Here is a 57,671-nt window from a genome sequence, read left to right on the forward strand (position 1 = left end):
GCCGACGCCGAGCCGGGTCATCTCTTTGTCGTGCCGCCCCGACACCGCGACGGTGGCCTCCACCACCGGCACCGGCGCGGTGTCGATCATGCCCCGGCCGATGGTGTCGATCAGCGATCCGCCCCCGGCTGCGGCGATCGCCTCCCCCAGCCCCAGCGCGGCCACCCCGACCGCGGCCGCCCCGAAGCCGCCGTTCTTTCCGTTCGTCCGCACCGCCCGAAACACCCGCTTCCGCCTCATCGCCTTCGATGTTCTCCCCCAGCATTGTCCACGAATCGGCGGGCACGGGAAGATGCATGACCGGACAAGATCCGCCCGAAGACCGCGCTCGGCCGAAGCGCGGGCGGAGACCCTTCGCGTGATTACGAGGCGCACTTTCGCCGGATCGGCGGGTTCGCATGCCGATCCGGCAACGGTGCCCGCAGCAGCGGGTAGTGCGGCGGCGGTCAGGCGCCGATCGACACCGCCACCAGTTCGGCGAGCGCGCGAGCGACCGCGTCCGGGAGCCGCGCCGCGAGCGGTCCGCCGCCGAGCACACCGACACAGAGGCGGTCCGCGAAGGTGTAGACGAGGAAGGTGATGGCCGCCGACGGTCCCGCGGACGGGCGCGGGTGGGCGGAGAGGTAGACGATCTCGTAGTCGGTGAGCGCGAGCCCGGGCGGTGTGCGGAAGCGGGGCACCCTGCCGGTGTTGGTCACCGCGATGTGCCCGGCCAGCGAGCGAATCGCGGTGGGACCGAAGAACTCCGGGAAGTGCAGCACCGACTGCTGGACGATACCCTCGGCGAGGTCGTGGCGCAGCCGTGCCGAAATACGCTGTGCCAGTTCGACGATGTCGGTCGCGGTGGTGACGTCGGCGGCGAAGGCGGCGAGCCCGGCCATATTGGTGCCGTCGGCGGCGGCGACCGGCGGATTGAGCCTCGCGCGCATGTCCACCGGGTACACGCAGCGCAGTTGCACGGAGTCGCCCGCACCCGAATCTCCCGGCCCCCGCTCGTCCGTATTGGACTCGCGTGGCGTCGCAGCGCGCGACCTCGACGGACTTGGACTCGAATCTCCTTGTACCGAGGCGATTTCAGCGTAGGCCCGCAGCAGCGCGGCCGTGATCAGCCCGTTCACGGTGACACCGTGGCGACGACCCAGCTCCACGATCCGCGCCGTCGCCTCCGGCTCGAGGATCGTCCGCTCCGGCCGGGCCAGCGCTGCGGGCGCGGGCGTCGCCGGATCGGGCGGCAACATCGGCGCGTGTGCCATCGGCCGGGACGCGGCTTCGAGACCGGACACCGCGGACCGGGGAATGCCGTGCCGGGCGGCGTACCACTCCAGTGGTCGCGGATAGTCGTGCGGCGCAGTGTCGTTCGCAGAGCCCGACACCTCGTCGGTGTAGCGGTCCCACAGCCGTGCGAGCAGCGCCACGCAGTGACCCGCGTCCGCCACGGCATGGTGCGCGTACAGCGTCACGCGCGCGCGGGTGCCCTCGGTCACCACGTCGAGGTAGGCGAGCTGAACCGAGGGATCGAGCGCCTCGTCCGGCAGCCGGACGGTCGCGGTGTCGCCCGCGCGGACCCACGCGCCGACCGCGTGCCCAGCCGGGCGCAGCAGGTGACCGGTCCCGGCGGCGTCCTCGCCGATGCGGCAGGCGAGGATCGGATGGGTCCGCACCAGCGCGCCGAATGCGCTTCGCATTACGGCGATGTCGAGCTTCCCCTCGACCAGAACGGAGCGACCGGTGTAGGTCGCGTGCCGCACGAAACGCTGCTCGGACGGCGCGAGCACCCGCACCGTATCGTCCGCTGTCCACCACACACCGCCAAGGGTGCGGCACCGCCGGGTCCTGCGCAAACCGAACAGTACGGAAGACTGGCGGGCATGAGTCTCGCCGCACATCTCGAGGACATCGGCGCCCCGCTGGTCGCCGCACAGCGCGCGCATCCGACCGTGGCGGGCATCGCCGCGGGCGATCTGCCCGAGCCGGTGTTCCGTTCCTGGCTCGAGCAGGATTACCTGTTCCTGCTCGACTACGTGCGGGTGTTCAGCAGGCTGGCCTGGCAGGCGCCCGCCGCGCATCTCGGCGACTTGGTCGACCTGGCGCACGCCACTTTTCACGACGAACTCGCGCTGCACCGCTCGCTGGCCGCCGAGTTCGGCGCCGACCTGGACGGCGCGGTCAAGGGCGGCCCGTGCACGGACTACACCGCCTTCCTGCTGAACTCGGCCGCGCACTACGGCGAAGGCCTCGCCGCGCTCTACCCGTGCATGTGGGGTTACTCCACGCTCGGCGCACAGCTGGCCGTAGACCCGCCCGCCGAGCCGCGCTACCGGCGCTGGGTGGACACCTACGCCGATCCCGGCTTCGCCGCGCTGACCCGCCGCTGCGCCGAGATGCTCGACGAGTCCGGCGTCGATCCCGGGCGCGCCGAACTCCTCTTCCGCGAGGGCATGCGCCACGAGCTGGCATTCTGGGACGTTCCGCTGGACTGACGTGAGCGACCGATGAGTTCCGCGCGCCGGTCCGGTCTACCTAGATGAACCGGTGTGCCGAACGCGAGGAGGACCGTCATGACCCGCCCGACCGAAGCTTCGAGGGACGAATGGCTGAGTGCGCGCAAGCGGCTGCTCGCCGAGGAGAAGGAACTCACCCGCAGGCAGGACGCGCTGGCAGCCGAGCGGCGCGAACTGCCGATGGTCCGGATCGACAAGGACTACGTCTTCGAGGGCGAGGCGGGCAAGGCGAGCCTGGCCGATCTGTTCGAAGGCCGGCGCCAGCTGATCGTCTACCACATGATGTGGCTCTGGGATCTGGACACGGGCTGCCCGAGCTGTGCGATGGTGCTCGACAACGTCGGGCACCTGGCCCACCTGCACGCGCAGAACACGTCCTTCGCGGCCGTTTCGCGCGGGCCGTGGGAATCGTTGCGGCCCTATCGGGAACGGATGGGCTGGACGTTCCCGATGTACTCCTCGTTCGGCGGCGACTTCAACTACGACTTCCATGTCACCCTGGACGAGTCGGTCGCGCCCGTCGAGTACAACTACCTGAGCAAAGCCGAGCTGGAGCTCGAAGGTCGGACCTCGGACGTGGAGGGTGAACAGCCGGGGACGAGCGTCTTCTGGCGCGATGACGACGACACGGTGTTCCACACCTATTCGTCCTACAGCCGCGGCGGCGACATCCACATCGGCACCCACAACTATCTGGACCTGACCCCGCTCGGCAGGCAGCGGCACGTGGGCGAGGCGATGCATCACGACCGCTACGGGATCGACCAGACCCCTTGTCACTGAACGCGATTCGAGCACCGCGGAAACACGACGACCCGCGACCGGCGCACCGGTCGCGGGTCGTCGCGCTAAGGAATCAGACGCCGATGAGGTGCTGGCCCAGGTAGCCCTCGACCTTGTCCAGCGCGATCCGCTCCTGCGCCATCGAGTCGCGCTCGCGGATGGTCACCGCTTGGTCGTCGAGGGTGTCGAAGTCGACGGTGATGCAGAACGGGGTGCCGATCTCGTCCTGGCGACGGTAGCGGCGGCCGATCGCGCCCGCGTCGTCGAACTCCACGTTCCAGTGCTTGCGCAGCTGGGCCGCGAGGTCCTTGGCCTTCGGGGTCAGGTCGGCGTTGCGGGACAGCGGCAGCACGGCGGCCTTCACCGGCGCGAGCCTGCGGTCCAGGCGAAGCACGGTGCGAACGTCCACGCCGCCCTTGGCGTTCGGCGCCTCGTCCTCGGCGTAGGCGTCCACCAGGAACGCCATCAGCGAACGGGTCAGACCGGCCGCGGGCTCGATGCAGTACGGGATGTAGCGCTCGTTGCTCGCCTGGTCGAAGTAGCTGAGCTCGGTGCCGGAGTGCTCCGAATGTGTCTTGAGGTCGAAGTCGGTGCGGTTGGCGACGCCCTCCAGCTCACCCCACTCGCTGCCCTGGAAGCGGAAGCGGTACTCGATGTCGACGGTGCGCGTCGAGTAGTGCGACAGCTTGTCCTTCGGGTGCTCGTAGAGCCGCAGGTTCTCCGGGTCGATGCCGAGTTCGGTGTACCAGGCCAAGCGGGTGTCGATCCAGTACTGGTGCCACTGCTCGTCCTCGCCCGGCTTGACGAAGAACTCCATCTCCATCTGCTCGAACTCGCGGGTGCGGAAGATGAAGTTGCCCGGGGTGATCTCGTTGCGGAAGCTCTTGCCGATCTGGGCGATGCCGAACGGCGGCTTCTTGCGCGCGGTGGTCTCGACGTTCTTGTAGTTGACGAAGATGCCCTGCGCCGTTTCCGGGCGTAGGTAGTGCAGGCCCTCCTCGTCGTCCACCGGACCGAGGAAGGTCTTGAGCAGGCCGGAGAAGTTGCGCGGCTCGGTCCACTGGCCCGGGTCGCCGGTCTCGGGGTCGCGGATGTCGGCGAGGCCGTTGGCGGGCGGGTGGCCGTGCTTCTCCTCGTAGGCCTCCAGCAGGTGGTCGGCCCGGTAGCGCTTGTGCGTGATGAGCGACTCGACCAGCGGGTCGGTGAAGGTCTCGACGTGGCCGGAGGCCTGCCACACCTGGCGCGGCAGGATGACCGACGAGTCGAGGCCGACGACGTCCTCGCGGCTGGTGACCATGGCCCGCCACCACTGCCGCTTGATGTTCTCCTTCAGCTCGACACCGAGCGGACCGTAGTCCCATGCCGACTTGGTGCCTCCGTAGATCTCACCGCACGGGTACACCAGACCCCGGCGCTTGGCGAGGTTGGCAACGGTGTCCACCTTCGACTTGGGTGCCACGCGAGATTTCTCCATCCACTGCGAGTCGGATTTTCATTCACTGCATCGCATTGTTTGCACTGAATGCTATAGATTCCCTCCAGCCTATCGGCATCGCGCAATCGAGTTTGCACCGCCAGCCACCTGCACCGGATCGCGCGCGAGGCATCCGCTGCTCGAGCTTCCCGCGATCGGCACTGCCGGACGTGGTTCGTCGGTAGCCTGCGCACGACCGGAGCGGAGACGCAAGTGCGCCCTCCTGGGATCACGGCCCCGGGACGCGCGCCCGTCCGGCGGGTGCGATCATGTTCCGACGGACCGCCGGGAATGCCCCGGCGCCAACGTTTTTGCCGAAGACGGCCGGGGCGGGGCGGGGCGCTGAGCTCCGAACGATTCGGCGGGTAGTACTAGGGGTGGGCCGTGGCTGATCTGCCACCGGATCTTTTCGATGCCGACTGGGCGCGCGAGGCCGAGCGCCGAGCGATGCGCGACCATCGGCGTGCAACCAGGGCGAACAGGGCGCGCCGACTGGCTCGGCCGAGCCGCGGGGCGCTGTTGTCGATGCTCTCGCTGAGCGTCGCGGTGGCGCTGGTGTGGGCGGGCTTCGCCTTCCTGGACGGGACCGCGCCGACGGCGAGCGCACCCTCCAGCACCTCGACGGCGCCGCTGCGGAATGACGCCGAGGTCGACCTGACCCGCCCGTTCGCCGACACCCCCGCCGCCATGTGGCGCGAGGGCGCGGGCGGCATCGAACCGCCGCCCGCGCAGCCCGTCGGCCCGTACTCGGCCGAGCAGGTCGGGCAGTTCATGGAGCGGGTACGTCAGCTGATCATCACCGCGCGCCTGGATCGCACGGTGATGGAGACCGGCGACACGAGCCCGGTGCTCGCGTTGCTCGCGCCCGCGCTGGTCGAGAAACTCCGGCCGAACCTGGCTCCCGGCAACGAGAAGAAGTCCTGGTATGTGGCCGCACGCCTCGCGGAGGGCGCTCGGCTGCTTCCCGTGCAACCGCGCGTCACCGGGTGGATGACACCGACCGTCAACGACGAGGGCGAGCTCGCGGTCCGGACCAACTATCTGGTCGCCTACGCCTTCGATGTCCCCGATCCGAAGAAGATCGACGGCCCGATGGACATCGTGGCGATGATCAGACAGGAGATCGAGTTCCGCTGGATCGATGATCCGAAATACACCGCCGACTCGCGAGGCATCTGGTTCGGCGAGGTGCGCGGTTTCAACTACTCGATCGACTGCGCGCAGTCCGAACGCGGCTTCCTCGCGCCGAGCTACAACAACCCGCCGCAGACCGCCGCCGCCGCGCCGCAGGCCCGCCGCAGCGAGGAATACTTCGATCCCCGCATCCCGATGCCGACCGAGGACGGTTGCCGGTAATCTGCGCCCTGCCCGCCCACCGGGCGCGCCGTGTTTGACATGCGCAATTGTGCATATCAAAATGGGATCGCTTTCCAATAAGGAGTTGGTTCCGATGACCGCCGAGACGGCCGCCGCGCACTCGCACACACCGTATCGATCCCCCGGACCCGCGCCGGTCCCCGCGCGGACCGTCCTGGAGGACGCCGGTGAGCTGCTCCGCGCGCTCGCCGCCCCCGTACGCATCGCGATCGTGCTCCAGCTACGGGAATCGCCGCGCTGTGTGCACGAGCTGGTGGACGCGCTCGGCGTGACCCAGCCGCTGGTGAGCCAGCATCTGCGCATCTTGAAGGCCGCGGGCGTCGTGCACGGCGAGCGGTCCGGCCGCGAGGTGCTCTACGAACTCGTCGACGACCACTTGGCGCACATCGTCGTCGACGCCGTCGCGCACGCCGAGGAAGGGTGAGCCGTGCAGGAGAAGACGATGGATCCACAGAAGCCGGTCGGGATACGCAGCACGCGCCAGCGCAGTGCGATCGCCGCGCTGCTCGGTGACATCGACGAATTCCGTTCCGCACAGGAACTGCACGACGAGCTGCGCAAGCGCGGCGAGGGCATCGGGCTCACCACGGTGTACCGGACCCTTCAGTCGCTGGCCGACGCGGGCCTGGTCGACGTGCTGCGCACCGACTCCGGCGAGTCCGTCTATCGGCAGTGCTCCACCGGCCACCACCACCATCTGGTGTGCAGGCACTGCGGCCGCACCGTCGAGGTCGAGGGCCCGACGGTGGAGGCGTGGGCCGAGGCGATCGCCAGCGACCACGGCTTCACCGAGGTGAGCCACACCATCGAGGTCTTCGGCACCTGCCGGGCCTGCGCCAAGACCGTCCGCGACTGATCGAACGACGACCGAAGGCCACCCGCTCCCGATCTCTCGGAAGCGGGTGGCCTTCGGCGTCGGCGGATCAGGCCGCGGGGACGGGTTCGGCCGCCGGCGCGGCCGGGACGTCGGCGTTGCGCCCGCGCAGTGCCGCCACGCCGAGCAGGGCGAGCGCCGCGACGGCCCACACCGCAAGTACCGCAAGCGGTTTCGCGGCTCCGGCCCCGTCGAAGTAGGCGACCGAGCGAAGCAGCGAGGCCGCGGCGCCCGGGGGCAGCAGCTGGCCGATCGCGCCCCACGGCTGGGGCAGCAGCTCCGGCGCGGAGGTGGCGGCCGAGAACGGATTGCCGATCAGCAGCATGGTCAGCGCGGCCACTCCGATGCCTGCGGGCCCGATGACCGCGGCCAGTCCGGTCACGGCGCCCGCGACCGCGAAGGACACCAGCCCGGCGACGGCCGCCAGCGTGAGGTAGCTGCCGGGCAGCACCGACAGCCAGCCCTGCACGATCGCGATGCTCAGCAGCCCGCCGAACAGACCGAAGCTCACCAGACCCGCCACCTTCGCGCCCGCCGTCGGGATCACCAGGCTCAGCAGGACGCCCGCGGCGATGCCCGCCATCACCAGCGGCAGCACCATCGCGCCGAACGCGGCGCCGCGCGGGTCGTCCGGATCGGCGGGGACGACGTCCTCGACCGCGGCGGCGGGCGCACCGGACAACTGCTGGGCGACGGCGGTGAGCTGCTGGGCCACCGCCGGGCTCGCGCCGGATGCGACGAGCACCGCAGGTGCTCCCGCTCCGGTGACGATCGCGCCGTAGACCTCGCGGTTCTCGATGGCGGCGCGGGCGGCCGCGGCGTCGGCCGAGGTGGTGATCTCGAAGGCCTCGGGGTCGCGCTGCCCGAGCCGGTCGGCGACGACAGCCGCTTGCGGACCGGCGACGGCGATGGGCAGGTCACGCGGCGCGATATTGGCCGCGGGCCATGCGAAGGCGATCAGCATCAATGCCTGGAGCAGGGCCGCGCCCAAGCCGAGGGCGACCGCTCGCTGCATGGTTTTCATGACGTTCTCCCCTATAAATCGAATGCTCGTTCTCTTTCGATGCCACAACGGTCGCACGGCCCAGAAAGGTTGTCAAGAACGGATATTCGTTTTACTTTGGGCTCATGCCACGAGTCAGCGAAGAGCACCTGGAACGCCGCCGACAGCAAATCCTCGACGCCGCGCAGCTGTGCTTCGCTCGCAAGGGCTTCTTCGAGACCTCGATGCAGGACGTGTTCGCCGAATCGGGGCTCTCGGCCGGTGCGGTGTACCGCTACTTCAAGAGCAAGAACGAGATCATCGCGGCGCTGGCCACCCAGACCACCGTGCACCTGCGGCTCGCAATGGCCGAGGCGGTGCGCTCCGACCCGCTGCCTACGCCCGCGGAGCTGGTGCGCGACATCGCCGAGGAGGTCGTCCGCCGCAGCGGCCCCGATGGCCCGGTCCGCCTGGCTCCCCAGGCGTGGGCGCTGGCACTGGTGAACGACGGGGCGGCCGGACCCGTGCGCGAAACGATGCACGCGATGCGCGACATCTGGCGCGACTACGCCGTGCGCATGCGCGAGGTCGGCTGGCTACCGCCGGACGCCGACACCGACGCCGTGGCCAAGGCGATCATCGGATTCCTGCCCGGCTTCATCCTGCAGCACCTGATCTTGGAGGACCTCGACCCCGAGACCCTTGCCCGCGGCGTCGACCTGCTCGTCCCGGTCGGCAAGCCCGCCGTTCGCTGAGGGCGGTCGGTCAGGGCAGCAAACCCTGGCGCGCCCGGCCCGCTCCGGAGAGGACGAGCAGCAGCATGGTGGTCAGCGCCTGGTCGTCCAGGCCCGCGGCGGGGAAGGTGTAGCGCAGGATGACGTCGGCGAGCTTGCCGTGGCCGATCACGGTGAGCAAACCGAACTGCAAGTTGCTGTTGCGCTCCGCGACTCGCTTGTGCAGCTGCGGCTTCAGCGGGCGGTCCCAGGCCAGCACGCAGGTCATGGACACCACGTCGAGGCCGGGCGCCAGATTCACCGCGCGCAGCGAGCACAGCGCGCCCTCGTACTCGAAGCCGAGCGAACCGTCCGCGTCGACGCGCACGTCGACGTCGTACTGGGACAGGCAGGCTCCCGCCCGCGCCTGAAGCTCGATGTCGGGGGTGACCGCTGCGTCCATATCCGTGCCGCCGTTCACTTCGTGCCGCCGAAGCGGCGGTCACGCGAAGCGTACTGGAGGCAGGCCTCCCACAGGTTGCGCCTGTCGAAATCGGGAAACAAGGTGTCCTGGTACACGTACTCGGCGTAGGCGGACTGCCAGATGAGGAAGTTCGAGCTGCGGAATTCACCCGAAGGACGCAGGAACAGGTCGACGTCGGGCATGTCCGGCTCGTCGAGGAACCGCGCGACGGTGGCCTCGGTGACCTTCTCGGGATCGATCTCGCCCGCCGCCACGCGCCGCGCGATTTCCCTTGCCGCATCGGCGATTTCGGCGCGACCGCCGTAGTTGACGCACATCGTCAGCGTCATCACCGTGTTGTCCTTGGTGAGCTCCTGGGCGGTCTCCAGCTCGTTGATCACGCTGCGCCACAGGCGCGGTCGCCGCCCGGCCCAGCGCACCCGCACACCCATCTCGTGCATCTCGTCGCGGCGGCGGCGGATCACGTCACGGTTGAAGCCCATCAGGAAGCGCACCTCGTCCGGGCTGCGCCGCCAGTTCTCGGTGGAGAACGCGTAGGCCGAGAGCCACTTCACGCCGATCTCGATGCAGCCTTCGACGGTGTCCATCAGCACCGCCTCGCCACGCTCGTGTCCCGCGGTGCGCGGCAGCCCGCGCTCCTGCGCCCACCGGCCGTTGCCGTCCATGACCAGCGCCACGTGGTTGGGCACCAGTTCCGGCGGCAGCTGCGGCGGCCGCGCGCCCGAGGGATGCGGCGACGGCGGGCGGACGGTGCGGCCCGCGTTCGGCTGCCCGCTGCTCGACCTGGTCGCGGTGGAGGAGTCTCGACGGAGGATCACGGCTTCCATCCTGCCTGATCCGGCGCGCTGCGCGAGACGCCCCCGCGAATCGAACCGCCGACCGGACGGCCGGGACATCTCCGCGGCCGCGATCGGGCAGGCGACCAGCGCACAGGGCTCAGCCGACGCGTCCAGCGGGCGCGGGCGTCCTGCTGCGCTCGATCAGCGGCAGCGTCCGCAGCTGACGTTCCAGATGCCATTGCAGATGGGCGGCGACCAGTCCGCTGGCCTGGCGGCGGACCGAATCGGGCACCGTCACGATGTAGTCCCACTCCCCCTTCAGCAGGGCGACGAGCAGATCCAGGACTCCCGGCGCGGGCGTGGCCGCGCCCGGCGGGCGGCAGTGCACGCAGACCGCGCCGCCCGCCGCCACGTGAAAGGCGCGGTGCGGACCGGGGGTCGCGCACTTGGCGCATTCGTCCAGCGCGGGCGCCCACCCCGCAAATCCCATGGCGCGCAACAGGAATGCGTCGAGGATGAGTTCGTGCGGGCGCTGCTGGGCGGCGATGGCCCGCAGCGCGCTCGCGGTCAGCGCGTGCAGCCGCGGCGCGGGCGCGCGTTCCTCGCCCGCGAGGCGTTCGGCGGTCTCCAGCACCGCGCAGGCGGTGGTGTAGCGGCCGTAGTCGTCGATGATGTCCGCGGCGAAGGATTCGACGGTGGTCACCTGGGTGACCGTGTCCAGCGTGCGGCCGGGATGCAGTTGCACGTCGATATAGGAGAACGGCTCCAACCGGGCGCCGAACCGGGACTTGGTCCGCCGCACCCCTTTGGCCACCGCCCGGACCAGGCCGTACCTGCGCGTCAGCAGTGTGACGATACGGTCCGCCTCGCCCAGCTTGTGCTGGCGCACCACGACCGCCTCATCCCGATACAACTGCACACGGTCATCCTCCCACGAACCGGCGACAGCGCACGGCCGCCTCGCCTCGGCGTAGCTGCCGCATTCTAGGTGCGCAGCAAACCCGCGACGAGCAACAGCAGCGACTGCTGGGCCTGCGCGCGGGCGGCCTCCTTGTCCTCGGCGTGCGCGACGATCAGCCCCGCCTCGGCCACGGCGCTGAGCAGCAGCCGCGCCAGGATCTCGACGGGAGCGTCCGCGATCAGCTCCGCAGCGCGTGCGCGTTCGAGCTCGGCGGTGATCAGGCCGAGTCCGTGCCTGGCCTCGAAGGCGCGCCACTCCTCCCAGCCGAGCACGGCCGGTGCGTCGTGGAGCGCGATGCGGATCATCTCGGGCCGCTGGCAGATGTCGAGGAAGACGTTCAGGCCGACGGCCATCGAGGCGAGGATGTCGTCGGGATCGACGGCGGCGATGGTCCGCCGGATCTCCGCGGTGCTGTCCGACTCGAGCCGTTCGAGCACAGCGAGGAACAGCCCGCGCTTGTCGCCGTAGTGGTGGTGCAGGGCGCCGCGGGTGACACCCGCCTCGGCCACCAGCTGCTCGGCGGAGGTGGCCGCGAAACCACGCTCGGCGAACAGGCGCCGCCCCGCGTCTTCCAGGGCGGCCCTTGTCGTGCGGGAGCGGTCCTCCTGGCTACGGCGTGGCATGCAGCCGAGTGAACTCCAGAATCCGTTGCGTCAGCAACTCGGGCTGATCCTCGGGCAGGAAGGTGTAGGAGTCGTCGATCAGCTCCAGTGTCGCGTCGGGGAACTCGCGGGTCAGCCGCTCGGCGTAGGCGACGGGGAACAGCTTGTCCTCGCGCGCCCAGACGATCAGCACCGGAAGGCGGACGTCCCCGAACCGGGTCGAGGCGTCCAGCGTGTAGCGGCGGTGCGCGGATTTCAGGAAGCGCCGCAGGTCCTTTCGGATGGCGCCGGACCGGCGGCTCGGCAGCAGATACGAGTCGACGTACTCGGCGGGCACCGGCCGCTTGCTCACCCAGCCGAACGCCAGCGGCAGCCGGTGCAGCGCGCGCAGGCGCAGCGCCTCGGCGAGCGGGCGCATCGATCCCGGCACGCGCGCGAGCAGCGGCAGCGAGGTGAACGGCTGCGGCAGGAACTTCTCGTGGCTGTCGACTGAGGCGAGCACCACGCGGCCGATGCGGTCGGTGTTGCGGGCCAGCAATACCTGGGTGATCGCACCGCCGGTGTCGTTGGCGACCAGGGTGACGTCGGTCAGGTCGAGCCGCTCGAGGAAGGCGGCGATGAGATCGGCGACCCCGGTCGGCGTCAGGTCCGCGTCGGGCATCGGGATCGAGTGCGAGCCGAGCGGCCAGTCGGGTGTCAGGCAGCGGTAGCCCGCGGCGGCGACGGCGGGCACGACCCCGCGCCACAGATCGGCATTGACGAGCAGGCCGTGCACGAAGACGACCGGCGCGCCGGTTCCCGTCTCGTGGTAGCGGATGCGGCCGCCGGGCAGGGCGATCTCGTGCGCGGGACCGAGTGACGGGCTGATTCCCATGGTTTCCTCCGAATGTTCGGGCGACCCCTCCACCTTTACATACATACCGTATGTACGTAAAGGATCGGCGGGACGCAACGGAAATTCGCGACGGCCCTCGCCACGTACGAAACAACGAGCGGTCATCCACGACCCGGCGGTGATGCACTTCGGGAGCGCCCGGCGATAACACGATGTGGACGGTCGTCCAATACAGCGCTACCGTTCACACCGGACGACCGAAGAGAGGGAGCTCACATGACGGTGCCGAACCGAGCGCTCAAGCCTGCCGCCGAACCGGAATCCGCCGACGGCGCGATGCCGTCGGGCGACCCCGGCCTCGCCGAGCTGGCCGGTGCACTCGCGGCGGGCACGGTGAGCTCCACGGCGGCCGTCGCGGCGGCGCTCGACCGGATCGAGGCGAGCCAGCCGACGCTCAACGCCTTCCGGGTGGTCCGCAGGGACCGGGCGCTGGCCGAGGCCGCCGAAGCCGACCGGCGCCTCGCCGCGGGCGAGCGGCTGCCGCTGCTCGGCGTGCCGATCGCCGTCAAGGACGACACCGACATCGCCGGTGAGCCGACGGCATTCGGCTGCGGCGGCGACTTCGCGCCGAAAACCGAAGACGCCGAAGCGGTTCGGCGACTACGCGCGGCGGGCGCGGTGATCGTCGGCAAGACCAACACCTGCGAGCTCGGCCAGCTGCCGTTCACCAGCGGCGCGGCCTTCGGGCACACCCGCAATCCGTGGCACCGCGAGCACACGCCCGGCGGCTCCTCGGGCGGCTCCTCGGCCGCCGTTGCGGCCGGATTGGTGCCCGCCGCACTGGGTTCCGACGGCGCTGGCTCGGTCCGCATCCCCGCGGCCTGGACCAACCTCGTCGGCATCAAGCCGCAGCGCGGACGCATCTCCACCTGGCCGGAAGCCGAGGCGTTCCAGGGCCTCACGGTGAACGGGCCGCTGGCCCGCACCGTCGCCGACGCGGCTCTCCTGCTGGACGCGGCGGCGGGCCCGCACCCCGGCGACCGGCACACCCCCGAGCCGATCCGTGTCTCCGACGCCGTCGGGCGCGACCCCGGCCGCCTGAGAATCGCTCTCTCGCTGCGGATTCCGTTCACCGCCACCAAGACGACGCTGCACCCCGAGGTCAGGGCCGCGGTGCGCGGCATCGCCTCGGTGCTGCGCAAGCTCGGCCACTCGGTCACCGTCGCCGACCTGCACTACGGATTGCTCATGGGCGCCTCGTTCCTGCCGCGCTCGATGGCGGGCATCCGCACCGTGCACGACCGGATGCCCGGCGCCGAGGTGGACCCGCGCACCCGCGCCAACGTCCGCTTCGGCCGGGTGCTCGGCGGACCGGCGCTCTTCGCCGCGCGCCAGGCGGAACCGTTGCTGCACAAGCGCATCGGCACCTTCTTCTCCGACTACGACCTGGTGCTCGCGCCCACCACCGCCACTCCCCCGCCGCGCGCCGAGGAGATCGACGGCATCGGGGTCAACGCCACCAACAACCTCATCACCGCCGCCTGCCCGTACACCTGGCCGTGGAACGTGCTCGGCTGGCCGAGCGTGAACGTCCCCGCCGGCTTCACCGAGGCGGGCCTGCCGGTCGGCGCTCAGCTGATGGGCAGCGCGGCCTCCGAGGCGCTGCTGGTTTCCGTTGCGGCGCAACTGGAGTCCGAGCTGCACTGGGAGCGGCACCGCGCCGAACCGTGGTGGTGATCGACGGCCTGGTCAGCTGCACGCGGCGGTGAGTTCCGCGCGCTGCTGACGCTTGGTCGCGACGAGGCTGGAGATCGTGGTCGCCGTCAGCACGCCGAAGATCACCGCGAGCGAGACGCCGATCGAGATCTCCGGCACCGCGACGCCGGATTCGTGCAGCGCGTGCAGGAACAGCTTGACGCCGATGAAGCCCAGGATGGCCGAGAGGCCGTAGCTGAGGTGGACGAGCTTGGTGAGCAGCCCGCCGATGAGGAAGTACAGCTGGCGCAGACCCATCAGGGCGAAAGCGTTGGCGGTGAAGACGATGTACGGGTTCTGGGTGAGCCCGAAGATGGCCGGGATGGAGTCCAAGGCGAACAGCAGGTCGGTGGTGCCGATCGCCAGGATGACCACCAGCATCGGCGTCATGATCCGCTTGCCGTTCTGCACCACCCACAGCTTGGTGCCGTGATAGCGGTCGGCAACGCCGAAGCGCCGCTCCAGGCTCTTCAGCAGGCGGTCCTCCTCGAACTCCTCCTTCTCGCCGCCGGCACGCGCCTCCTTGATCAGGTTCCACGCGGTCCACAGCAGGAAGGCGCCGAACAGGTAGAAGATCCAGGAGAAGCTGGCGATCAGGGTGGCGCCCGCGGCGATGAACACACCGCGCAGCACGAGCGCGAGGAGCACGCCGATCAGCAGCACCCGTTGCTGATACTTCGACGGCACCGCGAATTTCGCCATGATCATCACGAACACGAACAGGTTGTCCACGCTGAGGGATTTCTCGGTGACGAAGCCCGCGAAGAACTCCCCGGCGGGCTGCCCGCCCGCAAAGATCCACAACCCGAGCCCGAAGAGCACCGCCAGCGCGATCCAGACCACGGTCCAGATCCCGGCTTCCTTCAGCGACACTTCGTGCGGCTTGCGCCCGATGAAGAAATCGACCGCGATCAACACACCGAGCACCACGATGGTGGCGACCCACAGGGTCGGCGAAACTTCCACGACAGGACCTCCGGTATCCGCGACGGCATGCGTCGCTACCGGAGGTCTCTTCCACCCGGCCGCTTCGGATCAGGGCCGGGCCGCCACCCCGGGATCCGAAGGCGGATCCGTACTGACGGGGCTGACGTCGGGGGAATACTCCCCTCCACCGGGCCCACTATACAGATCCGCCTGATGCGGGCGAGTCTTCGTTGCTCAGCTCACGATCACTCAGCGCCAGCTCGAGACCACTCAGCGCCAGCTCACGATCACTCAGCGCCGTGGCGGGGACCAGTCCTCCGACGTGCTCTTCGTGCCCGACGGACAACCGTCCCGATCGGCGGGACGCGGCGACATCACCAGGCATTGCTGCGGACCCGGCTGGCCGACGCCCGCCGTGACCAGTACCGCGATCGACGAGCCGTCCGCCACCCGGCTGGTCGAGAAGCCGAGCGTGCCGGTGACACCGCGATAGTCCATCTCGCGCAACTGCATTGCGACGGCGGTGCGGTTCAGCGAACCTTCGTCCTGCTGCGATCCGGTCCGCACCGCGCGCAGGAACAGCCCGACCACGTCGTAGGCGAGGCCGGTACGGTCGCCGGGCCAGGACGGCTGATAGTCGGCCATCTGCGGGTACGCGCGCAGGTCGTCGATGAGCACGGCCAGCTCGGCGCACAGCTGCTGATAATCGAAGGCGACCGGCTCGTCCCCGAGTTCGCCATTGCCGCGGACGCATTCGGCGCCGCCGAGCATCACCGGCGCGGCCTTGGCGACGTAGCGGACCGACAGATTGGCAGGCAGCGCCGCCATCGCCTTCTGATCGGTGATCAGCCGGGTCACCGTGTCGTTGCCGAGGATGGCGGGCGACTCACCGGTCAGGCAGCCGCGGCTGACCGATTTGGCGAAGGTCGCGAAATCGTCGTTGCGCCCGGCGAAGAACAGCAGGGTGCCGCGGTCGAAATCGGTTGTCTCGCACGGGGCGGGAAAGCGATTCAGCTCCTGCTGTTCGGTCCACTCCATGCGGCGGTACGGCACGCCGCGGCCTTCCAGCTCGGTGCGCAGATCCTCGACCAGGGTCTCGACGTAGATGTCGCCGTCGGCCTTCGGGTGGTAGACGACCACCTGGTTGTAGCGCGGCTGACCCGCCCGCGGCGTGCCCGCGGGATGGCGCGCGCCCTGCACGTAGTCGGCGATCAGCTTCGCCTGCGTCGTATTGCTCGGCGCGGCTTGGAAATACAGCGGCGATGCCTTCTCCATGCCGTCGGCCGAGAGCGTCGTCGCGACCACCGGAACGCCGAGTTCGCCGAGTCGTCCGATGGCGCGGCGGGTTTCGGTGTTGCTGCGATCCATGCCGACCACGCCGAGGATGCCCGGTTCGTCGCGCAGCAGGCCGCGCAGCTGGTTGTCCACCACCCACGTCGCGTGCCGCATGTCGGAACCGCCGTTGGCGACGACGACGCGCACCAGCGGTTCGGACTCGTCGGAGGCGAGTAGCGCGCGGCGCTGCTGCACCGCGAGTCCGGCGAGTTCCTCGACCTGGGCGTGCGGGTACCGCACGTTCGAGTCCACGTAGCTGAGCCCGGAGAAGTAGATCAGCGTGATGACCGGGCGGCGCGGGTTGTCGCGGCGCGCGTCGGCGGCGGCGACATTGAGCCGGAAGACTTCTCGCTGCATCGCCGTGAGTTCCGCGTCGTCGGTGAAGATCTGATCGGCGTTGTCGCTGTAGCCGACGCATTCGCCGCCGCGTTCCTGCACCGAGATTCCGGCCGTCCACGGCCAGTGCGCACACGGCGCGCCACGCAGCGGCGGGATGTAGATCAGCGCGGCGCCCACCAGCAGCGCGATCGGAATCAGCACGCACATGGCGACGAACCACTTGCGCGCGGCGAGCGGTGGCGCGGGCGGCACCGCGAGGTGCGCCAGGCTCGGGTCGCGGACGTGGCCGTCGAGCGGATCCGGCAGCTGTACGCGCAGCGGCAGGAACCACGCGTAGTCGGACCGGTTGGTGCGCATGTTGTCGATATCGCGCAGCCAGCGCTGCAGCGGATCCGGCTGCTGACCGGAATACGGGCGGTCGACCAGGCTTTCGAGGGTAGCGAGGTGCTGGAGATCGCCGATCCTGGACAGCTCGTCCGGCGTCGGCTCGGCAGACCGGGCAGGCCGGCCGGGCGGGGCAGGCTCGACGGTTTCGGCGGGCTCAGCAGGGTCGTAGTCCAGGCAAGCGAGCACCACCAGCGGATCGGAATGCCCGGTCTCGTTGCGGATGTCGTTGATCCAGCAGATCAAGCGCTTCGCGGCGCCGTTGCGCTCGACACCGCCGAGCAGCGCCACCGGATACGCGGTGCGCCGCCAGCTCGACGGCCGCCACAGCCGTTTGCGGTAGGCGTCGCGCATGTCCTCGAGAAAGGCGTGCACCAGCAGCTTGGCGACCTGCTCCTCGTTCTCGTCGCCGCGGCGCGAGGCGGTCAGCCGGGTCGCGAAACCCAGGAAACTGTCGGAGTATTCGGGCGCGAGGTAGCGCTGGCGCATGAACCAGCGCGTGACCTTGGACATGCCGGGGATGCGTCCGCTGACCCACAGCCACAGCCGCAGGACCGGCCACAGCGCGAGCACACCGAACACCAGCCGCGAGATGGTGTCACCGCTGACGCCCTCGGCGGTATCGGAGCGGTCGGCCGGGGAACCGCTGCGCAGCAGGCGCGGCAACCGCGAGCGCAGCTCGACCGTCGCCTCGGTCTCGTCGCTCGTAACCCGTTGGCGGGTCAGCCAATCCGCGGTGCGGTAGCGCGGGAACTTGATCGGTCCCATCGCCGTGTCGTCGCCGGAGAAGCCCTCGACCAGCCGTTGCAGGATGGGCAGGCAGTGGCCTTGGATCTCCTCGCCCGTCGCGTTCGGGTCGGGCGTGAGCGCGTCGGGCGGCAGATCCGCCTGCAAGTCCACCCGCGCCCGTGGCGTCGCCCGCCTGCCGCCGGATTCGCCTAGCCAGCGGTAGATCTCGACGAGCAGCGCACCGCCCGCGCCCGCACCGACCAGACCGACGACCGGCCGTGGCAACGGCCGCCTGCGCCGCAGCAGCGTGCGGAACACGCGCGGCTTCGCGTCGGGCACCTCGAGTGCGCGTAGCAGCTCGAGCAGTTTGGGGACATCGTTGGCGGTATCGGGCAATTCGACGGCCTCCCCCGTGCAATGCGTGTCTGCTGCGACGCACACCAGGGCGTCATCGGGGACTGTACCGTTACAAATCGGACTCGGGCGGCTTGTTCGCTCGAGTTCGCGACCCGCGAACGGGCCGTTCGCTCAGAAGCCCAGTTTGCCAAGCTGTTTCGGATCGCGCTGCCAATCCTTGGCGACCTTGACGTGCAGGTGCAGATAGATCCGCACGCCGAGGATGTGCTCGATCTGCTTGCGCGCGTTGGTGCCGACCTCCTTGAGGCGGCTGCCGCCCTTGCCGATGACGATGGCCTTCTGGCTCGGGCGTTCGACGTACAGCAGCGCGTGCACGTCGAGCATCTCCTCGTTCTCCTCGCGCGGGAGAACCTCCTCGATCACCACGGCCAGCGAGTGCGGCAGCTCGTCGCGCACGCCCTCCAGCGCGGCCTCGCGGATGAGCTCGGCCATGAGCGTTTCCTCGGGCTCGTCGGTGAGCTCGCCGTCGGGGTAGAAGGCCGGGCCCTCCGGCATTTTCGAGGCGATGACGTCGACGAGGACCTCGACCTGCTCGCCCTTGACCGCCGACACCGGCACCACGTCGGCCTCGGGACCGAGCAGTTCGGAGACGGCGAGCAGCTGGGCGGCGACCTGGTCGCGACTCACCTTGTCGATCTTGGTGACCACGCCGAGCACCGTGGTCTTCGGCGCCATCTGCTTGATCTGCTGCACGATCCAGCGGTCGCCGGGCCCGATCTTCTCGTCGGCGGGGATGCAGATCGCGATCACGTCGACCTCGGAATAGGTATCGCGCACCAGATCGTTGAGCCGCTGGCCGAGCAGGGTCCGCGGGCGGTGCAGACCCGGCGTGTCGACCAGGATCAGCTGCGCGTGGTCGCGGTGCACGATGCCGCGGATGGTGTGGCGCGTGGTCTGCGGCCGCGAGGAGGTGATCGCGATCTTCGCGCCGACCAGCGCGTTGGTCAGCGTCGACTTGCCGGTGTTCGGCCTGCCGACGAAACAGACGAAACCGGAACGGAATTCGGCGGAATCCGACTTGTCAGCCACCCTGCACCTCGGCGCCCGCCGCGTCGTCGACGATGTCGAACACCGCGCCAGCGCGGTCGGTGAAGATGATCCGCGCCTCGCCGGACACCTCGCGCACCGCGGCGACCCCGGCGTCGGAGAACCGGCCGCCGACCACCACGGCCGCCTCGAAACCCTCTGCGCCGCTGGAGATCGCGGCCGCGACGGCGGCCTGCAGCGCGGTGAGCCGCAGCACCTGCAAGTCCACCTCGCCCGCCGCGTAGGTGCGGCCGTCGGTGTCGCGGATCGCCGCGCCGCCCGTCCCACCGGTGCGGCCCATCGCGCCGCGCGCCAGGGTCAGCAGCTTGGTGTCCTCGGCATCCAGTTCAGTCATCGGTTGCTCCGTCCTCGTCCTCGTTGTCATTGCGCTTGCCGCCGTTGGATTTTGCGCCGTCGGCACGGGCCGCGCCCGCTTTCTCGGATTTCTCCGGCGCCTTGCGCACCAGGACCGTGTTGATCCGCATCCGGCCGCGCTGATCCGGACCGCCCTCGGCGCGCAGCACCAGCCCGTGCACCACGACCTTCGAGCCGGGCAACGGCACCCGGCCGAGTTCGTGGGCGAGCAGGCCGCCCACCGTGTCGACGTCCTCGTCCTCGATGTCCATGCCGTACAGCTCGCCGAGATCCTCCACCGACAACCGGGTGGACACCCGGAAGCGGCCCTCACCAAGCTCCTTCACGGGCGGGATCTCGGCGATGTCGTACTCGTCGGCGATCTCGCCGACGATCTCCTCGAGCACGTCCTCGATGGTCACCAGGCCCGCGATGCCGCCGTATTCGTCGACGAGCAGCGCCATGTGATTGCGGCGGCGCTGCATCTCGTCGAGCAGATCGTCCAGCGGCTTGGAGTCGGGCATGAACACCGCCGGGCGCATCACGTCGTGCACCCGCACCTTGCGGCTGCGATCGGCGTACGGCACAAGGTCTTTCAGGTACACGACGCCGAGGATGTCGTCGACGTTCTCGCCGACCACCGGGATGCGCGAGTGACCGCTGCGCACCGCGAGCGACATGGCCTGCGCGGCCGACTTGTCCGCCTCGATCCACACCATCTCGGTGCGCGGCACCATCACCGCGCGAGCCGCGGTATCGCGAAGCTCGAACACCGACTGGATCATGCGGCGTTCGTCGTCGGCCACCACGCCGCGCTCGCCGGCCATCTCGACCACCTCGCGCAGCTCGACCTCCGAAGCGAAGGGGCCGTTGCGGAAACCCTTACCCGGTGTGATGGCGTTACCGATCAGGATCAGCAGCCTGCTCACCGGGCCGAGCAGCGCGCCGATGAACTGCAACGGCAGCGCGGCGGCCAAGGCGAGTGAATAGGCGTGCTGGCGGCCGAGGGTGCGCGGACCGACACCGATCACCACGTAGTCGACGAGCACCATCACCGCGGCGGTGATCAGCAGCGCCCAGTTGTCGTCCCAGATCTCGATGAGCGCCGCGGCGAGCAGCACCGTCGCGCCGATCTCGCACAGCACGCGCAGCAGCACCATCAGGTTCACGTAGCGGGCGCGGTCGGCCACGATACGGCTCAATCGCGCGGCGCCGGGACGATCGACGCGCACCATGTCGCCGAGGCGTGCCAGGGAGATCGTGTTCAGCGCCGCGTCGACACCGGCGAACAGTCCACCCGCGGGTACCAGCAGGACGGCCAGCAGGATCAGGGTCAGTGAGCTCACGCCGGGCCCAGGGCGTCACCGGGTCCGGTGAAGCCGGCCTTGCCGAGCAGGCGGGCGTCGCGCTCGGCGAGTTCGGCGCGCCGCCTGGCCTCGCGCAGGCTCTCGTACCACTCCTCGAGCAGCCGGGCCTGCAGCTCGAACATCTCCTTCTCCTCTTCCGGCTCGGCGTGGTCGTAGCCGAGCAGGTGCAGCACGCCGTGCACGGTGAGCAACGCGAGCTCGTGCTCGAGCGAATGCCCCGCCTTGCGCGCCTGCGCCCCCGCGAACTCCGGGCACAGCACGATGTCGCCGAGCATCGAGGGGCCCGGCTCGGGGCTGTCCGGCCGCCCGCCCGGCTCGAGCTCGTCCATCGGGAAGGACATCACGTCGGTGGGGCCAGGTAGGTCCATCCAGCGCATGTGCAGGTCGGCCATGGTGTCGAGATCGACGAGCACCATCGACAGCTCGGCCGCCGGATGGACGTCCATCCGGGCGATCACGAACCGCGCAACACTGACCAGGTCTTCTTCGGGTACGTCGATACCCGACTCGTTGGCGATCTCGATGCTCACCTGAACAGCCTATTCGACGCAGTCGGACGCAGTCCGTCCGCAGCCCCGCGCACGGCCGGAGCGAAGGCGGAGGTACGCCTATTAGACGCAGCCGGACGTAGTCCGCCCGCAGCCCCGCGCCGGGCCGAGCGAAGGCGAGGCAGCCGCGTATTCGACCAGTCGGACGTCATCCGCCCGCAGCCCCGGATTTGGACCGAACGAACGCGAGGCAGCCGCCTTCTGGACGCAACCCCGCACCGGGCAGGTCGAAGGCGCGGCAGCCGATCTTGGACAGACGAGACCGGCCGCCGACGAGGGTCAGCGGCCGGTGTATTCGGCTGTGGCAGGCGTAGTGCTCAGCGCCGGTCGCGGCCTGCGGCGCGGCGCTGGGCGCGGTTGCCCGGGTAGTGCGGGGTGACCTGCGGCCGGTTGGACTCCCAGCGGTCGTAGGCGTCGACAATGTCCGAGACCAAGCGGTGGCGGACGACGTCGCTGCTGGTGAGCTCCGAGAAGTGGATGTCCTCGATCTCGGTGAGGATCTCCGCCGCCGCGCGCAGGCCGGAGCGAGCGCCGGTGGGCAGGTCGACCTGGGTGATGTCGCCGGTGACCACGATCTTGGACCCGAAACCCAGACGCGTCAGGAACATCTTCATCTGCTCGGCCGTGGTGTTCTGCGCCTCGTCGAGAATGATGAAGGAGTCGTTGAGCGTCCGGCCGCGCATGTACGCCAGCGGCGCAACCTCGATGACGCCCGCGGCCATCAGCTTCGGGATCGCCTCCGGGTCCATCATGTCGTGCAGCGCGTCGTACAGCGGGCGCAGGTACGGGTCGATCTTCTCGTTGAGCGTGCCGGGCAGGAAGCCGAGCCGCTCGCCCGCTTCCACGGCGGGACGAGTGAGGATGATCCGGTTGACCTGCTTGGTCTGCAACGCCTGCACGGCCTTGGCCATGGCCAGGTAGGTCTTGCCGGTGCCCGCGGGACCGATGCTGAACACGATGGTGTTGGCGTCGATCGCGTCGACGTAGCGCTTCTGGTTCAGCGTCTTGGGACGAATGGTCTTGCCGCGCCGGGACAGGATGTCCAGGCTCAGCACCTCGGCCGGGGAATCCGAGGACCCCTCGGTCAGCATCGACACCGTGTGCCGCACCGCCTCCGGCGTCACCACCCTGTTTCGGCCGGTCAGCGCGATCAACTGTTCGATGACCCGCTCGGCGAGGGCGACGTCGGCCGCCTTGCCGGTGAGGGTCACGGAATTGCCGCGGACGTGAATGTCCGCGTCGAGCAGTTGCTCGAGCTGACGCAGATTCTGGTCGGCCGAACCGAGGAAGGGGAACACGGATTCAGGAGCGAGCTCGATGCTGGAGCGCACGGTGCGTGCTGCGGGGCCCGAGCCGTTGTCGCCGGCGCCAATGCCTGCAGTGGGGTTGGTCGGGTCGCCGATCTCGCCTTGTGTTCGCAAAAGTGGTGACAGCCTGCTTTCCGGTCTCGACAGCCGTGGTGGAATGACAAAAGTTTAACGCGCCCCACCGACAGCGCACAGTGAATAAACGGCTACCGATGCGGCGGCCTTTCCCGCCGTGTGCTGGATATTCCCCCGTGTCCGTCGGACCAATCCTCGGCGAAGTCACGGAATCGTCGCACCGCGTCCGACGGCGCCGCGGCGGCCGACCAGATCAGCCCGACCTCCCGCCACGCGCTGTCGTCGGCCAAAGGCACCAGCACCGGCCCCGAGCGCGCCGCCGCCGGGGCCGGATCTTCCAGCGGCAGCAGCGCAACCCCGAGTCCCGCCGTCACCAGACCGGTGACGGTGCGCGTGTCGCTGGACTCGAAGGCGACCCGCGGGCGGATGTCCGCGGCCGCGCACAGTTCGTCGAAGATCCGCCGCATGCCGAACCCGGAAGGCATGGTGATGAACTCGACGCCGCCCAGTTCGGCCATGCGCACCTGCCTGCGCCCGGCCAGCCGGTGCTCCGCGGGCACGGCGAGCACCAGCGGCTGGCGCAGCAGGCCGCGCCACCCGACGCCGGACACCGCCGGGCGCGGCGAGACGACGGCGAGGTCGGCCGTGCCGTCGAGCACCTGCCGCGTGATCTTCTCCGCGCTGCCCTGGCGCAACGTCACGGTGACCCGGCCCGCGTTGCGCCGGAAACCGGCGATCAACTGCGGCACCAGCCAGCCGCCGAACGTATGCAGGAACGACAGCCGCACCACTCCGCGCGCGGGATTGGCCAGATCGGCGACGGCTTGCCCCGCGGCGTCGAGCTCGGCCTGCGCGCGGCGCGCGTGTTCGTAGTAGACGCGACCGAACTCGTTGAGCGCGATGCGCTTTCCGCGCCGGTCGAACAATTCCGCGCCGAGCTTGCGTTCCAACCGGGCGAGCATGCGGGACAGCGTCGGCTGCGCGATGTGCAAGCGCTCGGCCGCCGCGCTCATCCGCTCCAGCTCGGCGAGTGTCGTGAACCACCGCAGATCTTCGCCGAGCACCCCGCTACCTCCCTATATGTCACACAGGCATCAAGTTGGTAATCATTATTCATTTCCGTTCGGAAAGGGCCAAGACCATCCTGAAATTCAGGAGGTAGCCATGACCAGCACCACGGCGCAACCGTCGACCGGCACCCGCGCGGCGAGCCCGTCCGTCACCGGCCCTGCGCACGACCGGCGGATCACCCTCGCACTGTTCGCGGCGGGCCTCACCACCTTCGCGTCCATGTACAACGCGCAGGCGCTGCTGCCGAGCCTGTCGGAGGCGTTCGGCGCGACGCCCGCCCGCGCGGCGCTGGCGGTCTCGCTCACCACCGGCTGCCTCGCGGTGGCTATCGTGCCGGTGAGCGCGCTGTCCAGCCGGATCGGCCGCACCAAGGTGATGATCGGATCGGCGGTAGCCGCCGCGGTCATCGGCCTGCTGCTGCCGTTCAGTCCCTCGCTCGACGCGCTGCTGGCGGGCCGGGCGCTGCAGGGCATCGCGCTGGCCGGAGTACCGGCGGTGGCGATGGCGTACCTGGCCGAGGAGATCGGCGCCGAAGGACTCGGCGCCGCGATGGGCGTGTATGTCGCGGGCACCACGATCGGCGGTCTGGCAGGACGTCTGATTCCCTCGTTCGCCCTCGACGTGGCGTCTTGGCGCTGGGCCGCGGCGGCGGTCGGCGTGGCGGCCGCGGCGTGCACGGTGTGGTTCGTCCGGCTGCTGCCCGCCTCGCGCGGTTTCGTCGCCCGGCCCGCCGGACTGCGCACGGTCCTCGGCGACCTCGGGCAACAGCTGCGGCACCATCAGCTGCTCGCGCTGTTCGGGTTGGCCTTCGTCCTGATGGGCGGTTTCGTCTCGATCTACAACTTCCTCGGCTACCGGCTCACCCAACACCCCTTCGAATTGCCCGCGGCGGTGGCGGGTTCGGTCTTCCTGCTGTATCTGGCGGGCACCGTGACCTCGGCCTGGGGCGGCCGCCTCGCCGACCGCGTCGGCAGGCATCGGATGCTCACCGCGTCGATGGCGCTGATGGGCGTGGGGCTGGCGCTGAGCGTTCCGGATCGGCTTGGCTGCGTCGTCGCGGGCGTCTTGCTCTACACCGCGGGCTTTTTCGCCGCGCACACGGTCGCGAGCGCGTGGGTCGGCGCGCTGGCCAACGGCAACCGCGGGGCGGCCTCCTCGCTGTACCTGTTCTTCTACTACCTCGGCAGCGCGGTCGTCGGCGGTCTGTCGGGTCTGGTGTTCGCGCAGACGGGCTGGCTCGGGCTGATCGGCACGGTCGCCGCGTTGCTCGCCGCCGGGGCGATCCTGTTCGCCGTCGCGACGATTCGTTCGCGGCGGGATGCCGCGCACCAGCCGTCGTAGATCCGGCCGTTCACCAGCGCGGCGTCAACGCCCCCAGCGCACCGAGCGCGACCGCGGCGGCCGTGGACGTGCGCAGCACGGTCGGCCCGAGCAGCACGACGTCCGCTCCGGCCGCGACGAGTTCGGCGAGCTCGACGTCGTCCAGTCCGCCTTCGGGACCCACGATCAGCACCACCTCCGGCGCGTCCGCGAAGGGCAGTTCGGTGAAACGACCGCGGCCGGATTCGTGCAACGCGGCCACGATCGCGCCCTCGCCCTTGGCCTTTCGGACCAACTCGAGCAGCTCACGGGTGCGGTGCAGGTCCGCGACCTCGGGAATGTAGGCGCGCCGGGATTGGCGGGCGGCCGAGCGCGCCGCGGCGCGCCACTTGTCGACGGCCTTGGCGGCCTTGCCCTCCCAGTTGGCGACGCAGCGCGCCGCCTGCCACGGCACGATGACATCGGCGCCCGCCTCGGTCATCAGTTCGACGGCCAGCTCCGAACGGTCCGATTTCGGCAGCGCCTGCACCACCGTGACGCGTGGCGCAACCGGCTGCGCCACGGTCTTGTTCAGCACCTTCAGGTCGAGCCGGTCGCGCTGGGTGGCGACCACCTCCGAGGTGGCGAGCACACCGCGTCCGTCGGACAGGGTGATCGGCTCGCCGACCCGGATGCGCCGCACGGTCGCGGCGTGCCGCCCCTCCGGACCGTCGAGCACCGCGATCGCGCCGGGCTCGGGAATGTCGTCGAGGTAGAAGACCGTGGCGGCCAACGGCTCAGCGCCCGCTGAACGAGGCGCGCAGCCGCGCGAACAGACCGCTGTTGTGCTCGGACTGCGCCGACATCACCTCGGCGCGGTCGCGCTCGCGCATGCCCTTGTACTTGCGCAGCAGGTCGGTCTGCTTGCCGTCCAGCTTGGTCGGCACCACGATGTCGAGGTGCGCGATCAGGTCGCCGCGGGCGCCCGAGCGCAGCCGGGGCATGCCGTGCCCGCGCAGCACCGACACCTCGTTCGGCTGGGTGCCCGGTGCGATGGTCAGTTCGGTCGGGCCGTCCAGGATCGTGTCGACGACGACGGTGGTGCCGAGCGCGGCGTCCACCATCGGGACCCGGATGGTGCAGTGCAGATCGTCGCCGTCGCGGACGAACACGTCGTGCGGCTGCTCCACGATCTCCACGTACAGATCGCCCGCGTGGCCGCCGCCGGGGCCGACCTCGCCCTGGGCCGCCAGCCGGACCCGCATGCCGTTGGCGACGCCCGCCGGAATGGGCGCGGCGATCTCGCGACGGGCGCGGACCCGGCCGTCGCCGCCGCACTTGTGGCAGGGATCCGGAATGGTCTCGCCCGCGCCGCGGCAGGTCGGGCACGGCCGCGAGGTGAGCACCTGGCCGAGGAACGACCGCTGCACGGACTGGACTTCGCCTGCGCCGCCGCAGGTTTCGCAGCGCACCGGCTTGGAGTTGCCGTTGGTGCCCGCGCCGTGGCAGTTGTCGCAGAGGATCGCGGTGTCGACGGTCAGGTGCTTGGTGACGCCGACCGCGCATTCGGCGAGGCTGAGGCGGGTGCGCAGCAGCGAGTCGGCGCCCGGCTGCACCCGGCCGCGCGGCTTGCGCCCGCCGCCGCCCGCGCCGCTCATGCCGCCGAAGAACGCCTCGAACACGTCGCCGAGTCCGCCGAAACCCGCGCCGGAGAAGCCCGCGCCGGCGCCTCCGCCGGACTCGAGCGGGTCGCCGCCCATGTCGACGATCCGGCGCTTCTCCGGGTCGGAGAGCACCTCGTAGGCCGCCGACACGTCCTTGAACTTGGCCTGCGCGGCCTCGTCGGGGTTGACGTCCGGGTGGAGTTCGCGAGCCAGCTTGCGGTAGGCGCGCTTGATCTCCTGGTCGGTCGCGTTCTTCGCGACGCCGAGCAGTCCGTAGTAGTCCCGTGCCACTTGAGTTCTCTAGTCCTTGGTCGCTGTGACTCGCCTGTGCCGCTCCAACCGAATGCCGACGTGGTCGGCATTAGTCGGATGCACTCAACTTTATCCGGCCAGAGGTTCGAGAGTAGCAGCGCCGTGAGCACGGTTCGGCGTCAGCGCTCGGCGAGCACCTCGCCGATATAGCGCGCCACGGCCGCGACCGAGGCGATCGTGCCCGGATAATCCATCCGGGTGGGCCCGAGCACACCCATGCCGCCGAGCACCGCGCCCTCCACGCCGTAGCCGGTCGACACCACCGACGTGGTGCGCATCTGCTCGACCTGGGTCTCCTCGCCGATACGCACGGTCACCGTGCCGGGATGCTGTGCGGCGGCGAGCAGTTTGAGCACGATCACCTGCTCCTCCAGCGCCTCCAGCACCTGCCGCAGCGAACCCGGCAGGCCGAAATCGGCTGCGTTGCGGGTGAGATTCGCGGTGCCGCCGAGTACGAGGCGCTCCTCCGGGTGCTCGACCAGCGTCTCCACCAGCACGGTGGACACCCGGATCAGCACGTCGCGCAGCTGACGCGGGGCGCGCTCGGGAAGTTCGGCGACCGCGGCCGAGGCGGAGGCAAGGCGCTTGCCGTCCATCGCGCCGCCGAGCATGGCGCGCAACGCGGCCAGGTCCTCGTCGTCGATCACCGCGCCGAGTTCCACCAGACGCTGATCGACCCGGCCGGTGTCGGTGATCACCACGAGCAGCAGACGCGCCGGATTCAACGCGACCACCTCGATGTGACGCACCGTCGAGGCCGACACGGTCGGGTACTGCACCACCGCGACCTGCCTGGTCAGCTGGGCGAGCAGCCGCACGCCGCGGCGCAGCACGTCGTCGAGATCGACGCCGGACTCCAGGAACTCCATGATCGCGCGCCGTTCGGCGGGCGAGAGCGGCTTGACCTCGGAGATCCGGTCGACGAACTGCCGGTAGCCCTTGTCGGTGGGGATGCGGCCGGAGCTGGTGTGCGGCTGGGCGATGTAGCCCTCGGCCTCCAACACCGCCATGTCGTTGCGGACCGTCGCGCTGGAGACACCCAGATTGTGCCGCTCCACCAGGGTTTTCGACCCGATGGGCTCCTTCGTGGCGACATAGTCCGCGACGATCGCGCGCAGGACCTCGAAGCGCCGATCCTCGGTGCTCGACATCGGCCCCACCTCCTCGCCTTCTCGATACGCCGCGGGCCCGCCGACGCATGTGGGAGGGCACGAAGCCTCGCGGTCTCCCGGTCGTCTGAGTATCCAGTTTAGTGGCCGACCTGCCAATCGCCCGGCCTCGCGTAGCGCGTGACCGGGCGATCGTGGCATTCTCGGCGACGTTGTCGCGAAACGCAATGGGGAGGGGACTCTTCGGCAGCCGACACAGTGGGGCAGCACGATGATCACGGCCGATCGCGGTTTGCATCATCTGAGGGTCGCACCGCCGCCTTGGCGCGCCCCGTGGGCGACCGGCGAGCCGTGGTCCCGGTCGTCGCCGGACACACCACCATCATCTACTCGCGCGCGGCCGTCGCACCGACCACCAACGGCGCGATCGGCGCTGAACCACCGCCGCTGCCCGGCCTGGTCTGGTTCTCCCTCACCTGGACGACCATCGGGCTCCCCCTTGCCCTCGCGATCGTGTTCGGGATCATGCAGCTGTTCGTGCGCTGACTCTCAGCGGCTGTCGAAACCCTTGGCGTGCTTGCCCGCCTGGGCGTCGAGCCCGAGCATGGCGAGCAGCGACTCGCAGTCGGCGGCGTCGTAGGCGTGTGCGGCGACCGTCCGGGCCGCGATCGCGCTCTTGCGCGCGCTCTCCGCTTTCTGGGCGGCCCTGGTCTCGGCGAATTCTCCCGAACATGGAACGAGATCGATGGGCTGGTCCTGGGACATGGGACTCCTCGGTGTCGAGCCGGAGCCTACGCGGGTTCCCCGGCCCGCGATAGAGCGCATACCAGGACGTTCGCGGACACATGTCACACCTCGGGTGGCCGCGTCGTCCTCCGGAGGTAGGTATCGACGCGAAGGAGTACCGGATGCGAATCGCAGTAGTGGGTGCGAGCGGGCGGATCGGCCGCGAAGTGGTCGACGTGCTGAAGAACAAGGGCCACGACATCGTGGCGATCACCAGGACCTCGGGCGTGGACGTCTATACCGGTGCGGGACTGGCGGACACCTTGGCCGGGGTGGACGTCGTGGTGGACGCGGTCAGCACGACGACCACCGACACCGCGGCCGTGACGGACTACTTCGGCACCGTCGCGCGCACCGTGCAGCGGGAGGCGGCCGCGGCGGGCGTGCGGCGCATCGCGGTCATCTCGATCATCGGCATCGACCCGTTCACCGCGGGGCACTACGCCGGAAAACTGGCGCACGAGGCGGGCTACCGCGAGGGCCCGGTGCCGGTGCGGGTGCTGCGGGCGGCCCAGTTCCACGAATTCACCGAGATGATGCTCGAGTGGACGACTCGCGACGACACGGCCTACGTGCCCGCGTTCCCGACACAACTCGTCGCGGCCCGCACCACCGCCGAAGAGCTGGCCGCCCTCGCACTCGCCGACAGCGCGGCCGACATGGTCGAGATCGCGGGCCCCGAGAAGCTGGACCTCGCCGCTGCCGTGGCGAAACTCGCTGCGCGACGGGGTGATCCGTCTCGCGTCGAGGCGATCACCGCCAGCACGGACCCGAACTTCGAGTTACAGGTCGCCGGCGCGCTGCTGCCCGGACCGGACGCGATCTTGGCGGGGCCGACGTTCGACGAATGGCTGGACCGCAAGTACCCGGCGCGGTAGTCGACACGAAAGGTGCTGCGGCCGCACCAGTCCTACAGCCACCATTCGACTCCCGCCGATTCTCGCAACGTGCTTCACCACAGCACGCTCTGTGCGTGCCTGAAGAGGCCGGGTGGGGCTGCGGGGTCAGGCGAGGAGGTCGCGCACAATACCGTCGGCGAGGAGGCGGCCGCGGTCGGTGAGGACGAGGTGGTCAGCGGATCGAATGGCCAAGCCGTCGGCGATGATTCGGTCCACGGCGGGGGCGGCGGAGGGTGCGAGATCGGCCAGCGGGAGGCCGGTGCGGAGGCGCACCGTGAGCATGATGCGTTCGAGGTAGCGCTCGTCGTCGGTGAGCGACTCCCAGCCGGCGGCGGGCAGTCCGCCGCGGGCGACGCGCTCGGCGTACCGGGCCGGATGCTTGACGTTCCACCAGCGCACGCCGCCGAGGTGGCTGTGCGCGCCGGGACCCGCGCCCAGCCAGTCGCCGCCGTCCCAGTAGCCGAGGTTGTGCCTGCATCGAGCGGAATCGTTTGCCGCCCAATTGGATACCTCGTACCAGGTTAGTCCGGCGGCGGTGAGGCGGGTGTCGATGCGTTCGTAGCGGGCGGCGAGCACGTCGTCGTCGGGGGCGGGTAGTTCGCCGCGACGTACCTTGCGCGCCAACGCGGTTCCGTCCTCGACGATGAGCGAATACGCGGAGACGTGGTCCACACCGGCGTCGAGCACCGCGTCCAGGCTGGCGTCGAGATCGGCGTCGCGCTCGCCGGGCGTTCCGTAGATCAGGTCCAGGTTCACGTGCTCGAATCCCGCGGCGCGCGCTTCGCGGGCGGCAGCGACCGCGCGGCCCGGCGTGTGGGTGCGGTCCAGCACGGCAAGCACGTGGCGGGCGGCCGACTGCATGCCAAGCGAGATGCGGGTGTACCCCGCCGCCCTGAGGCGATCGAAGAACTCCGGCGAGGTGGATTCCGGATTCGACTCGGTGGTCACCTCGGCATCCGGCGCGAGGGCGAACGCCGACCGGACGGCGTCGAGCACCTCGGCGAGACCGTCCCCACCCAGCAGCGACGGTGTGCCGCCACCCACGAAGACGGTCGAGACCTCGGGCGTGGCCGACGGCAGCCCGGCGAACCGATCGGCGGCCGCGGCCAGTTCGCCGCGCAGCGCCGCGAGCCACGACTGCGGCGACGCCGAACTGCCGAGCTCCCCCGCGGTGTAGGTGTTGAAGTCGCAGTATCCGCAGCGTGTCGCACAGAAGGGCACGTGCACGTACACACCGAACGGCCCGCCGCCGAAGTCGCGCAGCACGGGCGCGTCGGCGTCGATCTCCGAGAGGGATACGGCGGAACTCACCTGTCCAGTGTGCCCGCCGAACCTCGACGCCCTCCGCCCGGGGACCGCCCGCGGAGGCTACGCGAAGCGGACGTCCACGGTGGCAAGGCCGAAGACCTTGCGTCCCGCGGACTTCGCGACGATGACCACGACAGCGCTCCTGCTCTCGGGGTCGATCGACTTGATACGCCCGGTGAACTCGACGCTTCCGGCGCAGGCGGCTTCGACGACGGTGTAGTTCGACAGCCGGACCGCGTACTTGGTGACAGCGCCCGGGTCACCGAGCCACCCGGTGACAAATCCTGCCCCCAGGCCCATGGTGAGCATGCCGTGCGCGATCACACCGGGAAGACCCGCGAGCGCGGCGACCCCTTCGTGCCAGTGGATCGGGTTCGCATCACCGGAGACCCCGGCGTAATTCACGAGGTCACCTCGCGTCAGCCGCACGACCCGAGCCGGAAGCTCGTCGCCGACGGCGATGTCCTCGAATCGGACCGTGGTACGCGGGATACGGGTCCGCGAGGTCGAGGAAAGGCATGGGCCGGTCTCGGAAACCGGGTCAGCCGCATTGTGCGCGGGCGCTGCCGAGGCCGCGGTTCGAGAGGTCATGTCGATGCCGTGCATGACCACACGCTCGATCGCCTCACCGATGCCTGCGGCGACGTCCTCGCCCGTGATGCCGATGACGGTCGTATGCATGATCTGCACGACCTCGCCGGTCTGATCGGTGAAGGTGTTGGTGATGGTGAGCAGGTCCTTGCCCGCTATGCGGCGAACCGCGGAGAGTTCGACATCGCTGGTCAACCGATCACCGGTGAGCACCGGCTTGTACATCTCGAAGACCTGATCGGTCTGCACGAACACGTCGTAGCCCCTGATGACCGTTTCGAAGAGCTTACGGTTGGCCAGCATCGCGGCTGTCGAGATGAACGTGGTCGGTGCGACCAAACCGGCGTACCCGAGGTCACCGGCAGCGTCCTCGCTCCAGTGCGCCGGATGGAAATCCTGCACGGCCCGCGCGTACTCGCGGATCTTCTCCCGGCCCACTTCGTAGTAGTCGTCCGCACGATAGCGATGCCCCACCAGCCCGGCCACATCGAACGTTGCTTCCACCAAGCCGCTCCTCGCTCCAGAATTCCTCGGGACGCGTATCGGCATCCACACAACACAAGCGCATTCACGCGTGAAACGCCACCCTCCCACAGGACACAGCGCCGGTGCCACGCAAGCCGAACGGTCGTCGGTCAGGTGGTGGGGCGTTGCGACCGGCGCTGTCGGCGATGCATCACGACTGGAAGCGCCAGTCGGGGGCCCGGCGGCCGCGCTGACCAGCGCGCGGCCGCGAACGACCGAAACTCACTCCGCGACGATCGGCGTGTTCTGGTTCGCGGTGAGCAGCCAGCGGCCCTCCTCCTTGGCCATCACGTACATCGGGGTGCCCTCGCTCTCCAGGACGCCCTCGGTGGTGAAGTACCGCTGGCGCACCTTCACCGCGGCCACGTCGGGGCGGATGAACAGGACGTGCTCGAGCTCGTAGGTCGCCTTGCCGTGCGCGGTCGCGCCGGGCAGCACGGCGGCGGTGAACTCGGCGATGGCGTCGCGGCCGAACAGGCGCTTGCCGTGACCCGTCGTCCAGATGGCGTCGGCGCGGAACAGCGCGACGAATTCGTCGACGAGCTCGTGCTGCTGCACGTGCTCGACGGTGGCGACGAGCTGGCGGATGGCTTCGATTTCGACGTCGGCGTCGACGGGTGCGGTACTCATGCGGTACACACTCGTACCTCGAGCAAACTCGAGGTCAACGGGGTAGTGCCGCGGTTCACATCGGACAGTTCGGGCGAATCACCGGCCGCATTCGCCCCGGGAAATATGACGACCATCACAAATAGACCTCGCGGTCCAGGGAATTTCCCCCTATTCCGCGGGAAATACTGGGATGACGGTCGGAACGCCCCTGCTGACATGGCACAATAGCCCTCATGCGCGCATCGGGAGTACGACTTGTGGCACGTCGCCACGTCGACTACAAGCGCGTCTGTAGCGCCTGCTGTCTGCCCGGTTCTCACCGGTAGCTCAGCGGCGCCTTCTTCCGGGTTTCCCGGCGATCCCTTATCGCATCGGTCCGCTGACACCGCGGGCGTGAGTCAGCCCCTCACGCCTTCAGCACGGATGTACCACCCACCCAGCAGGAGCGACCTCATGACGTCGAGCACCGACGCCGGTCCCAGCGATCAGCCGACACCCCGGCAGGCGCGTCCCGAACGCCCGGCCACCGAGCGCCGCGTGCGACCGGACCGCCCGCGCCCCGAGGCGTCGGCGGCGCCGCGCGCCCGCACCGGCAAGCCCGTACGCCGCAAGTCGGAGGGCCAGTGGGCTCTCGGCTACCGGGAACCGCTCAACCCGAACGAGCAGAGCAAGAAGGACGACAACCCGCTCAACGTCCGCGCACGCATCGAGAACATCTACGCGCGGGGCGGGTTCGACAGCATCGACAAGGCCGATCTGCGCGGCCGATTCCGCTGGTGGGGTCTCTACACCCAGCGTGAGCAGGGCTACGACGGCACCTGGACCGGCGACGAGAACATCGACATTCTCGAAGCCAAGTACTTCATGATGCGGGTGCGCTGCGACGGCGGCGCGCTGAACGTCGCGCAGCTGCGCACGCTCGGCCAGATCTCCACCGAGTTCGGCCGCGACACCGCCGACCTGTCCGACCGCGAGAACGTCCAGTACCACTGGATCGAGATCGAGAACGTCCCGGAGATCTGGCGGCGGCTCGAGGAAGTCGGCTTGCAGACCACCGAGGCGTGCGGCGACTGCCCCCGCGTCGTGCTCGGCTCGCCGCTGGCCGGTGAATCGCTGGACGAGATCATCGACACCACCCCGGCGATCCAGGAAATCGTGCGCCGCTACATCGGCGACAAGAAGTACTCGAACCTGCCGCGCAAGTTCAAGACCGCGATCTCGGGCCAGCAGGACGTGGTGCATGAGATCAACGATGTCGCGTTCATCGGCGTGGAGCACCCCGAACACGGTCCCGGACTGGATCTCTGGGTGGGCGGTGGCCTGTCCACCAACCCGATGCTCGCCCAGCGCGTCGGCGCCTGGGTCCCGCTGGACGAGGTGCCGGACGTGTGGGAGGCCGTTGTCTCCCTCTACCGCGACTACGGCTACCGCCGCCTGCGCACCAAGGCGCGGCTGAAGTTCCTGATCAAGGATTGGGGCATCGAGAAGTTCCGCGAGGTGCTCGAGGAGAAGTACCTGAAGCGCAAGCTGATCGACGGCCCCGCGCCGGAGCAGCCCGCCAAGCCGATCGATCACGTAGGTGTGCAGCGGCTGCGCAACGGCCTCAACGCCGTAGGCTTCTCTCCCATCGCCGGTCGCGTCTCGGGCACCATCCTCACCAAGGTGGCCGACGCGGTCGAGAAGATCGGCGCCGACCGGATCCGCTTCACCCCGTACCAGAAGCTGATCGTGCTCGACGTCGCCGACGACAAGGTCGAGCAGCTCATCGCCGAACTGGAACCGCTCGGCCTGCAGGCCCGCCCGTCCATCTGGCGGCGAAACCTGCTGGCGTGCAGCGGTATCGAGTTCTGCAAGCTCTCCTTCGTGGAGACCCGCAAGCGCTCCCAGGTGCTCGCACCGGAGCTCGAGCAGCGGCTGGCCGACGTCAACGCCCACCTCGACGTGCCGATCACGGTGAACATCAACGGCTGCCCGAACTCCTGCGGCCGGTCCCAGATCGCCGACATCGGCTTCAAGGGCCAGCTGGTCGACGACGGCGACGGGAATCAAGTCGAGGGCTACCAGGTTCATCTCGGTGGCAGCCTCGGACTCGACAGCGGCTTCGGCCGAAAGCTGCGCCAGCACAAGGTGACCAGCGCCGAGCTCGGCGACTACATCGAGCGCGTGGTGCGCAACTTCGTCAAGAACCGGAACGCGGACGAGCGGTTCGCCCAGTGGGCGGTCCGCGCCGACGAGGCCGACCTGCGATGAGCACGATCGTGCCTCGGCTGACGGGAGATCAACTGTGACAACGAAACTCGCCGACAAGCTCGCCGAAGACGAGCTGCGGGCGATCGCCGAACGCGGAGCGGCCGAACTCGGCCCCGACGCCTCGGCGGCCGACCTGCTGCGCTGGACCGAGGAGACCTTCGGCCGTGCTGTTTCGAGTGACCCGCAAGCGGTCACCAGCGGCGGCTATATCGTCGCCTCGAACATGCAGGACGGCGTGCTCGTCCACCTCGCGGCGCAGGTCCGTTCCGGCGTCGACGTGCTGTTCCTTGACACGGGCTACCACTTCGCCGAGACCATCGGCACCCGCGACGCGGTCGAGGCCGTGTACGGGGTCAACGTGGTCAACGTCCGCCCGGAGCACACCGTCGCCGAACAGGACGAACTGCTCGGCAAGGATCTGTTCGCGCGTGACGCCGGCGAGTGCTGCCGCCTGCGCAAGGTGGTGCCGCTGAAGAAGTCGCTGTCGGGCTACAACGCCTGGGTCACCGGCATCCGCCGGGTGGAGGCCCCCACCCGCGCCAACGCGCCGCTGATCTCCTACGACGAGGCCTTCGGCCTGGTGAAGATCAATCCGATCGCACCGTGGTCCGACGACGAGATGCAGGCCTACATCGAACAGCACGGCATCCTCGTCAATCCCCTGGTGGAGGAGGGATATCCGTCCATCGGCTGCGCTCCGTGCACACGGAAGCCGGAGCCGGGATCCGATCCGCGAAGCGGCCGCTGGGCCGGCCTCGCAAAGACCGAATGCGGGTTGCACCAATCATGACCGAGATCATCAGTGAACGCTCTCTTGGCATCACCGACTTCGACACCCTCGCGGCGCTGGAGTCGGAGGCCATCCACATCTTCCGCGAGGTGGCGGGCGAGTTCGAGCGGCCGGTGATCCTGTTCTCCGGCGGCAAGGACTCCACCGTGCTGCTGCACTTGGCGCTCAAGGCCTTCTGGCCCGCGCCGCTGCCCTTCGCGCTGCTGCACGTGGACACCGGCCACAACCTGCCCGAGGTGCTGGAGTTCCGCGACAAGGTGGTCGAGAAGTACGGGCTGCGCCTGCACGTCGCCAGCGTCGAGGACTACCTGGCCGACGGCAGGCTCACCGAGCGCGCGGACGGCATCCGCAACCCGCTGCAGACCGTGCCGCTGCTGGACGCCATCACCGAGAACCGCTTCGACGCGGTGTTCGGCGGCGGCCGACGCGACGAGGAGCGCTCCCGCGCCAAGGAGCGAATCTTCTCGCTGCGCAACGCCTTCGGCCAGTGGGACCCGAAGCGCCAGCGCCCCGAGCTGTGGAACCTGTACAACGGGCGGCACGCGCCGGGCGAGCACGTGCGGGTGTTCCCGCTGAGCAACTGGACCGAGCTCGATATCTGGCGCTACATCGCCAGGGAGAACGTCGAACTCGCGACCATCTACTACGCGCACGAGCGTCCCGTGTACCAGCGCGACGGCATGTGGATGACGCCGGGCGTGTGGGGCGGCCCGCGCGAGGGCGAGGTGCTGGAGACCCGCTCGGTGCGGTACCGCACCGTCGGCGACGGATCCACCACCGGCGCCATCATTTCCGACGCGAACGACAACGAGGCGATCCTCGCCGAGGTGGCCGCGTCCCGACTGACCGAACGCGGCGCGACCCGTGGTGACGACCGGGTTTCCGAAGCCGCGATGGAAGACCGCAAGCGAGAGGGTTATTTCTGACATGTCCGACCTATTGAGGCTGGCCACCGCCGGTTCTGTCGACGACGGTAAGTCCACCTTGGTCGGACGGCTGCTCTACGACACGAAATCCGTTCTGGCCGACCAGATCGACGCCGTCACCCGCGCGTCGGTGGACAAGGGTCTGGCCACCCCGGATCTCTCGCTGCTCGTGGACGGGCTGCGCGCGGAGCGGGAGCAGGGCATCACCATCGATGTCGCCTACCGCTACTTCGCCACGCCCCAGCGGTCTTTCGTGCTCGCGGACACCCCCGGGCACGTGCAGTACACCCGCAACACCGTTTCCGGCGCGTCCACCGCGCAGCTGGTGATCCTGCTCGTCGACGCGCGCAAGGGCGTCATCGAGCAGACCCGCAGGCACGCCGCGGTGCTCGCGCTGCTCGGCGTGCCGAAGCTGGTGCTCGCGGTGAACAAGATCGATCTGGTGGACGACCCCGCCACCGTGTTCGCCGAGATCTCCGCCGAATTCAACAAGCTCACCAGCACACTGGGCTGGTCGTCCGAGGACGTGCTGGAGATCCCCGTCTCGGCGCTGCACGGCGACAACATCGCCAGCCGCTCCGAGAACACGCCGTACTACAACGGTCCGTCGCTCATCGAGCACCTGGAGTCGGTGCCGGTCGACGCCGACAGCACCGGCGCGCACTCGCTGGGTCTGCGTTTCCCCGTGCAGTACGTGATTCGGCCGCGCACCGCCGAATACCCCGACTACCGCGGCTACGCGGGCCAGATCGCGGCCGGTTCGGTGGCGCCAGGCGACGAGATCGTGGTGCTGCCTTCCGGCGTGCGCACGACCGTGGAGCGCATCGACACCCCGGACGGTGAGCTCGCCGTCGCGCAGGCCGGGCGCAGCGTGACGCTGATCCTGGCCGACGAGGTCGACATCTCCCGCGGCGACATCATCGCCGCGGTGTCCGACGCGCCGGAACCGATCGACAGCTTCGACGCGACCGTCTGCTGGCTGGGCGACAAGCCGCTGCGCCCCGGCGCCCGGCTGCTGCTCAAGCACGGCACCCGGACCACCCAGGCCATCGTCGGCGCGCTCATCGAGCGCTTCGACGAGCAGCGGCTTGCCGCGGATCCGAATCCGGAAGCGCTGGAGCTCAACGACATCGGTCGCATCTCGGTGCGGGTCGCCGAGCCGATCGCGGCCGACGACTACCGGGCCAACCGGCACACCGGCAGCTTCCTGCTGATCGACCCCGCGGGCGGCAACACGCTCGGCGCGGGCCTGGTCGGCGATGTGCTGACCGCGGTCGAGGTCGGCACCGGAGCCTGAGATGACCGACGTGTTCGCCGCGCGCGACATCGGCGCGCAGCCGGTGCCGCCGCGCGGCGACCGTCGGTCCACCGCGCCAGCGCTGATCGCGGTGGCGCACGGCAGCCGCGATCCGCGCTCGGCCGCCACCATGGCGGCGGTGGTCGCCGAGATCGCGGCCGCCCGACCGGATCTCGACGTTCACCTCGCCTTTCTCGATCTGAGCGCGCCTTCGGTCGAGCAAGTGGTGGACGCCGTCGTGGGACAGGGGCATACCCATGCGATCGTGGCTCCGCTGTTGCTGGGCAGCGCCTTTCACGCGCGGGTCGATCTGCCCGGTCTGCTGGACTCGTGCCGCGCCAGGCATCCGCGGTTGCGGCTCACGCAGGCCGATGTTCTGGGACCCGATCCGCGCCTGGTCGACGCGCTGCGGGACCGTGTGATGGAAGCTCTCGGGAATGTTGCGAACCCTCCGGCTGCACCCGACGCTCGGCTCGGTGTCGCGGTGGCCGCTGTCGGGTCTTCTTCGGCTACCGCCAACATCCGCAGCGCGGACGTCGCCCGGCGCCTGTCCGCGATGACCGGCTGGCACACCGAGATCTGCTTCGCCACCACGGAACCCACTGTCCACGAGGCGGTTTCCCGCCTGCGCGCCCGCGGTGCCGAACGCGTCCTGCTCGCGCCGTGGTTCCTCGCCCCCGGCCTGCTCACCGACCGGCTGGCGGCCGCGGCCCCCGACCTGGCGCACGCCGGCGTCCTCGGCGCGCACCGAGCCATGACCGAGATCGTCTGGGATCGCTACGACGCCGCGTGCGCCGCGAGCCTCCCGCTGTGTGCCTGAGGGCGTCGCGCCACGCTCAGCGGCCGCCGATGGTCTTCGCTCGCACCCCCTCCACGGTGCCGCCACCGTGCAGATCCTTGCCGCGCTGTTCGACATTCACCTCGGCGCCCTGACCGATTTCGTCGGCGTCCACGCCCCGCAGTACGCCCGATACCGACTCGAATTCCTGCCGGATATCGAGACGCGTCCCCGTCGGGGGACGATCCTCGCCCGCGAAAGTCAGCCGCCTGCCATAGATCTCCTCGAGCAGCGCCCGCAGCTCGGACGCCGCGCGCTCGATGTCACTGGGATCCGATCCGATCTCCGCGGACTCCACGGCGTACGGCGCCAATTCCATGCCAAGCTCGGCCAATTGCGGATGCAGAGAATCCAGCGAACTTGCGTCGGCGACCAGCGTGGCGGGCCTGGCATCCAGCGGTGCGGAAGCGGGAACGGCCAGTTCGATAGGGGTATCGGCCTGGACGGCTGCCTGTTTGCGATCGCGTCGCGCCTTCAGAAGTTCCGAGGCCTGCCCGTAAAGGAATTTGACCGTTTCGGAAAAAGCCACCGCACCGAGCGCGGCGAGGGTAATCGGGTCCACCGTTATGACTCCCATTCTATTCGATATTCGCGCACAAGTTTTGTCAGCGGGTCCGCCAGTTTCGATCGACCATTCTTCGGAGAAGTCCCTATTTTCGTGACGACGTCCTGCATTCGCTCTGGGTCACAGCCCGCAATTCCTTCCACGTAGCCGCGCCACAACGTGTTCGCCAGCACGACGAGCCTGTCCACGTGGTCACCATCGTCGACGGGTGTCATCTCGAGCGCCTTTTCCGCCAGCGACACAGCTCGCTCCAGGTCGGCCCGCACGCCGTCACCGCCGCGGAGGGCACGCTGGGTCAGCGATTCCGCGAGCAATGCGTGGGCGGCGGCCAGCCGAGCCGGATCCAGGTCGGGCCGATCGGCGATCTGCTGGTGAACCTCGATCAACCGTTCCAGATCACCCGGCTGTTCACCGCGCCGCAGCCGCAACGACAAGATGTTGGCCATGCTCGTCAGACCGCCCGTGTAGCGCTCGTCGTCGACCGGAGCCAGCGCTACGCATCGTTCGGCCGCGAGCAACGCACGCTCCAGATCGACCAAAGCGCCATAACCGGCGTGCCGAGGGACTCGATCGAACAGACAGTCCGCAAGCGACTCGTTCGCGGACGCCGCTCTCGCCGGGCTCAGATCGGGCCGGTCCGCGATCTGCTGCTGTACGTCGATCAGTTGGTCCAGCTCCGCCGGGTCCTCCGTCCGCCGCACCCGCCACCACAGGCTGTCGGCGACGCTCATCAAGCGCCCGGCGTATCGCTCGTCATCGGAGGCAGTCAGCTGCACCGACAGTCGTGCCGCCGCCAAGGCACGATCCAGATCGTCGGTGACCTCTTCCGTCCGTCGAGCCCGCTCGACCAGCCAATCGGCGAGCATTTCGTTGGCCGCCGCAGACGACGCCTGAGTCAGATCGGGCCGGTCGACGACCTGCTGCTGAATCTCGATGAACCGATCCAGCTCCTCGGGCACCTCGTCCTCGCCACGCATGCGCAGTGCCAGGCAGTTCGCCAGGGTCATCAGCCGTGCTGTATAGCGCTCGTTGTCCGCCGAGGTGAGCTCGACCGACTGCTGCGCCGCGGCCAACGCCCGCTCCAGATCCGCCTCCGCACCCTCACCACCGCGACGAGCCCGATCCATCAACCATTCAGCGAGCACCTTGCAGGCGTTCGCTCGCACCGCCGGATCCAAGTGCGGTGAATCCACGACCTGCTGCTGCACCTCGATCGATCGATCCAAGTCTCCAGGCTGCTCACCGACGCGCACCCGCAACCACAAGCAGTTCGCCAACGTCATCAACCGATCCGGATGCTCCTCGTCATCGACGGAAGTCAGCTCGATCGACCACTGCACCGCCGCCAAGGCTCGCTCCAGATCCGCCTCCGCACCCTCGCTACCGCGACGAGCCCGATCCATCAACCAGTCGGCAAGCACCTTGCAGGCGTTCGCTCGCACCGCCGGATCCAAGTGCGGTGAATCCACGACCTGCTGCTGCACCTCGATCGATCGATCCAAGTCTCCAGGCTGCTCACCGACGCGCACCCGCAACCACAAGCAGTTCGCCAACGTCATCAACCGATCCGGATGCTCCTCGTCATCGACGGAAGTCAGCTCGATCGACCACTGCACCGCCGCCAGGGCCCGCTCCAGATCCGCCTCCGCACCCTCACCCGCACCACCACGAACTACGCGCTCGTTCAGAGAATCGGCGAGCAAGCGATTCGCAGACGACGCGCCAGCCGGGTCCAGATCCGGGTGGTCCACGATCTGCTGCTGGACTTCGACCAATCGATCCAGATCTCCCGGCTGCTCATCGTCACCCTGCACCTGCAACCACAGGCTGTTCGCCCAACCTCGCAGCCTGTCCAGGTAGCGCTCATCATCGATCGGAGTCAACGACACCGCACGCGCACGGTCGGCAAGCACGGTGTCACCGCCGCGACGAGCCCGCTCGTCCACGCAGTCGGCGAGAAGCCGCTTCGCGGACGCCAGGCCTGCGGCGTCCAGATCGTGCCGGTCCACGACCTGCTGCTGGGCTTCGATCAATCGATCCAAATCGCCTGGCTGCTCACCGGCACCGCCTACCCGCGCCGCCAGACTGTCGGCGACGCTCATCAAGCGCCCGGTGTATCGCGCGTCGTCGGAGTCCGTCAGATCTACCGCCAGTTGCGCCGCCGACAACGCCCGATCCGGATCATCGGTTGTCTCTTCCGTATGTCGGGCCCGCGCGATCAAACAATCCGCGAGCAACTCGTTGGCCGCCGCCGACGATGCCGGAGACAGATCGTGCCGGTCCACGATCTGCTGCTGAACCTCGATCAGCCGATCCAGCTCGTCCGGCTGCTCTTCTTCGGCACCCCGCAAGCGCAACATCAGGGCGTTCGCCAGACTCATCAGGCGACCTGTGTATCGCTCGTCGTCACTCGACGTCAGCTCCACGCAGTGCCGAGCCGCCGCCAGCGCGCGCTCGATGTCGGCTTCCGCGCCTTCGCCCCCACGATGAGCTCGATCGAGCGATGCGTCGGCAAGCACTTTGCTCGCCGCCGCCACCCCGGCCGGGTCCAGATCGGGGCGTGCCACGAGCCGCTGTTGCAGTTCGATCAACCGATCCAGATCCCCCGGCTGCTCACCGGCAGTGCCGATGCGAAACCACAGACTGGTCGTCAGACTCCGCAATCGGCTGGAGTACCGCTCGTCCTCGACGGGCGTGGATTCGACCGCCTGCTCTGCCGACCGCACTGCGGATTCGAGCAACCGCGGGTCGGTGATCGCGTAGGAATCGGCGATCAGCTCCTCGGACAGCATTTGCCTGGATTCCGGTTCCCATCCGGTCGGCTCCCACCCGGACAGCAACTTGATTGCCTGGTTCCGCGAGGTCTCGAGCACAACTTGCCGATACGACGGAGTGTTCACCTCCATCCACAAACTGGCCGCGGAATTACCTTGGGTCTTGTGAATGTGCTCGAATTCTTCGATCTGCGCGGTGGTCAGTGGACGCGCGATCGCCGTCCCGACATCGAACTCGAGCAGCAAATAGATTCTTCGGTACAGACCGCTGATCCTGACCGTCGTGCCGGGCAGCACGGCATTCGATCCACAGATTTCCGCAACATTTCGCAAGCGTACGATCCACGGCAACGGATCGACGGCGAGGCGCCCGACATCGGCCAGCAGCCCGATACAACGCTGTACGCGTCGTCCGTAGGAAACTCCGCCCACACCGCGTTCCGCGGCAGCTATCGCATACGGGAGCACCCACTCGGCTACATAGATCCCCGCATGTGACCAGCCCGCTTTCCCCAGATCGGCCAGCAGACCCGCCAGCAGATCGTGGCTTTCTCCGACATCTATTCCTTCGACCCGATCGGCGATCACCCAGCGTCCGAAATCGCCGTGAAAGAAACGCAGCTGGTCCCTGCCGTCCACCGTGACGATGGACTTCATTTCGGACATCATGACGGCCAGTTCCGAGCGCGAGACGTCGACCGCCATCGCGGCGATCTCCCGCGGCAGCGCGGCGCCGATGTCCTGGGCTGCCGCGATCGCGCCGATCAGTTCGAGAACACGTTGCCACGGAAAGGTTTTCGCGGCCGCGCGGCGCTGCACGCGGATCAAGGCATCGGCATAGACATTCTCCAGTCCGGGCGCGATCGTCACCTCGGCGGGCGCTGCGCCACCCGAGCGAACGTCCTCCACGATCGCCGTCGCCACCGAGTAGGCCCATACCCAGATCCCCGCCGCACGGCGGGCGACTTGCGGTGCCAGCCGTTCCCGGTCGGGCTCGTCCAATTCCTCGAGCAAAAGATCGGCATAGCGACGGAGATCTTCCTCGTCGCCTTTGGGCGGATTTCTCAGGTCCAGCATTTCGGGATTCAGCGCGCGAATGGCCGGCGGCATCTCGGGTTGGCCCGCCAGAATCAGCCGCAATCGGCCCAGTCCTCTGTCACGAAAGGGAGCATGTCGTATCGCGCCACCGAGGACCGCGAGGGCCGCGACGAACGCATCGGCATGATCGTGCGTCGCTTCGTCGATACCGTCCACCAATATCACGATCGGATCGCCGGCTGGAATGAAGTCCGCCAGCGGCGAGACGACGTCGCTGAAGTCTTTGACGTAATCATCGTTGAGATTGATATTCAGAGCATTGGCACCGAATCCCACGACACTGTTCTGACCGGCCACCGATTCGATGATCTGGGAAACCGAGATATTGACCCGATCCCTGGCCAGCGCCGCGGCCTGTTCTTTCGGCACCAGCGATAACAGCGCATTCCGGATGGACAGCCATGAATGCAGATCGACGCGACTGGCGTGCGGGTCTCGCACGATCGCGGCCGCCACCGTCACGGGCGGCAAGCCCGGCGATTCCAGCGTTCGCTCCCACTGGTGCAGCAATCTGCTCTTGCCGGTCCCCGTAGGTCCCGATACGAAAAGCACACGATTAACTTCCGAGGAAGTCAGCCAGGCTCGGATGGCCGTGTCGATCCATCGGCGCTGAACGAAGACGAACGAGTCGCTACCATCGCCGACACCCCTACGCATAGCTGAACGATACAGTCGGCCAGCACAACTCGAGCATTTTTGCGTGGCTGGGAAAATTTCGAAAAGTGGGCACTGGTCGGTTCTATTTCGGCAACCTTCGCCCGCTCACAATTTCCGGCAGCAGTTTCACGACAGCAGCCGGTCGACGATCCGCCGTGCCGTGTGCACCCTGGTCTCGTCACCGAGCTGCCGCGCCGTGCTGACCGCGCTGACGAGCGCGTTCAATTCGAAGGCGAGCGCGTCCGCGTCCCGATCGACCAGCTCCCCCTGAGCCTGGGCTTTGCGAATCTCCTTGGCCAAGAAGGCGAGCCAGTCCTCGTGGTCGGCGGCGACCGCGTCGTGCACCGGCCCCGGCCTGCTGTCGAATTCGACCAGGGTGGCGGTGCGGAAGCAGCCTCCGGGAAAGACCGGTTCGGTCACGTGGGCGAACCAGTGATCGACCAGCGCGCGCAGCCGCGGCACACCCTGCGGCACACCGAGGGCGGGCTCGATCACCTGAGCAACGAACACCTCCCTGGCCGCCTGCGTCGCCGCGAGCTGGAGGGATTCCTTCGACCCGAAGAGGGTGGCGATCCCGCTCTTGCTGATCCCGAGATCGGCAGCCAGGCGTCCGATGGTCACGCCGGTGAGCCCTTCGACCGATGCGACATCGGCGGCATGCCTGGCGATGGAAGCCCGGGAGCGAGCGCCCTTGACCAGGCGCTGATCGGTAGTCGACTCGGCCATGCCCCCATTCTTCCACCGGGCGCTTGCAAATACGAACGGTCGGTCGTACGTTAATTGCACGAACGGTCGTACGTTTTGTTCTCGATTCCCGAAGGGATCTCTCATGACCGAGGTGTCCGCACGGACCACCAGTCCCCCCGCTACGAGCGCCACCGCCACGCTGTTGATCGCGTGCGGCGCGGCGTTCATCGCCTTCCTCGACCTCTCCGTGGTCAACATCGCCTTCCCCGCCATCGCCCGCGACTACTCCGGCACCGCGGCGACCACGCTGACCTGGGTGGTCAGCGGCTACGCCGTCGCATTCGCCGCCCTGCTCACGCCCGGCGGCCGGTTCGCCGACGCGCTCGGGCGGCGCAGGCTGTTCCTCGTCGCGCTGGCCGGTTTCGCGCTGACGTCGCTGCTGTGCGGTTTCGCGCCGAGCGCGGCGTGGCTGATCGCCGGGCGAGTGCTGCAAGGCGCGACCGCCGCGCTCATGGTGCCCGCGGCGCTGGGCCTGGTTCTCAGCGTGACCCCGCGGGAACGGATCGGCGCGGCCATCGGCGCCTGGTCGGCCGCAGGCGGATTCGCCGCGGTCGTCGGCCCGGCGATCGGCGGCGGCCTGGTGGAGGCGTTCGGCTGGCGGTCGGTCTTCGTGATCAACGTGCCTGTCGCGCTCGCACTCATCCTTCCCGGCTTGCGGATTCCGGTGTCCGACCCGCGGCCTGTCGGCAGCGCGCTGCCGGATCCGGTCGGCACGGTGGCCGTCGCGCTCGGGTTCGGCGGACTGGTCGCCGGGGTCACCGAGGGGCAGCGATGGGGCTGGACAGCGTGGGGCACCCTGGCCGCCCTCGGCGGCGGCGGCGCGCTGCTGGTCACGGCGCTGGTGCGTTCGGCGCGCCACCACAATCCGGCCATCGCGGTGGAGCTGTGGCAGAGCAGGCCGTACGCGCTGGCCAATGCCGCGTCGTTCGTCTTCGGTGCGGCGATGTTCGCCTGGTTGCTGTCCGGACCGCTGTTCCTGGACGCGATCTGGGGCTATTCGGTGCTCGGCTCGGCCGCCGCGCTCACCGTCGGCGCGGTGGCCTCGATGGTGAGCGCCACCCTGGCGGGGCGGGCCGCCACGCCCGCCGCGCGCCGCTGGGCCGGGGTGCTCGGCGCGCTGATGTTCACCGGAACTCTCGTCTGGATGAGCACCGACGCGTTCGGGCCGACGCCCGCGCTGTGGTCGGCATGGATTCCCGCGGGGCTGCTCGGCGGCGGCGGGGTCGGCATCGTGGTGACGGTGCTCGGCACGGCGGCCGCGAGTTCCCTTCCACCGCAACAGTTCGCGGCAGGTATCGGCATGAACCTCACGGCGCGGCAGGTCGGCGGCGCGCTGGGCGTCGCCGTGCTTGCCGCGGTGTTCGCCGCCCATCCCGGCGACGCGCTCGCCGGCTTCCACACCCTCTTCGCGGTCTGCGCGGGCATCGCCGTGGTGGCGACCCTGCTGTGCGCCGTACCGGCGCGCCAGCTCGAGCCAGCCGCGACAGCTGTTCCCCACTAGGAGTTCCCATGACACACAACGACATTCACACCGAAGCCGACGACCCGATGCTGCTGGCGCCCGACGCGGCGCGTGCACTGCTTGCGGGCGCGCCGTGGCGGCGCTTCGCCGTCCTCGGCGATTCCATCGCCAGGGGTGTCGGCGACCCGAGCCCCGGATACGAGGCGGCCGGGTGGTCCGATCGTCTTGCCGCCCTGTTGACCTCGGTGCAGCCCGGCCTCGCCTACCTCAACACCGGGCGCGTCGGGGCCACCACCGCGCAGGTGCGCGACGAACAACTCCAGCGGGTCCTGGATTTCGAACCCGACCTGGTCCACGTGAGTTGCGGCGGCAACGATCTGTTCCTGCCGGGCGGCGACATCGACCGGGTGCGCGCGAACCTCGACGGACTGTTCGCCGCGGTCAGCCGTGGCGGCGCTCAGGTCATGACGTTCACGGTGGCCGATGTCTGGGAGGTCGAGCGGATGGCGTCGATGCGTCCGATGCGCGAACCCATGGCCGCGCTCAACGACATCGTCCACGAACTGGCCGCGCGCTACGACGCGGTGCTCGTCGATTTCTGGGAGCACCCGCTCCGGCTGCGGCCGCAGCTCATGAGTGCGGACCTGATCCACTTCACGACGAGCGGCCACGCGGTGGTGGCCACGGAAATGGTGCGGGCGCTGAGCGCACGCGTCCTGGCCGACACCGCGGCGAACTGAAGTCGGCCACGAGCCGGGCCGTGCCCCAGGGCTTTTCGCCCCGGGGCACGGCCCGGTGGTTCACGCAGTTCGCGATCGGCCCTCGATCAGGGGAGCGTCTGCGGCACCAGCTCCGGCATGACAACGCCGACGAGCATGCCGACGAGCGCACCGACTACCGCGCCGTTGATCGCTCCCACGATGGCGCACGGCACCGCCATGACGATGAAGCCGGCCAGGCACGACACCGCGCTCACGACACCCGACCCCGTCGCGCCGACGACCGCGCCCGCGGCCGCGCCGTTGACCACCGGATCGGAGTTCGTCGCCGCCGGATCCGTCGCGATCCGCTCGAGCGGAAGGCCCGAGTCGGCCGCGACCTGCACCGGCTCGGCGACCTGCTGCACGATCGGCGCAGACACCTGCACCGGAGCCGCCTGCGCCGGGGCGGCGGCCCCTGCGAACGCGATAGCGGCTGCCACCGGCAGCGCACCCGCGATCAGCGTGCGACCCGCGCTCTCGAAGGTCCTACGGACCATGATGCTTCCCGCCTCTCATCGACCCGTTGTCCGTGGAATGTTCTTGCAGTACATCGCCGCTCCCCTCCCGGATGCCCGGGCCGGACGATCGACCCCTCACCGGCTTCGCCTCGATTCGCGATCGGGAGTCGGGAATCGGGAATCAGAACGTGAATTGCTGCCCATAGCCCGTCGTTTGCACGATGCCGTTGGAGGCGTCGGCGCGGACGGTGATGAACGGCATGGCCGATGCCGGGGTGAGGCATCCGTTGATGTTCAGCGCGGTGTTGGAGTGCGCGAAGGTAAAGGGGAACGACGAATCCTCGTCCAGCTCCGCCTCGGCGATCACCGCCGCTGTCACGCTGCCCGGGTTGATGGACACGGTGATCTCACCACCGATTTCGCTGAAGACACCGAAGGTGACATCCCCGCCGAGATCGAGAGCGAGCTCTCCACCGAAATCGACGGCGACCTGATCGTCGACAGTGACACCGAACGGAACAGCCAGACTCAGCCCGAGAAGTCCGGTCGTGATATCGACATTGCCGCCCGCGGCGGCCGCGATACTGATGTCGATGCCCTCGGAGATGTCCACCGCGCAGCCGATCAGATATCCGGCGATGAGCTGCCCCCCTCGCAGCGTCGAGGCTCCATCGAGGGAGGTCGTGAAGTTCCCGGACACCTTGGCCGAGTGCGAGAACGGGATCCCCAATGCGAGATCGCCGGTGGACTTGACAAAGTTGGCATCCACCGACGCGACCAGGTGCATCCCGCCGGAGTCGACCTCTCCCGGCTCGGCGCGGGCCGCGCCGTCGAAGGCGAACGCACCGGCGGCGGCCATCATCACGGCGGTGATCCAGGCCAGGACATGGGAATGCTTGCGGTTCATTACGCTCCAGTCGAACATCATCGAAACGGAACTTTCACAAACGAACTCGCGCACCGACTGCCGTCGCGGATCTTGTTCGGCATGTGCCGAGGGGCACGCTATCTGCCGGTGCGGCTCAGCGCTGGTAACCGTACAGCAATGGCGAGTCGCCGACGAAACCGGCGCGCGGTCGTGGCGGGGAAATGGAATGGGCATCGAGCGCACGGGCCCAGCGAACTCGGACAAACCGGAGAACCGTGGTCGCAGGATCGTTTTCGGTCATTCAGCGGTCCCGTACCGTCGCACCAGTTCCGCGCCCAGCCGCGCGAGTTCCGCGCACACCTCCGGCGGACCGAGCACTTCGATCTCCGCACCCCACCCCGCCAGCTGCTGGGCGATCATCCGCGGCGTCGGCGCGGTGACGCGGACCTGGACCCGGCCGTCGGCGACCGGGCCGTCCACCTCGCAGTGCCTGCCCTGCTGATTGCGCAGCACCGGAAGCAGTGCGGGGGCGATCAGGGCGGTGGCCGAGGTGGCCGCGCGGCGCTGCTCCATCGCGCCGACCACTTCGTCCCAGGCCGCCGTCAACTCGAAATCATCCGGGCGTCGGAAGGTTTCGTCGGTGAGTTGCGCGTCGGCCACCCGGTCCACCCGGAAGGTCCTGCTCCCCCGCTCGGTGCCCGCGATCAGATACCAGATGGCGTCCTTGTCGACCAGCCCCCACGGGTCGACCATCCGGGCCGTGCGGGCGCCCGCCCGCTCGTATTCCAGCCGCACCCGTCGCCGCTGAACAACCGCGCGCTGCAACAGATCCACCACGCCGGGCCGGTTCCGGTCGCGCTGGCCCCAGCGCGCCGGATCGATGATCACCGCGTCGGCCGCCGCCTCGGCATCCGCGCGGAAGGTCTGCGGCAGGGCTCGAACGAGCTTGCGCAGCGCCGATTTCACCTCGGGATTCGCGCTCGCGGACGCGCCCGCCAGCAGGAAAAGCGCCCTGGCCTCGGGTTCGGACAAGCCGCTGAGATCCGTGCGCGCCCCGCCCACCAGCGACCAGCCGCCGCCGCGGCCCTGCTGCGGATACACCGGAATGCCCGCGGCCGAGAGCGCCTCCAGGTCGCGCCGGGCCGTCGCCACGGAGACTTCCAGTTCCGCGGCGACCTCGGCGGCGGTCACCCGGCCGCGGGACTGCATCAGCAACAAGGTGGCCACCAGACGATCCGCTCGCATAAGAAAATTCTGCCGCACAAAGTGCTCAATTGGTGAGCACTTTATGCGCGAGGATGGTGTCAACAACAAGAACCGAACATCGAAGGAGCACCGACATGCTGCGTGGAATGGCCACCGTCACCTACTACGCCGACGATCTCGAAGCCGCCAAGGACTGGTACGCCGAGTTCCTCGGCGTCGCGCCCTACTATCACGTGCCGAACGGGTACTACGAGTTCCGCATCGGCGACTACCAGCACGAGCTGGGCATCATCAACCGCGCCTACGCGCCGCAGGGCGCGCGCAACGCGCCGGGCGGAGGCGGCGTCCTGCTGTGGCACGTCGACGACCTGCCCGCCACCTTCCAGCGGCTGCTCGACCTCGGCGCCACCGAATACGAACCGATCACCCCGCGCGGTAACGACGGAGGTTTCGTCACCGCCGCGGTGGTGGACCCGTTCGGCAATATCCTCGGGATCATGTCCAACCCGCACTACTTGGAGGTCCTCGGCAAGACCGGCGGCGTGTAGGTCAGCGGCCGAACCAGCGCTCCAGCACGGTGGCGACGCCATCGTCGTCGACGTCACCGGTCACCTCGTCCGCCAGTGCGCGGACATCGTGGGGCGCGTTCGCCATGGCCACGGAATATCCGGCCCAGCGCAGCATTTCGCGATCGTTGTAGCCGTCGCCGATGGCCAGGGTCGCGGCGCGGGGAATGCCGAGGGTCAGACGCAGGCGCTCCAGCGCCCAGCCCTTGGACACCCCGCGGCGCGACACCGTCAGCCACGGGCCGAATTCCCCGTGCACCCAGCTGGCGTCGGGCACGACGAAGGTCTGCAACAGCGTGAGCATCTCGTCCAGCGACCCGTCCGGCCAATAGCCGTTGAGGCGCGGCGTCGGCTCGCTGCTCAGCGCGCCGTGATCGACGAGAAGGTATTCGCCGATGGAGAATTCGCCCGGACTGTCACCCGTCGCCCAGGTGCCGATGCCGACCTTCTCCACGGCGAAGATCATCTCCGGGAACAGTGCGCGCAGCGCGGTGACCGCGGGCGCCGGGTCGAAAGCCTGCACCGCCACGGGCACACCCTTGGCCACATCGATGTGCACCGCGCCGTTGGAGCAGAGCGCATGCCCTTCGACCAGCCCGAGTTCGGCGAGCACCGGACGGGTCGTCAGCAGCGTGCGCCCGGTCGTCACCACCACGTGCGCCCCGGCAGCGACGGCCGCCGCCACCGCGGCGGCCACTCGCGCACTGACCGGGGATCCCGTCTCGAGCAGCGTGCCGTCCACATCCAAAGCGATCAGCCGCGGCCCTCCCCCAAGCGCTTTCATCAAAACATTGTGCCCCGAGGTGGGATGACTCGTCTTCGATTCAGCGCCGGGCGCCACCGCCTGCGCCGCCGCCACCTCCAACGCCACCGGCCGAGCCGCCGCCGAATTTGGAACCGCCCGCACCCCCGGAGCCGCCGACCTTCGAGCCGCCGCCGGAGGACGCGCCGCCGGAAGTCGAACCGCCGGAGGACGATCGGCCCGACGAGGATGCACCGCCGGACGAAGACGCTCCCCCACCGCCTATCGACGTTCCGCCGCCCGAGGATGCGCCACCACCGGAGGGCGTGCCACCACGGGAAGATGCGCCACCACCCGACGACGCACCACCAGAGGAAGCACCCCCACTCGACGACGCGCCACCACCGGAAGACGCTCCACCACCTGAAGATCCACCACCGGAGGAAGCACCCGCACCAGACGAAGCACCACCACCCGACGACGTACCTCCACCCGAAGATTCACCACCGGACGAGGCACCACCACCAGAGGACGCGCCACCACCAGACGACGCACCGCCACCCGAGGAATCACCACCGGAAGACGCTCCCCCGCCTGAGGATTCACCGCCGGAGGAAGCACCCCCGCCAGAGGACGTACCACCACCGGACGATGCACCGCCGCCCGAAGCGTCACCACCGGACGAAGCACTTCCGCCGGAGGACGCTCCACCTGATGACGCACCGCCGTCCGACGAACCACCCTCCGTACCCGGCCCGGACGCGGTACCGGACCCGTCCCCGGACGTGCCCGTATCACCGGAAGTCGTTCCCCCCGAGGATGTCCCGCCGGTGCCGCCCGAGGTACTTCCGCCCGCCACCGGATCCCCGGTCGGACCATCCGGAGTCGTGCCGCCGCCGGTAGGCGTTCCCCCCGGCGAGGTAGCTCCCCCGGTGTTCGACCCGCCGGAAGCCGGCGACCCGGGAGTGCCCGGATCTGGCTGAGTGCTGCCGGGAGCCGAAGGATTCGGGGCCGGATTGCTGGGCCAGGAGGGCAGGCTGATGCGCGGACCGGCCGGGTTCGGACGCGCCCACCCTGGCGTGCTCACCCGCGGCGTCCGCTGGGTGAAGGGCATCGGATTGATGAACTGGGCCGGGTTGGCGTACTGCGCTCCCACGTATCGGCCATTGCCGCAGCAGGTTCGAGAATCGTTGTGCGTCCCGGGGCGGGACTCGCCGATCGAGGGCCCGAACGTCGTACTGTGCAGGACGGACGACACGAACCGGTCGTAGCCGCCTCCCGCGGAGAAGGCGTAGGGGGCGTTGGGGGCGTATTGCGCCAGGGTCGCCGGGACACCCTGCCGGACGGCCTGATCGAGGACGGTGTCGCCGTTGGGTTCGTAGAGCAGGGTGTCGGCCGGGACCGGCCCGGCGGCCGGGATTCGATCCAGCACCGGGAGCGGACCGGAGCCGCCGGAGCCGCCGAAGACGGTGGCCGCCGACATGGCCAGCGCCGAGGCCACTGCGGCGCTGGAGAATACGGCTACGCGAGGAGCTGGCCGTTCCCCGGTGGTCGCGGGCGCGAAGGTCCTGGCCGCGAACCGCGCGGCGCCGACGGCCACGATGTGGCCGGGATCGGCCGACACCACTACCGGGCGGCCGAGTTCGGCAAGGGCGCCCGCCACCTCGGCGGGCCGGGACGCGCCGCCGACGAGCAGGACGCGACCGATGTCGGAGAGGCTGCGCCCGGTGGAGCGCACGCAGGCGCGCACCACGTCGAAGGAGTCCCTGATGTGCTCGGCGCGCAGGCCGTCGACGTCGACGATGGAGGTCATCGACACGGTGGCGGTGGGCACGCCGGTGCGGGAATATCGCGCGATCATGCCGCCGAGCGGGCGACCGCCGAAATCGTAGGAGCGCCTTGGACTTCCGACGATCGGGTGGTCTTCCCAGTCCGGCCCGACGCGCACGACGGACACGTCGAGGCTGGTGCCACCGAGGTCGTAGACGAGGACGAAGCCGGTCTCCAGCGGACCGTGCTCGTACTCCAGCCATTCGGCGGCGGCCACCGGCTCGGGCACCAGCATGACGTGCCGCGCGCCGTTCAGGTCGAGCGCCTGACGTAGTAGGGCGAGCTGTTTGTCGGTGTAGACCGCCGGGTAGGTCACCACCGCGCCCGCGCTCGGCTCGGCCGCTTCCAGCAGGCCGTTCACCACCGCGGCGACGAGGTTGGCCGGGGAGTAGAGCCGCCCACCGACGACCAGCGATTCCGGGTCGCGGGTGAGGTCCGCGAAATCGGTGATGGCCGAACTGAATTGGGGTATGCCGCCGATGCGGGGGCCGCCCCCGTCATCGAAGGTGAGTGCCGTGCGCTTGGTGCGCACCGTGGGTCGAGTCAGACCATCGGTCACCGAAGCCGCAATGGAGTTCACTGAACCGATGCTGAAACCCAGACATGTAGTCATTCGCTATCCCGTCAACGCACCGTGACCACGTCCAGCACACAGCGAGCCATGTGGCCGCGGTCGTCTTCCAAACAGCCCCCACAGGTTAGCTGTTCGCCGAAGCTTCGGATGCCGAATTGATATGAAACGTTTGGCTTCCGGCAACACTGGGTCGAATGCCCAGGTATTTCCCACCGCAGGAAACGATCCAGTCCCCTCGACACACCGCAAAAGGCCTGCGGCCTACCCGATTTAGCTACCGCTCAGCGACCGCATGTCGCGACCGGCGGTAGCCGAAACCGGACCATTGGGGGCTCGCAGCCAAATCGGGCAGCACACACCGACTGGTCGGTAACCGACATTTAGCCAGAATCAATTAATTCGAGTACTCGGGCGTGTCGTACTGATATATGACACATCAAATGCCACGTCCGATTGCCGCCAGCGGTGTCGGCCGCCGCTCGGTTGACTGGATGTGGGGCGGCACCGTCCGCCGAAGCGAAAGAGCAAGAACGGGAAGGAAAGTGGACACGAATGTCGACACGGTTCGCGGAGCAGGTCGCGGTCGTCACCGGCGCCACCTCGGGCATCGGCAAGGCGGTCGCGCTACGGCTGGCGGCGGAGGGCGCGGCGGTGGTCCTCGGCGCGCGCGGCAAGGAGGCCGGTGATCGGATCGCCGAGCAGATTCGCGCGGCGGGCGGCCGGGCGCTGTTCGTCCCGACGGACGTGACGGTGGAGGCCGACGTCGCCAGGCTGACCGAGGCCGCGGTCAGCGAATACGGCCGTCTGGACGCGGCGTTCAACAACGCGGGCGCCGTGCGGTCGTTCGGACCGGTGGCCGAGATCGATGCGGCGGGCTGGCGCGCCGACCTGGAACTCAACCTGACGGCGGTGTTCTACGGTCTGCGCCACCAGGTTCCGGCGCTCATCGCGTCGGGCGGCGGCGCGATCCTGAACAACGCGTCGAACCTGGGCGTGGTCGGCATGGGCTCGGTGGCGCCGTATGTGGCCGCCAAGCACGGCGTCGTCGGACTGACCAAGGCCGTCGCGCTGGAGTCCGCCGAGCGGGGTGTCCGTGTCAATGCGCTGGTTTCGGGTGCGGTGGACACTCCCGCGTTCCGTGACTCGATGGGCGCGACGCCCGAGGGCGCGGCGGCCATCGCGGCGCTGCACCCGCTCGGCCGGATCGCCGCGCCGGACGAGATCGCCTCGTTCTGCGCCTACCTGCTCAGCCGCGAGGCGAGCTTCGTCACCGGCGCGGCCCTCGCGATCGACGGCGGATTCACCGCGCGCTGAGGCCGAACGCGCAACGCCGAACACCACGGCGATGTGACGGGCATCGTCGTGGCGTTCGACGGACTATCGGCTCGGCCGACCTCATCGCGCGACCGAGGCCGCGGGTACTCCCCGCCTTCAGACCCGGGCGAGCAGTCTGCGCAGCGGCTTCGTCAACGGCGCTACCACGGCGCCGCCCGCGACGACCTCGGGCCTGCGGCTGCGCACCAGCCGATCGAAATCGGCTGCGCCGCACGCGGGTTCGTGCAGGCGACCGGCGTTGTAGTCGTCGGCCAGCTGCCGCACGGTCTGCTGGGCGCAGGACTTGTTGGTGCCGATGAAGCCGGTGGGACCGCGCTTGATCCAGCCGGTGACGTAGGCGCCGGGCAGCACCGCACCGCCTGCTTCGCCGAGCATCCGGCCGTCCGCGTTCGGGATCACGCCGGCCTGCTCATCGAAGGGCAGTCCGTGCAGCGGCACACCGCGGTAACCGACCGAGGTGAGCACCAGCCCGGCCTCGATCCGCTCGGTCTCGCCGGTGGCGACGGCCTTGGTGCGTCCGTCGGCTTCGGTGACGAGCTCGTTGCGGCCGATCTCCAGACCGGTCACGTGGTCCTCGCCGAGCACCGCGGCAGGCGTGGCCAGGTAGCGGAAGACGATCCGCTTGCGCTCACCGGACGGACGGCCGGCGACGCCGCGCAGCAGGCGCAGCTTCTGCTCGACCTTGTACGGCAGGTCGCCGGTGCTCTCCGGCAGCTCGCCCTCGACCGCGATGTCCACGTCGGAGCCGAGCAGACCCACGAATTCGGGCACGGTGAAGGCGGATTCGGCCGGACCGCGGCGGCCGAGCACGACCACCTCTTCGATCTTGCTCTCGCGCAGCGCCCGCAGCGCGTACGGCGCGATATCGGTGCCTGCGAGCGTGGCCGGATCACTGGCGAGGATGCGCGCCACGTCCAGCGCGACGTTGCCGTTGCCGACGATCACCGCGCGCGGCTGCGACAGATCGAACTGCGCGTCCGCGTGGTCGGGGTGGCCGTTGTACCAGGCGACAAAGTCGGTGGCCGAGACATTGCCGGGCAGCCCCTCACCGGGGATGCCGAGCTTGCGGTCCGAGGACGCGCCGACGGCGTAGATCACCGCGTGGAAGTGGCCGAGCAGTTCCTCGTGCGACACGTGCGCGCCGACCTCGACGTTCAGGTACGAACCGAAGCCTGGCTGCGCCGAGATCACATCGAACAGCTCGCTGACCTGCCGAGTCTTGGCATGATCCGGCGCGACGCCGTGCCGGGCGAGGCCGTAGGGCACCGGCAGCCGGTCGAACACGGTGACCGCGACGTTCGGCTGGGTCAGCAGTTCGTCCGCGGCGTACATCGCCGACGGACCCGAGCCCACGATCGCCACCCGCAGCGGAGCGCGCTCCGCGCGGATCTCCGCGGCGGGCACCGGCCGGGCCAGCAGCGGGCGCGGCCGGGACTGCCGGTAGAAGTCGGCGTTGATCTCGATGAAAGGCTTCTGCTCCTCGGTCAGCCGCTTCGACGAGGTGATGGCGTCGACCGGGCAGGCCGTGGCGCACGCGCCGCAGTCCACGCAGGCCTTCGGGTCGACGTACAGCATCTCCGCCGTCAGGAAGTCGGGCTCGTCGGGCGTGGGATGGATGCAGTTGACCGGGCAGGCGTACACGCAAGACGCGTCGCTGCAACAGGATTGGGTGACGACGTAGGGCATATCGGACCGCCGCTCAGCCTGCGTGCACGACGCGCAGCGGCTCCGAGCGGTAGCGGCTCATCGGGCCGTCGATGCCGAGCAGCTTCCACACCCGCTTGGAGATCGGGTTGATCAGGCCGAGCTCCTTGGCCAGGGCACGCACGTCCACGAAGTAGTCGGCGAAGACCTGCTTGGCCTCCTTGGAACCGTAGAACAGCTCCCTGCGGACCTTCGCCGGGATGTCGAACTCCTGGAAGAACGTCTTCGGCGGGGTCGCGATGGAACGGCCGAGGATCCACATGACGATCGGCATCGCGATCGACAGCACGAACCTGTTGAATGCGCCCTGCTCGGGCACGTGGTTCTTCAGGAACTCGTGCGCGAAGGAGATGTGGCGGGCCTCCTCGGCGACGTGGATGGCCATCACGCCGAGCATGATCGGGTGGACCTCGTCGCCGGAGCGCAGGATCTCCTTCTGGATGTGGTCGATCGGCTCCTCGCCTGCGAGCACGGCCATGAAGAAGAGGTTCGGGAACTTGGCGGCGACCGGCGCGGCGAGGTACTTGAACTTGCTCACCAGCGGGCCCATGCCCGGCACATCGATGCCGATCCGATTCACCATCTCCTGGAACATCAGGGTGTGGTTGTGCTCCTCGATCATCTCGTGGGAGCAGTAGCGGAACTCGGGCGAGCCGTTGGGCAGGCCGAAGTTATGGATGACCATGCCGCTGATCAGGATCGACTCGAACTGCAGACCGACCTTGGCCACGTTGGCCTGGCGGTACTTGCCGAGCTCGATCTGCTTGTTCTTCGGCAGGGCCAGGTACCAGGGGTGACGGCCCAGCGGGTCGGCCGACTGCGGCAGGATCCAGCGCTCCTCGCCCGCGTCGGCGGCGTAGTCCGGGTTGTCCCAGTCGATGTCCTCGAACGGATCGAAGTGCTTGTTCACCGAGCCCTCGGACAGCAGCAGCAGCTTCGCGGCGTATTTCTGCGCCTGCTCGAGATCGGGATCGATAGCGTGCTTCTCGGCTGTCGACATCGTCGTCACTGCCTTCCTCATGGGACCGGTTTACCTGTACCCCATAGTTACACCTACGACGAGTGACGTCAACTCACATCCCGAGCACGCGCACACGAAACGGCGGCGACCGGGCTGTT

54 protein-coding genes and 1 pseudogene are annotated in these 57,671 nt (G+C 69.0%); 20 read left to right on the forward strand and 35 right to left on the reverse strand.

Annotated elements, in window-relative coordinates:
- Both NL1_RS20125 and NL1_RS20130 read right to left on the reverse strand, forming a co-directional pair.
- Positions 1–213 (reverse strand): hypothetical protein (locus NL1_RS20125; RefSeq protein ID WP_218024458.1); only part of this gene is annotated, 213 nt, incomplete at its 3' end.
- Positions 214–446: 233 nt separating this feature from the next.
- Entirely contained in the window at positions 447–1,805 is a 1,359-nt protein-coding gene (locus NL1_RS20130; RefSeq protein WP_245673418.1) for a phthiocerol/phthiodiolone dimycocerosyl transferase family protein, read from the reverse strand.
- 63 nt (positions 1,806–1,868) lie between these two features.
- Between NL1_RS20130 and NL1_RS20135 the strand changes: the two genes are divergently transcribed.
- Positions 1,869–2,480 (forward strand): TenA family protein, encoded by a 612-nt coding sequence (locus tag NL1_RS20135; protein WP_067841588.1) that lies wholly within the window; start codon positions 1,869–1,871, stop codon positions 2,478–2,480.
- A 78-nt stretch (positions 2,481–2,558) separates the two neighbouring features.
- Entirely contained in the window at positions 2,559–3,284 is a 726-nt protein-coding gene (locus NL1_RS20140) for a DUF899 domain-containing protein (RefSeq protein ID WP_067841590.1), read from the forward strand.
- 73 nt (positions 3,285–3,357) lie between these two features.
- Here the strand turns inward: NL1_RS20140 and NL1_RS20145 are convergent, their stop codons facing one another.
- A complete protein-coding gene (locus NL1_RS20145) occupies positions 3,358–4,758 on the reverse strand; it encodes a glycine--tRNA ligase (protein WP_174553440.1) in 1,401 nt (466 codons plus the stop codon).
- Between the two features lie 384 nt (positions 4,759–5,142).
- Here NL1_RS20145 and NL1_RS20150 point away from each other — a divergent pair, with 384 nt between their 5' ends.
- The 3 genes from NL1_RS20150 to NL1_RS20160 all read left to right on the forward strand — a co-directional run bounded on the left by NL1_RS20150 (position 5,143) and on the right by NL1_RS20160 (position 6,991).
- Positions 5,143–6,114: a hypothetical protein gene (locus NL1_RS20150; RefSeq protein WP_067841592.1), complete on the forward strand. Its 972-nt coding sequence runs from the start codon at positions 5,143–5,145 to the stop codon at positions 6,112–6,114.
- Between the two features lie 94 nt (positions 6,115–6,208).
- Positions 6,209–6,559 carry an ArsR/SmtB family transcription factor gene (locus NL1_RS20155; protein ID WP_067841594.1) on the forward strand — a complete coding sequence of 117 codons (351 nt, stop codon included), beginning with the start codon at positions 6,209–6,211 and terminating at the stop codon, positions 6,557–6,559.
- Between the two features lie 18 nt (positions 6,560–6,577).
- Entirely contained in the window at positions 6,578–6,991 is a 414-nt protein-coding gene (locus NL1_RS20160) for a Fur family transcriptional regulator (protein ID WP_067841676.1), read from the forward strand.
- Between the two features lie 67 nt (positions 6,992–7,058).
- On the opposite strand, the gene NL1_RS20165 is transcribed toward NL1_RS20160, so the two are convergent.
- Positions 7,059–8,033 carry a hypothetical protein gene (locus NL1_RS20165; protein WP_067841596.1) on the reverse strand — a complete coding sequence of 325 codons (975 nt, stop codon included), beginning with the start codon at positions 8,031–8,033 and terminating at the stop codon, positions 7,059–7,061.
- A 104-nt stretch (positions 8,034–8,137) separates the two neighbouring features.
- On the opposite strand from NL1_RS20165, the gene NL1_RS20170 reads away from it, so the two are divergent.
- A complete protein-coding gene (locus tag NL1_RS20170; protein WP_067841598.1) occupies positions 8,138–8,746 on the forward strand; it encodes a TetR/AcrR family transcriptional regulator in 609 nt (202 codons plus the stop codon).
- A gap of 10 nt (positions 8,747–8,756) precedes the next feature.
- Here NL1_RS20170 and NL1_RS20175 read toward each other — a convergent pair whose 3' ends face one another.
- The 5 genes from NL1_RS20175 to NL1_RS20195 all read right to left on the reverse strand — a co-directional run bounded on the left by NL1_RS20175 (position 8,757) and on the right by NL1_RS20195 (position 12,404).
- The gene (locus tag NL1_RS20175; RefSeq protein WP_156094958.1) at positions 8,757–9,167 is read right to left on the reverse strand and encodes a hypothetical protein; all 411 of its coding nucleotides are present in this window, start codon (positions 9,165–9,167) and stop codon (positions 8,757–8,759) included.
- A 14-nt stretch (positions 9,168–9,181) separates the two neighbouring features.
- A complete protein-coding gene (locus NL1_RS20180) occupies positions 9,182–10,015 on the reverse strand; it encodes an isoprenyl transferase (protein ID WP_067841599.1) in 834 nt (277 codons plus the stop codon).
- A 109-nt stretch (positions 10,016–10,124) separates the two neighbouring features.
- Positions 10,125–10,886 (reverse strand): DNA repair protein RecO, encoded by a 762-nt coding sequence (gene recO, locus NL1_RS20185; protein WP_067841601.1) that lies wholly within the window; start codon positions 10,884–10,886, stop codon positions 10,125–10,127.
- 65 nt (positions 10,887–10,951) lie between these two features.
- A complete protein-coding gene (locus NL1_RS20190) occupies positions 10,952–11,551 on the reverse strand; it encodes a TetR/AcrR family transcriptional regulator (RefSeq protein ID WP_067841603.1) in 600 nt (199 codons plus the stop codon).
- Complete coding sequence (locus tag NL1_RS20195; protein ID WP_067841605.1) at positions 11,538–12,404, reverse strand: alpha/beta fold hydrolase; 867 nt, start codon at positions 12,402–12,404, stop codon at positions 11,538–11,540. The genes NL1_RS20190 and NL1_RS20195 overlap by 14 nt, the downstream gene beginning before the upstream one ends.
- Before the next feature lie 297 nt (positions 12,405–12,701).
- Here NL1_RS20195 and NL1_RS20200 point away from each other — a divergent pair, with 297 nt between their 5' ends.
- Complete coding sequence (locus tag NL1_RS20200) at positions 12,702–14,102, forward strand: amidase (protein WP_067841680.1); 1,401 nt, start codon at positions 12,702–12,704, stop codon at positions 14,100–14,102.
- 12 nt (positions 14,103–14,114) lie between these two features.
- Here NL1_RS20200 and NL1_RS20205 read toward each other — a convergent pair whose 3' ends face one another.
- The 8 genes from NL1_RS20205 to NL1_RS20240 all read right to left on the reverse strand — a co-directional run bounded on the left by NL1_RS20205 (position 14,115) and on the right by NL1_RS20240 (position 23,992).
- Positions 14,115–15,086: a TerC family protein gene (locus NL1_RS20205; RefSeq protein ID WP_067841607.1), complete on the reverse strand. Its 972-nt coding sequence runs from the start codon at positions 15,084–15,086 to the stop codon at positions 14,115–14,117.
- A gap of 252 nt (positions 15,087–15,338) precedes the next feature.
- Complete coding sequence (locus NL1_RS20210) at positions 15,339–18,230, reverse strand: type 1 periplasmic-binding domain-containing protein (RefSeq protein WP_067841609.1); 2,892 nt, start codon at positions 18,228–18,230, stop codon at positions 15,339–15,341.
- Positions 18,231–18,362: 132 nt separating this feature from the next.
- Complete coding sequence (gene era / locus NL1_RS20215; protein WP_067841611.1) at positions 18,363–19,280, reverse strand: GTPase Era; 918 nt, start codon at positions 19,278–19,280, stop codon at positions 18,363–18,365.
- Positions 19,273–19,632, reverse strand: a complete 360-nt coding sequence (locus tag NL1_RS20220; RefSeq protein ID WP_067841613.1) for a cytidine deaminase-like protein — start codon at positions 19,630–19,632, stop codon at positions 19,273–19,275. The genes era and NL1_RS20220 overlap by 8 nt, the downstream gene beginning before the upstream one ends.
- Positions 19,625–20,977 (reverse strand): hemolysin family protein, encoded by a 1,353-nt coding sequence (locus NL1_RS20225; protein ID WP_067841614.1) that lies wholly within the window; start codon positions 20,975–20,977, stop codon positions 19,625–19,627. Before NL1_RS20225 ends, NL1_RS20220 begins: the two co-directional genes overlap by 8 nt.
- On the reverse strand, positions 20,974–21,528 hold the full coding sequence (gene ybeY / locus NL1_RS20230; RefSeq protein ID WP_067841616.1) for an rRNA maturation RNase YbeY: 555 nt from the start codon (positions 21,526–21,528) through the stop codon (positions 20,974–20,976). Before ybeY ends, NL1_RS20225 begins: the two co-directional genes overlap by 4 nt.
- A 335-nt stretch (positions 21,529–21,863) precedes the next feature.
- Positions 21,864–22,919, reverse strand: a complete 1,056-nt coding sequence (locus tag NL1_RS20235; protein WP_067841681.1) for a PhoH family protein — start codon at positions 22,917–22,919, stop codon at positions 21,864–21,866.
- 140 nt (positions 22,920–23,059) lie between these two features.
- Complete coding sequence (locus tag NL1_RS20240) at positions 23,060–23,992, reverse strand: LysR family transcriptional regulator (protein WP_067841617.1); 933 nt, start codon at positions 23,990–23,992, stop codon at positions 23,060–23,062.
- 100 nt (positions 23,993–24,092) lie between these two features.
- Here NL1_RS20240 and NL1_RS20245 point away from each other — a divergent pair, with 100 nt between their 5' ends.
- Complete coding sequence (locus NL1_RS20245; protein ID WP_067841619.1) at positions 24,093–25,340, forward strand: MFS transporter; 1,248 nt, start codon at positions 24,093–24,095, stop codon at positions 25,338–25,340.
- Positions 25,341–25,350: 10 nt separating this feature from the next.
- Here the strand turns inward: NL1_RS20245 and NL1_RS20250 are convergent, their stop codons facing one another.
- From NL1_RS20250 to hrcA, 3 genes are all read right to left on the reverse strand, one after another.
- Positions 25,351–26,091, reverse strand: a complete 741-nt coding sequence (locus NL1_RS20250) for a 16S rRNA (uracil(1498)-N(3))-methyltransferase (protein WP_067841621.1) — start codon at positions 26,089–26,091, stop codon at positions 25,351–25,353.
- A gap of 4 nt (positions 26,092–26,095) precedes the next feature.
- On the reverse strand, positions 26,096–27,253 hold the full coding sequence (gene dnaJ / locus NL1_RS20255) for a molecular chaperone DnaJ (protein ID WP_067841623.1): 1,158 nt from the start codon (positions 27,251–27,253) through the stop codon (positions 26,096–26,098).
- Positions 27,254–27,393: 140 nt separating this feature from the next.
- The gene (gene hrcA / locus NL1_RS20260; RefSeq protein ID WP_067841625.1) at positions 27,394–28,425 is read right to left on the reverse strand and encodes a heat-inducible transcriptional repressor HrcA; all 1,032 of its coding nucleotides are present in this window, start codon (positions 28,423–28,425) and stop codon (positions 27,394–27,396) included.
- Positions 28,426–28,716: 291 nt separating this feature from the next.
- Between hrcA and NL1_RS20265 the strand changes: the two genes are divergently transcribed.
- Entirely contained in the window at positions 28,717–28,929 is a 213-nt protein-coding gene (locus NL1_RS20265) for a hypothetical protein (RefSeq protein WP_067841627.1), read from the forward strand.
- A 3-nt stretch (positions 28,930–28,932) separates the two neighbouring features.
- Here NL1_RS20265 and NL1_RS20270 read toward each other — a convergent pair whose 3' ends face one another.
- Positions 28,933–29,148, reverse strand: coding sequence for a hypothetical protein (locus NL1_RS20270; protein WP_067841628.1), 216 nt, complete (start codon positions 29,146–29,148; stop codon positions 28,933–28,935).
- Between the two features lie 143 nt (positions 29,149–29,291).
- Here NL1_RS20270 and NL1_RS20275 point away from each other — a divergent pair, with 143 nt between their 5' ends.
- Complete coding sequence (locus NL1_RS20275) at positions 29,292–30,047, forward strand: SDR family oxidoreductase (protein WP_067841630.1); 756 nt, start codon at positions 29,292–29,294, stop codon at positions 30,045–30,047.
- 126 nt (positions 30,048–30,173) lie between these two features.
- Here the strand turns inward: NL1_RS20275 and hemW are convergent, their stop codons facing one another.
- The 3 genes from hemW to NL1_RS20290 all read right to left on the reverse strand — a co-directional run bounded on the left by hemW (position 30,174) and on the right by NL1_RS20290 (position 33,122).
- Positions 30,174–31,379, reverse strand: coding sequence for a radical SAM family heme chaperone HemW (hemW, locus tag NL1_RS20280; RefSeq protein WP_084510786.1), 1,206 nt, complete (start codon positions 31,377–31,379; stop codon positions 30,174–30,176).
- A gap of 57 nt (positions 31,380–31,436) precedes the next feature.
- Positions 31,437–32,474 (reverse strand): fused (3R)-hydroxyacyl-ACP dehydratase subunits HadA/HadB, encoded by a 1,038-nt coding sequence (locus NL1_RS20285; RefSeq protein WP_067841632.1) that lies wholly within the window; start codon positions 32,472–32,474, stop codon positions 31,437–31,439.
- A gap of 240 nt (positions 32,475–32,714) precedes the next feature.
- Positions 32,715–33,122 (reverse strand): SgcJ/EcaC family oxidoreductase, encoded by a 408-nt coding sequence (locus NL1_RS20290; RefSeq protein WP_067841634.1) that lies wholly within the window; start codon positions 33,120–33,122, stop codon positions 32,715–32,717.
- Positions 33,123–33,337: 215 nt separating this feature from the next.
- On the opposite strand from NL1_RS20290, the gene NL1_RS40260 reads away from it, so the two are divergent.
- From NL1_RS40260 to NL1_RS20315, 6 genes are all read left to right on the forward strand, one after another.
- Positions 33,338–33,430 (forward strand): Ms4527A family Cys-rich leader peptide, encoded by a 93-nt coding sequence (locus NL1_RS40260; protein WP_355000761.1) that lies wholly within the window; start codon positions 33,338–33,340, stop codon positions 33,428–33,430.
- 127 nt (positions 33,431–33,557) lie between these two features.
- A complete protein-coding gene (locus NL1_RS20295) occupies positions 33,558–35,354 on the forward strand; it encodes a nitrite/sulfite reductase (protein ID WP_084510788.1) in 1,797 nt (598 codons plus the stop codon).
- A 34-nt stretch (positions 35,355–35,388) separates the two neighbouring features.
- Positions 35,389–36,144, forward strand: a complete 756-nt coding sequence (locus NL1_RS20300) for a phosphoadenylyl-sulfate reductase (protein ID WP_067841636.1) — start codon at positions 35,389–35,391, stop codon at positions 36,142–36,144.
- Positions 36,123–37,070, forward strand: a complete 948-nt coding sequence (gene cysD, locus NL1_RS20305) for a sulfate adenylyltransferase subunit CysD (protein WP_067841637.1) — start codon at positions 36,123–36,125, stop codon at positions 37,068–37,070. Before NL1_RS20300 ends, cysD begins: the two co-directional genes overlap by 22 nt.
- Before the next feature lies 1 nt (position 37,071).
- Complete coding sequence (locus NL1_RS20310; RefSeq protein ID WP_067841639.1) at positions 37,072–38,367, forward strand: sulfate adenylyltransferase subunit 1; 1,296 nt, start codon at positions 37,072–37,074, stop codon at positions 38,365–38,367.
- A gap of 1 nt (position 38,368) precedes the next feature.
- Positions 38,369–39,187, forward strand: coding sequence for a sirohydrochlorin chelatase (locus NL1_RS20315; RefSeq protein WP_084510789.1), 819 nt, complete (start codon positions 38,369–38,371; stop codon positions 39,185–39,187).
- A 16-nt stretch (positions 39,188–39,203) separates the two neighbouring features.
- Here NL1_RS20315 and NL1_RS20320 read toward each other — a convergent pair whose 3' ends face one another.
- The 4 genes and pseudogenes from NL1_RS20320 to NL1_RS20330 form a co-directional block, all read right to left on the reverse strand.
- The gene (locus NL1_RS20320; protein ID WP_067841642.1) at positions 39,204–39,767 is read right to left on the reverse strand and encodes a hypothetical protein; all 564 of its coding nucleotides are present in this window, start codon (positions 39,765–39,767) and stop codon (positions 39,204–39,206) included.
- A 2-nt stretch (positions 39,768–39,769) separates the two neighbouring features.
- Positions 39,770–43,684 (reverse strand): DUF5663 domain-containing protein, encoded by a 3,915-nt coding sequence (locus NL1_RS20325; RefSeq protein WP_245673419.1) that lies wholly within the window; start codon positions 43,682–43,684, stop codon positions 39,770–39,772.
- A 114-nt stretch (positions 43,685–43,798) separates the two neighbouring features.
- Positions 43,799–44,299 (reverse strand): annotated as a pseudogene (locus NL1_RS40265) (hypothetical protein); the annotation flags it as partial.
- Between the two features lie 126 nt (positions 44,300–44,425).
- Complete coding sequence (locus tag NL1_RS20330) at positions 44,426–45,025, reverse strand: TetR/AcrR family transcriptional regulator (protein ID WP_067841644.1); 600 nt, start codon at positions 45,023–45,025, stop codon at positions 44,426–44,428.
- Between the two features lie 103 nt (positions 45,026–45,128).
- Between NL1_RS20330 and NL1_RS20335 the strand changes: the two genes are divergently transcribed.
- Together NL1_RS20335 and NL1_RS20340 are read left to right on the forward strand one after the other, a co-directional pair.
- Positions 45,129–46,547, forward strand: coding sequence for an MFS transporter (locus NL1_RS20335; protein ID WP_067841645.1), 1,419 nt, complete (start codon positions 45,129–45,131; stop codon positions 46,545–46,547).
- Positions 46,548–46,555: 8 nt separating this feature from the next.
- The gene (locus NL1_RS20340) at positions 46,556–47,248 is read left to right on the forward strand and encodes an SGNH/GDSL hydrolase family protein (protein WP_067841647.1); all 693 of its coding nucleotides are present in this window, start codon (positions 46,556–46,558) and stop codon (positions 47,246–47,248) included.
- An 86-nt stretch (positions 47,249–47,334) separates the two neighbouring features.
- Here NL1_RS20340 and NL1_RS37745 read toward each other — a convergent pair whose 3' ends face one another.
- The 3 genes from NL1_RS37745 to NL1_RS20355 form a co-directional block, all read right to left on the reverse strand.
- Positions 47,335–47,766: a hypothetical protein gene (locus NL1_RS37745; protein WP_156094960.1), complete on the reverse strand. Its 432-nt coding sequence runs from the start codon at positions 47,764–47,766 to the stop codon at positions 47,335–47,337.
- A 142-nt stretch (positions 47,767–47,908) separates the two neighbouring features.
- Positions 47,909–48,634, reverse strand: a complete 726-nt coding sequence (locus NL1_RS20350) for an MspA family porin (RefSeq protein ID WP_067841649.1) — start codon at positions 48,632–48,634, stop codon at positions 47,909–47,911.
- A gap of 258 nt (positions 48,635–48,892) precedes the next feature.
- Positions 48,893–49,840 carry a helix-turn-helix transcriptional regulator gene (locus NL1_RS20355; RefSeq protein ID WP_067841650.1) on the reverse strand — a complete coding sequence of 316 codons (948 nt, stop codon included), beginning with the start codon at positions 49,838–49,840 and terminating at the stop codon, positions 48,893–48,895.
- Between the two features lie 95 nt (positions 49,841–49,935).
- On the opposite strand from NL1_RS20355, the gene NL1_RS20360 reads away from it, so the two are divergent.
- The gene (locus NL1_RS20360) at positions 49,936–50,349 is read left to right on the forward strand and encodes a VOC family protein (RefSeq protein WP_067841653.1); all 414 of its coding nucleotides are present in this window, start codon (positions 49,936–49,938) and stop codon (positions 50,347–50,349) included.
- Between the two features lies 1 nt (position 50,350).
- Here NL1_RS20360 and NL1_RS20365 read toward each other — a convergent pair whose 3' ends face one another.
- Positions 50,351–51,151, reverse strand: a complete 801-nt coding sequence (locus NL1_RS20365) for an HAD hydrolase family protein (RefSeq protein ID WP_067841690.1) — start codon at positions 51,149–51,151, stop codon at positions 50,351–50,353.
- Positions 51,152–51,191: 40 nt separating this feature from the next.
- A complete protein-coding gene (locus tag NL1_RS20370; protein WP_162272754.1) occupies positions 51,192–53,519 on the reverse strand; it encodes an Hsp70 family protein in 2,328 nt (775 codons plus the stop codon).
- Positions 53,520–54,065: 546 nt separating this feature from the next.
- Between NL1_RS20370 and NL1_RS20375 the strand changes: the two genes are divergently transcribed.
- Entirely contained in the window at positions 54,066–54,827 is a 762-nt protein-coding gene (locus tag NL1_RS20375) for an SDR family NAD(P)-dependent oxidoreductase (protein ID WP_067841657.1), read from the forward strand.
- Between the two features lie 117 nt (positions 54,828–54,944).
- Here the strand turns inward: NL1_RS20375 and NL1_RS20380 are convergent, their stop codons facing one another.
- Together NL1_RS20380 and NL1_RS20385 are read right to left on the reverse strand one after the other, a co-directional pair.
- On the reverse strand, positions 54,945–56,534 hold the full coding sequence (locus NL1_RS20380) for an FAD-dependent oxidoreductase (protein ID WP_067841658.1): 1,590 nt from the start codon (positions 56,532–56,534) through the stop codon (positions 54,945–54,947).
- A 13-nt stretch (positions 56,535–56,547) separates the two neighbouring features.
- Entirely contained in the window at positions 56,548–57,573 is a 1,026-nt protein-coding gene (locus tag NL1_RS20385) for an AurF N-oxygenase family protein (RefSeq protein ID WP_084510792.1), read from the reverse strand.
- Positions 57,574–57,671: the final 98 nt, after the last annotated feature.

Source organism: Nocardia lijiangensis NBRC 108240 (genome assembly GCF_001613045.1).
Classification (GTDB): Bacteria; Actinomycetota; Actinomycetes; order Mycobacteriales; family Mycobacteriaceae; genus Nocardia; species Nocardia lijiangensis.

Bases quoted from the DNA above. Each gene is read 5' to 3' on its own strand.
- NL1_RS20135 (WP_067841588.1), top strand. From the start codon at position 1,869: ATGAGTCTCGCCGCACATCTCGAGGACATCGGCGCCCCGCTGGTCGCC.
- NL1_RS20140 (WP_067841590.1), top strand. From the start codon at position 2,559: ATGACCCGCCCGACCGAAGCTTCGAGGGACGAATGGCTGAGTGCGCGC.
- NL1_RS20145 (WP_174553440.1), bottom strand. From the start codon at position 4,758: ATGGAGAAATCTCGCGTGGCACCCAAGTCGAAGGTGGACACCGTTGCC.
- NL1_RS20155 (WP_067841594.1), top strand. From the start codon at position 6,209: ATGACCGCCGAGACGGCCGCCGCGCACTCGCACACACCGTATCGATCC.
- NL1_RS20160 (WP_067841676.1), top strand. From the start codon at position 6,578: ATGGATCCACAGAAGCCGGTCGGGATACGCAGCACGCGCCAGCGCAGT.
- NL1_RS20165 (WP_067841596.1), bottom strand. From the start codon at position 8,033: ATGAAAACCATGCAGCGAGCGGTCGCCCTCGGCTTGGGCGCGGCCCTG.
- NL1_RS20170 (WP_067841598.1), top strand. From the start codon at position 8,138: ATGCCACGAGTCAGCGAAGAGCACCTGGAACGCCGCCGACAGCAAATC.
- NL1_RS20175 (WP_156094958.1), bottom strand. From the start codon at position 9,167: ATGGACGCAGCGGTCACCCCCGACATCGAGCTTCAGGCGCGGGCGGGA.
- NL1_RS20180 (WP_067841599.1), bottom strand. From the start codon at position 10,015: ATGGAAGCCGTGATCCTCCGTCGAGACTCCTCCACCGCGACCAGGTCG.
- NL1_RS20190 (WP_067841603.1), bottom strand. From the start codon at position 11,551: ATGCCACGCCGTAGCCAGGAGGACCGCTCCCGCACGACAAGGGCCGCC.
- NL1_RS20195 (WP_067841605.1), bottom strand. From the start codon at position 12,404: ATGGGAATCAGCCCGTCACTCGGTCCCGCGCACGAGATCGCCCTGCCC.
- NL1_RS20200 (WP_067841680.1), top strand. From the start codon at position 12,702: ATGCCGTCGGGCGACCCCGGCCTCGCCGAGCTGGCCGGTGCACTCGCG.
- NL1_RS20220 (WP_067841613.1), bottom strand. From the start codon at position 19,632: ATGACTGAACTGGATGCCGAGGACACCAAGCTGCTGACCCTGGCGCGC.
- NL1_RS20245 (WP_067841619.1), top strand. From the start codon at position 24,093: ATGACCAGCACCACGGCGCAACCGTCGACCGGCACCCGCGCGGCGAGC.
- hrcA (WP_067841625.1), bottom strand. From the start codon at position 28,425: ATGTCGAGCACCGAGGATCGGCGCTTCGAGGTCCTGCGCGCGATCGTC.
- NL1_RS20270 (WP_067841628.1), bottom strand. From the start codon at position 29,148: ATGTCCCAGGACCAGCCCATCGATCTCGTTCCATGTTCGGGAGAATTC.
- NL1_RS20275 (WP_067841630.1), top strand. From the start codon at position 29,292: ATGCGAATCGCAGTAGTGGGTGCGAGCGGGCGGATCGGCCGCGAAGTG.
- NL1_RS20290 (WP_067841634.1), bottom strand. From the start codon at position 33,122: ATGAGTACCGCACCCGTCGACGCCGACGTCGAAATCGAAGCCATCCGC.
- NL1_RS40260 (WP_355000761.1), top strand. From the start codon at position 33,338: ATGCGCGCATCGGGAGTACGACTTGTGGCACGTCGCCACGTCGACTAC.
- NL1_RS20295 (WP_084510788.1), top strand. From the start codon at position 33,558: ATGACGTCGAGCACCGACGCCGGTCCCAGCGATCAGCCGACACCCCGG.
- cysD (WP_067841637.1), top strand. From the start codon at position 36,123: ATGCGGGTTGCACCAATCATGACCGAGATCATCAGTGAACGCTCTCTT.
- NL1_RS20310 (WP_067841639.1), top strand. From the start codon at position 37,072: ATGTCCGACCTATTGAGGCTGGCCACCGCCGGTTCTGTCGACGACGGT.
- NL1_RS20315 (WP_084510789.1), top strand. From the start codon at position 38,369: ATGACCGACGTGTTCGCCGCGCGCGACATCGGCGCGCAGCCGGTGCCG.
- NL1_RS20330 (WP_067841644.1), bottom strand. From the start codon at position 45,025: ATGGCCGAGTCGACTACCGATCAGCGCCTGGTCAAGGGCGCTCGCTCC.
- NL1_RS20335 (WP_067841645.1), top strand. From the start codon at position 45,129: ATGACCGAGGTGTCCGCACGGACCACCAGTCCCCCCGCTACGAGCGCC.
- NL1_RS20340 (WP_067841647.1), top strand. From the start codon at position 46,556: ATGACACACAACGACATTCACACCGAAGCCGACGACCCGATGCTGCTG.
- NL1_RS37745 (WP_156094960.1), bottom strand. From the start codon at position 47,766: ATGGTCCGTAGGACCTTCGAGAGCGCGGGTCGCACGCTGATCGCGGGT.
- NL1_RS20350 (WP_067841649.1), bottom strand. From the start codon at position 48,634: ATGAACCGCAAGCATTCCCATGTCCTGGCCTGGATCACCGCCGTGATG.
- NL1_RS20355 (WP_067841650.1), bottom strand. From the start codon at position 49,840: ATGCGAGCGGATCGTCTGGTGGCCACCTTGTTGCTGATGCAGTCCCGC.
- NL1_RS20360 (WP_067841653.1), top strand. From the start codon at position 49,936: ATGCTGCGTGGAATGGCCACCGTCACCTACTACGCCGACGATCTCGAA.
- NL1_RS20365 (WP_067841690.1), bottom strand. From the start codon at position 51,151: ATGAAAGCGCTTGGGGGAGGGCCGCGGCTGATCGCTTTGGATGTGGAC.
- NL1_RS20375 (WP_067841657.1), top strand. From the start codon at position 54,066: ATGTCGACACGGTTCGCGGAGCAGGTCGCGGTCGTCACCGGCGCCACC.
- NL1_RS20380 (WP_067841658.1), bottom strand. From the start codon at position 56,534: ATGCCCTACGTCGTCACCCAATCCTGTTGCAGCGACGCGTCTTGCGTG.
- NL1_RS20385 (WP_084510792.1), bottom strand. From the start codon at position 57,573: ATGAGGAAGGCAGTGACGACGATGTCGACAGCCGAGAAGCACGCTATC.